Genomic DNA, 50,548 nt, shown 5'->3' with positions numbered 1-50,548 from the left:
ATCGGCGGTATACGCGTTCTTTTGAAAGATGGTGGAAAATCCGGTCGTTACGAGGCGAAATGATTACGGTAGACGAAGCCCGCTCTCTGCTGTTCGATCTGGTTTCGCCATTGCCAACCGAACCCGTTGGCCTGACGGATGCTGCCGGGCGTGTTCTGGCAGAAGATGTCTCGGCAACCCGCGACCAGCCCCCGTTCGCGGCTTCATCGATGGACGGGTATGCCGTCAAATCCGCAGAGGTCGAACTGCACGCGATGTTCAAAGTGGTTGGCGAGGCGGCAGCGGGCCACCGTTTCAGCACCACTGTGGGCGCGGGTCAGGCGGTTCGCATCTTTACCGGCGCCCCGATGCCCAACGGCGCGGATTTCGTCGTCATTCAAGAGGATGTCGATCGCCGTGGAGATCTGATCACCATTTCACGTGATCCCGGTACCAAGTCGAATGTCCGCCCCGTCGGCATCGATTTCGCAAAAGGAACAATAATTCAGGCACCTCGCGTTCTGCGGGCCGAGGATGTCGCCCTGATGGCGGCCATGAATATCCCGGAAGTTCCGGTTGTGAAAAAGCCCGAGATTGCCCTGATCTCGACCGGGGATGAGTTGGTCATGCCGGGTGAAATCCCCGGCCCCGATCAGATCATCGCGTCGAACACGTTTGGCCTCAAGGCGCTGCTTGAAGGGGTCGGGGCACATGTCCGCATCCTGCCGATTGCCCGCGATACGATATCCTCGCTGGAGACCGCGTTTGGATTGGCCAAAGGGGCCGATCTGGTTGTCACCATCGGCGGCGCATCCGTAGGCGACCACGATCTGGTTGCCGATGTAGCCGCCGGACTGGGCATGGAGCGCGCGTTCTACAAGATCCGAATGCGGCCCGGAAAACCGTTGATGGCCGGGCGCATCGGGCAGACGCCAATGGTCGGCCTGCCGGGCAACCCGGTGTCGGCAATGGTTTGTGGCTATCTGTTTCTCGCGCCCATGGTGCGGCGCATGCTTGGCCTGTCGGATGTCGTGCCCGCCTTTCGCCGCGCACGCCTTGCCGCGCCGCTGTCCCGGAATGGACCGCGCGAGCACTATATGCGCGCCACGATCGACGAAAACGGCATCCGCGCCTGCGACGATCAGGACAGTTCTCTGCTCAGCGTTCTGGCCCGCGCCGATGCCCTGCTGGTGCGACCACCGGACGATCCCGCACGTAATGCCGGGGACCAGGTCTTGTATCTCCCATTGTAGAACTGGCTCATATCCGTTGACACAAAACGTGAACATGCGTAGAACAAAAGCAAACGCATGAACGATGAGGTATGAGCGATGCTGACAAAGAAGCAGTTGGATTTGCTGGAATTCATCCACAAGCGCCTGCAACGGGATGGCGTGCCGCCCAGTTTCGACGAGATGAAAGAGGCGCTGGATCTCAGGTCCAAGTCCGGCATCCATCGTTTGATCACGGCGCTGGAAGAACGCGGCTTCATCCGCCGCCTCGCGCACCGCGCCCGCGCCATCGAGATTGTCAAACTGCCCGAAAGCCTGGGCGGCGAACCAACGACCGGGTTCAAACCCCGTGTAATCGATGGCGACCGCCCGGAAGGGCCGCGTCCCGCAAATGTCGAACCGGTCGTGGCTCATGCGCTCGAGGTGCCTGTCATGGGCCGGATCGCCGCCGGTGTCCCGATCGAGGCGATCAGCCATGTCTCGCATCAGGTCGCGGTTCCGGGTTCCATGCTATCCGGCAAGGGACAGCACTACGCGCTGGAGGTGCGCGGCGACTCGATGGTTGAAGCCGGGATCAACGACGGCGATGTCGTGGTGATCCGCGAAACCTCGGTCGCCGATAACGGCGACATCGTCGTTGCGTTGGTCGAGGATCAGGAGGCCACTCTGAAACGCTTTTTTCGCCGGGGCGCCACCATCGCGCTGGAGGCCGCGAACCCCGCCTATGAAACCCGCGTCCTTCCTGCCGACAAGGTCAAGGTGCAGGGACGGCTGGTCGGGCTGATCCGAACGTATTGATACCTGCCTACGGTGACCAAAGCCGCGCTCCCGAAAGCGCGCGGCTTTGTTGGATCTGACCGCCGGAAATCGCCAGGCTCCCCGTCATGGACAACTTGGCCGGATCGAACAAAAGGCAATCGCCCGAAAGGTTTAGTGGAACCTGAGAGACAACGATCTGTTTCTCCGAGCACGTGGTGAGGCCACCGGCCATCTTTTTGCCGGTAATGTGGACAAGCTCGACATCGCCAAGATCAATCCGGCGCAGCATGTCCTCATCCTGAGGCCAGCGTAGCGCCGCCTGTTGCTGGTCTGCCCCATCCCCGTCGTTCTCCAGCCAAACCGACGCAATGAATCCCGCTCCGCGCGCCTTGCTGAGTGCGCGCCCTTCTGGCGTCATCACGCCGACCAAGGCGCCGGTATCCGCCACAAGAATTTCGGGCCGCGTCCCCTGCCCCCACAAGGAGAGCGCGGCGACCACGCCGACTGCACCGAACCAGCGGAAGCACCCCTGCCACAGGATCAGGAATAACGCGGCCAGAGTCAGCGCAGGCAACACATAGGTCGGTGGACTGACGACATAACCCCTTGCGCCGTCAAGCGTGGAAATCCACTCCGCAACGGCCAGTATCCAGCGCAGGCCGACCCCCATCAGCCCCAAACCGATCCATTGCAGTCCAAACGGAGCCAGCAACGCCGCCAGAACCGCCGCCGGGATGACAAGGCTTCCCATCACAGGAACGGACAACAGGTTTGCCAACAGGCCAAAATGTGCCAGCGCATTGAAATGCGCCGCCGCGACCGGCGCCGTCGCAAGGCCGGCGACCGCCGAAGACAAGACCAGCGCAAAAACAGACCGGAATGGACCGCGCATCACCGCGATCTCAGAGTTCCGGAGCGCGCCAAACACGGCGACCAGTGCGGTGGTCGCGGCAAAGGACATCTGGAAACCGGGGCTGAGCAAAGCCTGAGGTTGCAGGACCAGCACGATCGTGGCCGCAACCGCCACCGCCCTTAGCGATATTGCGCGACGGTCCACGAGGATTGCACATAACATGACTGCCACCATGACATAGGCGCGCTCGGTCGCGACGCTGCCGCCTGAAAGCAACAGATAGGCGGTGGCGGCCCCCAGCGCCAGCACAGCGGCAATCTTTTTGACCGGCACGCGCAACGCCAGTGCGGGAATCAGGGACAGGGCGATACGTGTGGCGGAGAAAATAAATCCGGCCAGCAACCCCATGTGAAGCCCGGAAATTGCAAGCAGATGGGCCAGATTGGATGCCCTGAGCGCATCCAGCGTTTGCTGTCCGATCGCGCTCCGGTCTCCGGTGGTCACGGCAGCTGCAAACCCACCGAGATCCCCCGGCAACTCGGTTCGAATGTGATTGGAGATCGCGGTCCGCACCGCTGATATCCGAACACCTTCCCGCCCCATTCCGGGCGGCGAAGCAGTCAAGACCGGCACGCGCGTATACCCTACGGCCCCGAGGCGCTGAAACCATGCGTGACGACGAAAATCAAATCCGCCGGGTTCCACCGGCCCTTGCGGCGGCGACAGATGTCCGGTCGTCATGATCCTTTGGCCCGGTACCAGCGGCACGGTGCCACCGTGCAGGGAAATTCGGATGCGCGCGGGGCGCTCCCCCTCCGGTACACCGTTGAGGCGCACCTGATCGAGCGTTACCCGCAGCGCATCCGAAGCAGACCGATCCAGGCCTACGACCCTCCCCTCTATGGGGCCATAGTAGCGCCATTGCAGAATCGGCTCTGCCACGTTGTGCGCGTGCGCCCCGGCAAGGATCAGACCCCCGGCCGACAGCGCCAGCGCCCATGCAATTGGTGCCCACGCGGCGGTTGCAAACCATGCAGCAAGAAGCGAAACAAGCATCACCAGCCCCGCCCCGACGTATTCGGACGGACCGGGTTCGCGGCTCAGAGCGAAGTACCCCCCGATCCCGATGGCCAGAAAAACCGGCACCCAGGGAAACAGAAACCCGCGCTGAGCCAGCATCGCCGCCTCGACCCTTGCCAGTATGCGCATGGTTGCTCCTGCCCGCCTGGCTCGTTAGACAAGCGCAAACTAGAACCTCATTGGTTACCAAAAGGTAAACGCCAGATATGTCAGAAAAGATCGTCACCCGCTTTGCCCCCTCTCCCACCGGCTTTCTGCACATCGGAGGCGCACGCACCGCGCTGTTCAACTGGCTCTATGCCCGCGGTCGGGGCGGCAAATTCCTGTTGCGGATTGAAGACACCGATCGCGAGCGGTCCACGCCCGAGGCCACGGATGCGATTCTGCAGGGGCTGAGCTGGCTGGGGCTTGATCACGATGGTGATGTGATCAGCCAGTTCGAAGGCGCAGCGCGCCATGCCGAAGTTGCGCACGAACTACTGGCTCAGGGCAAAGCCTACAAATGCTTTGCAACACAGGACGAAATTGCGGCCTTTCGCGAACAGGCGCGGGCCGAAGGAAAATCCACGCTATATCTCAGCCCGTGGCGCGACGCCGACCCCTCGACACATCCCGATACGCCTTTCGCGATCCGGATCAAGGCGCCGCAAGATGGTGTCACGGTTATCCGCGACAAGGTTCAGGGTGACGTCACCATCCGCAACGACCAGCTTGACGACATGATCCTGCTGCGTTCGGACGGGACGCCGGTTTACATGCTGGCCGTGGTGGTGGACGACCACGACATGGGGGTCACACACGTCATCCGCGGCGATGATCACCTCAACAACGCCGCGCGCCAGATGATGATCTATGAAGCCATGGGTTGGGATGTGCCCGTGTGGGCACATATTCCGCTGATCCACGGACCAGACGGCAAAAAGCTGTCCAAGCGTCACGGCGCACTCGGGGCGCAGGAGTATCAGGCGATGGGATATCCGGCCGCGGGCATGCGCAATTATCTGGCGCGCCTGGGCTGGAGCCATGGGGATGACGAATTTTTTACCGATGTTCAGGCGCAGGAATGGTTCGACCTTGATGGTATCGGCAAAAGCCCTGCGCGCTTCGACCTCAAGAAACTGGAGAACCTGTGCGGTCAGCACATAGCGATTGCGAGTGATGCTGCGTTGCGGCAGGAGATCGAAGCCTATCTTGCCGCAGCAAATCTTTCCGCGCTTACAGCAACGCAATCAAGCGACCTTGAACGTGCGATGTATTGCCTCAAGGATCGGGCCAGAACCTTTCCGGAACTTCTTGAAAAAGCTCGTTTTATCCTCACGGCCCGACCAATTGAGCCAGATGAGAAAGCAGCAGCCGCCCTCGCGTCAGTATCCGACGGTATACTGAATGAATTGACGCCGCATCTGCAAAATGCTAGCTGGACGCGAGATGGACTGGAGGATAACCTCAACGCATTCGCTGAAATGCAGGGGGTCAAGTTCGGCAAGTTGGCCGGTCCCTTGCGGGCGGTGCTGGCAGGTCGGGCAGTAACGCCTTCGGTATTTGACATGATGCTTGTGTTGGGGCGAGAAGAAACCCTGGCACGGCTTTCCGATGCAGTGAACTAGGTCCCGCACCTTCGGTCGGGCAACGCTGCTCCGCAAAGACCAGGACTGCGCAGCCATGCGCAGCCGTTGCCCGCAGGTACGGACATCGGTCCGCGCCGCGTATGATTGAGGAAGGGACACCCATGACTGAAAGCCAAAAAACAGCCACTCTGACTGTACATGGTAAAAGCTTTGAGCTGCCGGTCTTTTCTCCGACTGCTGGCCCGGACGTGATTGATATTCGCAAGCTTTACAGCATGGCGGATGTGTTCACCTATGATCCCGGCTTTACTTCGACAGCAAGTTGCGACAGCACCATCACCTATATCGACGGTGAAAAGGGCGAACTGCTGCACCGGGGCTATCCGATCGACCAGCTGGCCGAGAAATCGCATTTCCTTGAAGTCTGCTTCTTGCTGCTTTACGGGTATCTACCGCAGGCTGAGGAACTCGAGCATTTCGAGACCACGATCAGCCGCCACACGATGATCCACGAGCAGATGCACTATTTCTTCCGTGGGTTCCGTCGCGACGCTCATCCGATGGCAACCATGGTGGGTGTCGTCGGTGCGATGTCCGCGTTCTATCACGACTCCACCGATGTCAATGACGAACGGCAGCGTGAAATCGCAACGCATCGCCTTATCGCCAAGATGCCGACCATTGCCGCGATGGCCTATAAATACTCTGTCGGCCAGCCGTTTATGTATCCGCGCAACGACCTCGATTATGCGTCCAATTTCCTGTACATGTGCTTTGCCGTTCCGGCCGAGGACTTTCAGGTTAACCCGATCCTCAGCCGCGCGATGGATCGCATCCTGACGCTGCACGCCGATCACGAACAGAACGCCTCGACCTCGACCGTGCGTCTGGCCTCGTCTTCGGGTGCGAACCCGTTTGCCTGCATCGCAGCCGGTATCGCCTGTCTCTGGGGGCCTGCTCATGGCGGCGCCAACCAGGCGTGCCTGGAAATGCTGGAAGAGATCGGTTCGGTTGACCGCATTCCCGAATACATCGCCCGCGCCAAGGACAAGAACGATCCGTTCCGTCTGATGGGCTTTGGCCACCGCGTTTACAAGAACTTTGACCCCCGCGCCAAAGTGATGAAGCAGTCCGCCGACGAGGTGCTGGATCTGTTGGGCGTTGAGAACAACCCCAAACTTCAGGTTGCCAAGGCGCTGGAGAAGCAGGCGTTGGAAGACCCGTATTTCATCGACAAGAAGCTGTTCCCGAATGTCGACTTCTACTCGGGCATCATCCTCGAAGCGATGGGCTTTCCGACCTCCATGTTCACGCCTATCTTCGCCTTGTCGCGTACCGTTGGGTGGGTGAGCCAGTGGAAAGAGATGATCGCCGATCCACAGAACAAGATCGGTCGTCCGCGTCAGTTGTACCTAGGCGAAACTCTTCGCGACTACGTCGACATCGAAAAGCGCTGACCGACAGAAACAGCCGGAAAAATGTCCCCGCCATCGGCGGGGCATTTTCGTCTTCAGAACAGCGACAACTGATCGCCGGACTGGGCGGGCACCCGAAACAGATCGCACCTCAGTGGTGGTGTTTGGATCAACAATCCGATTCTGCGCGTTGCGGCCTTGAACCGCTGCGAAATCATTTCGGCATATTGCCCCTCGCCCCGCATGCGATGTCCCCAGCGTGGATCATAGTCCTTGCCGCCATGCATATCGCGTAGACGCGACATGATCTTGTCCGCGCGACCCTCATAGTGCTGCGCCAACCATTCCTGCCACAGCTGCGACACCTCGCGTGGCAGCCGCAACATGATCCAGCTGGCCGCATCGGCCCCCGCATCCCGCCCGGCCTGCAGCATGTCCTCCAGTTCGTGATCCGTCAGGCCGGGAATTATCGGCGAAGTCATCAGGCGCACGGGCACGCCTGCTCCGGTCAACCGTTCGATCATCTGCAATCGGCGCCTGGGCGCGGGTGTGCGCGGCTCCATCCTGCGCGACAGAACCGGGTCCAGCGTCGTGACGGATATCCCCACGCGCACCAACCCCTGCTTTGCCAAACGAGACAGAACATCCAGATCGCGCTCGATCAATGCCCCTTTGGTCACGATCGCCACCGGATGCCGAAATTCCTCCAGAACCTCCAGGCAAGCTCTTGTGATAAAGCGATTTTTTTCTACCGGCTGGTACGGGTCTGTATTTGTGCCCAAGGCAATCGCGCCAACCTTGTAGGACCGCGCACTCAATTCCCGACGCAGGATTTCAGCCGCATTCGGTCGCGCGACAAGCCGCGTTTCAAAATCCAGCCCTGGTGACAGCCCCAGATAAGCGTGCGTTGGGCGCGCAAAACAATAGGGACATCCGTGTTCGCACCCGCGGTACGGGTTGATCGAACGATCGAACGGCAAGTCCGGGGACCGGTTGAACGTGATCAGGCTTCGGGCGATCTCGTCGCTCACCACCGTGCGCAGTGTTGGCACGTCTTCTTCCAGATCCCAACCGTCGTCCACGGACACGGTACTGTGCTTTTCGAACTGTCCCGTTTTGTTCGACGTCACGCCCCTGCCGGGCGCATGTACGTGCAGCGGCATTGCAATCTCCCACATGAACCACAATCCATTTAGAACAATACGTGAACATCTGCAATATTCTCGGTCAGCCATTTAAGCAAAACCCAACCTTGTGCGAGTTGAAGCTGCACGAGATGGATATGAGGCGGCCTCAGCTTCTTTCTGAAGAACATTCAATCGATCTGAGGCAAAATATTTCCTATACGTCGGTTGCGTAGCGGCCCATGTCGCAATCGACACAGTGAAATTATGGCAAACTGGCAAAACGGACCAAATTGCCACTCGGGGGCTTTGCCCCTTTAGCTCAGGGAAACGGCTTATGTCGGATGAAGAAGACATCGTCCTGTCGGAATTGAACGACGAGGAACTCGTCGAACAGATGTTTGACGACCTTTATGACGGCCTCAAGGAAGAGATCGAAGAAGGCGTAAACATCCTGCTTGAACGGGGTTGGACACCGTATAACATCCTCACGAAGGCTTTGGTCGGTGGCATGACCATCGTCGGCGCCGACTTCCGTGACGGCATCCTGTTCGTTCCCGAAGTTCTGCTGGCCGCCAACGCGATGAAAGGTGGCATGGCCATCCTCAAGCCGCTTTTGGCCGAAACCGGCGCACCGCGCGTCGGCAAGATGGTCATCGGCACCGTCAAGGGCGACATCCACGACATCGGCAAGAACCTCGTGTCGATGATGATGGAGGGCGCGGGCTTTGAAGTTGTCGATCTGGGCATCAACAACCCGGTCGAGAACTATCTGGAAGCGCTTGAGAACGAAAAGCCCGACATTCTGGGCATGTCCGCTCTGCTGACCACCACCATGCCGTATATGAAGGTCGTGATCGACACCCTGGTCGAACAAGGCCTGCGTGACGAATACATCGTTCTGGTCGGCGGTGCCCCGCTGAACGAGGAATTTGGCAAGGCCATCGGCGCTGACGCCTATTGCCGTGACGCGGCAGTTGCGGTTGAAACCGCCAAGGATTTCGTCTCGCGCAAGCACAACCAGATGGCTGGCTGAAACACCCCACCCACTCTATGAAAAGGCCGCCCGATCACGGAGCGGCCTTTTCCTATGACAAGTGCGTGAACCGCACCACAATCCCCGACCACCTAATTTACCCCATCTTAACCCCTTGTTATTTAGCGATAGTTAAAAGTTCCAGGGGTTCACATGCCAACTACATTCAACGCTATTTTTCTGGGTACATTTCCGAGATCGACACTGTCGAAAGCAACAACAACGCAGAAAATGCAGAGGCTCTTGTTGGTCTCACGGTCGGAAGCGAAACCGAGCCATTGTATACAAACGCTGTTACCTGGAGTCCTGTCGGGGATGTCGGCACGTTCTATGACATGAACAACCCACCGTTCGAGCAATTCTCCATCGACAATGGTCCAGCGCAAACCTTTGACGGCGTGGCAATTTACAATGCCACGCTGACTTATGTCGATGGCTCAACTGCCACGATATCCGCTGTGATTTCGCAAGACGTTGATGGAAATACCTATCTCGTACCCGAATTCTCGCCCAATACCGATCAGGATGCTCTCGAAGCCGGCGCTATACAATCGATTTCTCTGGACAGCGTTGCACGAAACACAGGCATTGCCGGCACCAACGCTGATCGGCAAGCATGGAACATAGTCACCTGTTTCGCCAAAGGTACACGTATCAAGACCGCCAAAGGCTGGAAGCGCGTCGAAACCCTCAGACCCCCGACGACCAAATCTGTACACTGGATAGCGGCCCGCAGGAGTTGCGCTGGATCGGCAGCCGTACGGTAGAGGCAACCGGCGCATATGCTCCGGTGCTGTTCCGCGCAGGCGCCATTGGCAACACCCGGGATCTTTTGGTCTCGCAACAACACCGCATGCTGGTGCGCAACTGGAAAGTCGAACTTCATACGGGCCAGCGCGAAGCGCTGGCACCTGCCAAGTCGCTGATCGACGGCAAGAATATCGTGTTGCAGCCCGGGGGTAACATCACCTATTTCCACCTGCTTTTCGATCGTCACGAGTTGATCTGGGCCGATGGGTGCATAAGCGAAAGCTTTCATCCCGGCGAATTGGCTTGGAACAGCATGGAAAAGGCGACGCAACAGGAAATCCTGTCTCTCTTTCCTGAAATGGAAGCAAACGGACTGGCCTCATATGGCCCCAGTGCCCGCCCCACTTTGTCTACGTTTGAAACTCAGGTGTCGGTTGCCTGATTTCCAGTGTCGGAACAGGACTTGCCCCGGCGGTCAATGAAGATAACTCTGAGTGCAACGCACAAGGAGATCTCGATTGACCGCACATCAACCGCCCCAGGATCGCCATCTTACGACCACCGGGTTCGACGCAAAGACCAGCTCGGGGCGTATCCTGCTGGTCGCATGTGGCGCGCTGGCGCGGGAAATCCTGGACATCCGCGACCGCAATGGATGGGATCACATGGATCTCACCTGCCTGCCAGCTATCCTTCACGTCACACCGGAAAAAATCACCGAGGCGGTACAACAAGCGGTCGCCAAGCATAGAGCCAAATACGAGAAGATCTTTGTGGTCTACGCCGATTGCGGGACCGGAGGCTTGTTGCAGCGGGCCTGTGACGATCTGGGAGTCGAAATGGTTGCCGGACCACACTGCTATTCCTTTTTCGAAGGCAATGACGCTTTTTCGGCGCGCGACGAAAGTGACACGACGGCGTTTTACCTCACCGATTTCCTGACCCGTCAGTTTGATGCGTTCGTATGGAAACCTTTGGGGCTTGATCGCCATCCACAGCTCAGGGACATGTATTTTGGCAATTACACCAAACTGGTCTATCAGGCGCAGACGAACGATCCGGCATTGGTCGAAAAGGCAAAGGCCTGCGCCGCGCGGATGGGGCTGGAATTCGAATATCGCTTCACCGGTTATGGCGATCTGGAAACCACGCTTACCGATTGGTCTGAGCAGGTTTCAGAATAAAGGCACCGCTCACACGTTCTCTGATGCGACATCGCGGATACGTTCGATCATCGAGCGCAGACCATTTGACCGCTGGGCCGACAGATGCTCGTTCAGACCCAACCGCTCCAGTTCCGCCCGTGCGTCGACCTTGGGAACCTCACCCACTGGCAAGCCATTGTAAAGCGAGCGCAAAACCGCGATCAAGCCGCGCACGATCAGGGCATCACTGTCACCATCAAAACTGAAAACTCCGTTTTCGATGGTCGGATGCAACCAAACCTGACTGGCGCAGCCATGCACCTTGGTCGCGGGTACCTTGAGCGCCTCGTCAAGGGGCTCCATCGCCTTGCCCTGCTCGATCACATGACGATAGCGGTCTTCCCAGTCCTCCAGGAACTCGAAGTCTTCGACAATTTCCTCAAAGGCGGGGCTGGCCATGCGGCGATCCTCTCAAATCTTCGTCAAACTGTGACCTAAGCCCGCGCCAGGGCCGTGTCCAGCCCCGCCACGTCTTTTCAAGCCGGTTCATTTAGGCTAACCCGTTTTCAGGTTGCTCCTTCAACGTGTTGGTTGTCATGAACAAATCTTTGCCAGTTCTCCTTATGGTTGCCGCTTTGACGCTGTCTGCCTGCGGTAGTTGGCGCGACTCTCGCGCAAATCCGTCCAACTGGTTCGGCAAAAGCACGCCAAGCGAACCAACACAGGTTGATGAAACCAACGCACTGATCCCGCAAAGAGGCGGCAAAGGTCTGTTTGATGGGCCTGAAGCCGTGGACATCAGCGTTCCTATTGCCACGGTTACCGAGCTCCGGGTGGATCCCACATCGACCGGCGCGATACTGGTTGCAACAGGCGTTGCTGCCCGACAGGGTGCCTATGACGCACAATTGCGGCTGAATTCATCCGAAGAAGATCAAAAGAACGGCGTTCTCGCCTTCACATTCCGCGTTGTCTATCCCGATTATGCCACCGCGCAAGGGACAGAACGCACTCGCACAATCACCGAGGCGGTCAATCTGAGCAAACAGGATCTTGAGGGTATTCGGCTCATCCGCGTCTCGGCTGCGCAAAACGCTCGCGAAACCCGCAGGCGCTGACGCCGGTCAGCCCAGCGGAACGACCCGAACGGTCTGCCCTTTGGCTGCCAGCGCAATCTGACCGTCGCAAAGCCGCAGGGCGTCTTCTCCGAACACTTCATACCGCCACCCCGACAGCGATGGTACATCGCGTTCTCCGGCCGCAATCAAATCAAGCTCGGCGCTGTTGGCGATCAGTTTTGCAGCAACACCTGCGCTTTCAGTTTTCGATTTCAGAAGCACTCGCAGCAGATCGGCCAAGGCGGGGTTGACCTGAATCTTGTCCCGGCTCTTGTCGATCTTTGGCAGTTTGTCCGGGGGACATTCAATACCCTGCGCCACCGCCGCCAGAATGCCATCGGCAATGGCCCCTTTTCGCGCCTCGCGCAGCAGCAGGCGTGACCCCCCCAGATCGGCCGGGGTCCTGGGCTTGGTCGAGGCCAGTTCGATCAAAGCGTCGTCCTTGAAGACCCGGTTGCGCGGAACATTGTTTTCCTGCGCATAAGCTTCGCGGAATTTGGCCAGTTCCCGGACCATTGCAAGGAACTTGGCCGAATTCGTGCGTGTCTTGATGCGACGCCACGCCTCTTCGGGGCGAATGTCATACGTGGCCGGATCGGTCAGGATCTGCAATTCTTCCGCAACCCAGTGGTCCCGTCTGGTTTTCTTCAGTTCCGCCGCCAGGAACTCATAGATCTTGCGCAAATGCGTCACGTCCGCCAGCGCATAGGTCTTTTGCGCGTCGGTCAGTGGGCGGCGCGACCAGTCGGTAAACCGCGAGGTCTTGTCCACCCCCTGCTTGCAGATCTTGCGCACAAGGGTTTCATAGCCTACCTGCTCGCCAAATCCGCATACCATCGCGGCCACCTGGGTATCGAACAACGGTTCGGGGAATACACCGGATTCGACCCAGAATATTTCCAGATCCTGCCGCGCCGCATGAAACACTTTGACCACATTTTCGTTGCGAAACAGTTCCAGCAACGGTTCCAGCGACATCCCTTCCGCCAACGGATCGACCAGCACGGCGCTGTCCTCCCCCTCGGCGGGAAGGGCCAATTGAACGAGACACAGTTTCGAGTAATAGGTCCGCTCGCGAAGAAACTCGGTATCGACGGTGACATAAGGGTGCGCGGCGGCGGCCTTGCAGAATTCCGCAAGCTCGGGCGTGGTGGTAAGGGTTTTCATAAGCGGTTTTGTTTCTTGCACTTTTTATTCATTCCAAAACTCAAAGACCCCACACATCCCCGAGCAATTCCTGAACCATAGGACAAAGCTGGCGCGGCTGTAAACGCCGACAAGGGATCACGGCAACAGAACCGGCGTTGTGTTGCCAGAAGAGAACCGCCGCAAAACCGCCGGATAAAGTTTATGTTCCCACTCCAGCACCCGCGCCGCGAGGGATTCGGGCGTATCGCCGGGTTCGATCTGAATTCGCGCCTGCCCCAGAATGGGGCCGTCATCCAGCGCTGCGGTCACCTCGTGCACGGTGCAGCCGTGTTCGGCGTCACCCGCCGCGATGGCGCGCGCATGGGTGTTGAGCCCCTTGTACTTGGGGAGAAGCGAGGGATGGATATTCAGCATCCGTCCCTGAAACTGTGACACGAACCCGCCTGTGAGCACGCGCATGAACCCGGCGAGACAGACAATGTCGACTGCGGCCTCCAGCAACGGTTTCACCAGTTCGGCCTCAAACGCCGCGCGATCCCCGCCAAAAGGCCTATGATCGACAACTGCGGTCGGCACACCGCGATCCGCCGCCTTCTGCAATCCGCCGGCCTGCGCGTCGTTCGACATCACAAGGCACGGTCGCGCCGGGTGGTCACCGGACATGCTGTCGACCAGCGACACCATGTTCGACCCCCCCCCGGATATCAGGATGGCAACGCGCTTATGACTCACAACAGCGCGCCTGTGTAAGTCACACCGGGTGTTCCGGTTACGCTGCCGATGCGCGATACGGTTTCCCCTTCGGCCCGCAGCAGCGCGGCCAGATCATCGGCTTTGTCCGGCGCACAGACAACAATCATGCCTACACCGCAATTGAAGGTCTTGAGCATCTCGGCCTCGGCTATACCACCGGTTTCGGCCATCCACCGGAACACGGGTGGCAGATCCCACGCATCAAGGTCAATGGTCGCTCCAGCGCCTTCCGGCAGGACCCGCGGCAGGTTCTCGGTAAGCCCACCGCCGGTGATATGGGCCAGCGCATGCACGCCCCCCTCCCGGATCGCCGCCAGAGCAGATTTCACGTAAAGCCGAGTCGGCGTCAGCAGCACCTTTCCCATCGCGCCTTCGGCAAATGGACACTCCGATTCCCAGTTAAGTCCGGAATGTTCCACCAACCGGCGAACCAATGAATAACCATTGGAATGGACCCCGTCCGAGGCCAGCCCAAGCAGCACGTCACCCTCCTGCACGCCCGCAGGCAGCGCCGTTCCGCGCTCCATCGCGCCGACAGCAAAACCTGCCAGGTCGAAATCCCCCGCCGGATACATCCCGGGCATTTCTGCCGTCTCACCACCGATCAGTGCACAGCCCGAGCGCACGCAGCCTTCGGCAATGCCTTCGATGATCCGCGCGGCCGTTTCCGTCTCCAGCTTTCCTGTTGCGAAATAATCAAGGAAAAACAAAGGTTCCGCGCCCTGACAGATCAGGTCGTTCACGCACATCGCCACCAGATCGATGCCGACCCCGTCAACCACCCCGGTATCAATGGCAATCCGCAGCTTGGTGCCGACACCATCGGTTGCCCCCACCAGAATCGGGTCGCTGTATCCAGCCGCCTTGAGGTCGAACAACGCGCCAAAACCGCCCAGCCCGCTTGCCACGCCAGGCCGGTCGGTTCGCTTTGCCGCAGGTTTGATGCGGTCGACCAGTGCGTTGCCCGCATCGATATCCACGCCCGCATCGGCATAGGTCATGCCGCTTTTGCCCGTTGTCATGGCTGAACCCTCATGAATGCTTTGAGCGCGGGTTAGTCGATTGTGCGCCTGCATGCAACGGTCAGGCTTGACGCGGGCGACACGCGTGATACGCAATGCGCTCAGGCGGGCCTGTAGCTCAATTGGTTAGAGCAGAGCGCTCATAACGCTTTGGTTGGGGGTTCGAGTCCCTCCGGGCCTACCAATCCGCCCTTTTCACTTACGAAAACTGCGTTTTTAGCCGCCGACATAGACACCGTCCTTTGGACGATAGAAAATCTTCTGATCGTGCAATCGGCCTAGCAGGTCATGGATTCGGCGCACGGTTTCTGCGCGTTTGGCTCGGTTTGCGTCATCCTCTTCCGCCGGTCGGTGTGAAATAGACGCCGAGGCGGTCCGCAAGGCCATTTCGATCAGATCCACATCCTCGACCGACAACTCGAACATGTCATTGAATTGCGGCATTCTATCCCTCCTTGGCTGGCGTCTCGGTAAATTGGGTTCATTCGCACCGGGCGCATTCCCCTTATACCATCCGATCTGCCAAAGCGCTCCGGCTTTTACCGAGCGATAACGATATCCGCGCGCAAACCGCCCAGCTTTTCGCTTTCGCCCAACCGCAACACCCCCCCATGGGCACGGGCCACATCGGCGACAATGGCCAGGCCCAGCCCGACACCGCCGCCCTGATTCTGATTGCGCGCGGGATCAAGCCGCGCGAATGGTTTGATCGCCTCGCCGCGCTGTTCGACCGGGATGCCCGGCCCATCGTCCTCGACCCGAATGCGCAGGGATTTCGACGTGACGGCACAGCTCACGTCGGCCCTCGTGCCGTAACGCACCGCATTGCCGATCAGGTTCTCGACCGCCCGTCGAATCGCCGTCGGGCGCAATGTCACAGGCTCCGAACCCTCGCATGTGCCCAATTCCACCTGACGCCCTGCCCGCCTGGCATCCTCGACGATCTGGCCCAGCAACGATGCTATGTCGACCGCTTCGGGTGCGCCTTCCGAGGCTCCTCGCGTGAAATCAAGAAATGTGTCCAGCAAACGCTGCATTTCATCGACGTCCTGCAATAGCGGCGCCGCCTCGTCGTCGGGCATCATCGCAAGCCCGAGTTTCAGACGTGTCAGCGGCGTGCGCAGATCGTGGCTCACGCCAGACAGCATCAGGGTACGTTGTTCGATCTGCCGTTCGATCCGGGCGCGCATGTCCAGAAACGCGCTGCCGGCGGTACGCACCTCTATCGCGCCTCGTGGTGAATAGGGCACCACTCTACCCCGCCCGAACGCCTGCGCCGCGTCCGCCAGTTTGGCAATGGGTTTGAGCTGGTTACGCATGTAAAGAAAGGAAATCGACGTCATCAGCACTGCAAAAAACACCATCGTCACGATCAGCTGATGAGGTGCTGCGGGCGACAGGCGGCGACGGTCGAACGTCAACTGCAACGCGCCAAGACGCGTGTTCAGAATCAGCACGGTTTCACGGCTGCTGGGCAAAAGCACAGCTCTCGCATCAGGCAACAGCCGGTGTATGTTTTCCTGCACGATCTTTCCGGTCAGATCGTACCAGCGCCGCGTATCCACATCGGGAACCTCCGGCATTTCCAGAAACCGCGCCTGCATGTCAAGCGCATTCAGTGTCGGCCCCATTTTGGCAAGCGCGTCTTGCCGGTTCGAGGTGCCCTGCATCTGATCCTGCAGCAAACTGATTTCGCGCGACACCGTCAGCGTCATCTGCATGGTAACGTCTTCCAGATGGCGCTGCAGAAACGCTACCGCAACCACCAGCAGAACCACCACCATCGGCAGCGCCAGGATCAGGGCCGCTCGTGCATAGAGACTACGCGGCATATAAGGTTTGAGCCAGCGGAAGGACATGCGCTAAGCGTAGCGGGCCACCAGAACAAGAGGAAGAGGTCAAGATGCAACCGCCCGACGATTTCCAACCGCCTGTCGGCGTACCCTTCGAACTTGAACCGGGCCTGCGCCGCATCCTCGCCCCCAACCCCTCTCCCATGACCTATCGCGGCACCAACACCTACCTGGTGGGGCATACCGATCTTGCAATTATCGATCCGGGTCCATTGCAGAAGGCCCACCTGGCCGCCATTCAAGCCGCATTGCTGCCCGGCCAACGCATCAGCCACATTTTCGTCACCCACACACATCTGGATCATTCGCCGCTGGCCGCCCCTTTGGCCGAACAAACCGGAGCAACCGTCTTCGCCTTTGGTGGGCCAGAGGCCGGGCGCAGTGCCGTGATGAGGGAACTTGCCGCCGACGGCATGGCTGGTGGCGGCGAAGGCATCGACAAAGACTTTCGCCCGGGTGTCGAGGTCGCGGACGGCGAGATCGTCCAGGGTGACGGTTGGGAACTGGAAGTCATCCACACACCCGGACATCTTGGCAATCACATAGCCTTGGCGTGGCGCGGTCACTGCTTTACCGCTGATCACGTGATGGGCTGGGCCAGCTCTCTGGTGTCTCCGCCGGACGGCGACCTGACCGATTTCATGGCGTCCTGCCGCCGGTTGCGCAAAAAAGATTGGACGGTATTCCACCCCGGCCATGGAGCCCCGGTGATCGACCCCGCGGGTCGCCTCGACTGGCTGATTTCGCACAGGCTGGGACGTGAGCGCGCGATACTGGAACAACTCGACTCTACCCCGCTCACTGCCCGCGAACTGGCAGAGCGCATCTATACCGACACACCCGTGGCACTTCTGCCCGCGGCCGAACGCAATGTTTTTGCTCATCTTGTTGATCTTTTGGGGAAATCCAAAGTTCAACCGATCGATTCCCTGTCTTCGGCCTCGCGGTTTCGGCACAGTGGTTAAAAATGTGCGTTTCCCGTGCCGAACCCTCTGGACGCCGAAAACCGGTGTTGCTATACGGCGCGCACCGTTCCGGCGTAGCTCAGCGGTAGAGCAGTTGACTGTTAATCAATTGGTCGTAGGTTCGATCCCTACCGCCGGAGCCAACAGATTTGAAAAGGGGTTCGACACATGGTGTCGGATCCCTTTTTATCTTGGCCGCCACGCGTATGGCATATTACCGCCCAGTTTTCCCGCACACTCAGCAAGGAATGGCTCAACGCACCGGAATGACGGGATTTTCCTGAATCTTCCCCTTTAATGCCCTCAGAATGAAAGCCATGTCTGGGGCGAATTTGAAGGAGAACAGAATGTCCCGTATTCTTGTCATAGCTGTGCTACTGGCCGCCGCAGGCGCCAGTGCCTATTACATTCTCACACGACCCGAACCCACACCTGCCGAGCGTCTGGAAAATGCCGCGCAGGAGGCCGGCGACGCCGTCGGCGAAGCCGCACAAGCCGTAACCGAAGCCGCAAGCGAAGCCGTCCAGAACGCGACGCAACAGGCCAACGAGGCGGCATCCTCCGTCTCTCAAAAAGCCTCTGACGCGGCCGATCAAGCAAGCGCCGCCGTCGATACCGCCGCCCAGGCCGCAAACGAACAGATTGCCGCATTGGGCGATCAGGGCAATGCGCTGATCCAGTCCTGGCAGGACAGCGGTATCCTGACCGAGGCCGGGTTCGACTACGACAAAATGATGACCGCAGTTCAGGCCAGCCCGCTGACCGAATCCGTCAAAGCCGAAGCGGCGACGATTCTTGCCGATATCAAGGCCGCGCCCGATACCTTTGCCGAAAAGTTCGAAGAGCTGAAAAAGTTGCTGGCGCAATAACCAAAAAGGGTTTGGCGGCCACGTCCGCCACGCCCCCCCCGGGCCGCGATTTCCGCCACGTCATCACAGCGCAAAATTGACGAACGCCCGCGCCGCATGCTTGGGTTGGATCATCCATTTCCAGAACCGGACCCGATTGTGACCCTAGCTGCCCCGACCTCCTGCGTCACTCCAGACAGCCAAACCAATATCGAATCAAGGATTTAACCGACGTTGCTCCGTTGAGACCTTTCGCTTGCCTGACCGATGCCAAGGATTGCCGATATGACCGATCTTCCCGAAACCATGTTCGCAATCCTGCAAACGCATGACGGTTTTTCCGGCACCGCGACCGGACCTGAAATCACCGATGCCGCCGACTGGCTGGCCGGGGCCGAGATACCGGTGCCGACCCCCGGGCCGGGACAGGTCCTGATCCGTCTGCGCGCAGCTTCGGTCAACCCGTCCGATCTGCACTTCATCAAGGGCGAATACGGCCAGCCCCGCGTCAAGGGCGCTCCGGCGGGGTTCGAAGGGTGTGGCGACGTGGTCGCGACCGGAACCGGGGCCGAAGGGTTGCAGGGACAGCGCGTGGCCTTTGTCGCCGCTGGCGCCGGCGCCTGGGCCGAATCCGTGGTCACACAGGCGCAGATGTGCATCCCCTTGCGTCCCGATATCTCCGACGAGGACGGCGCGGCGCAGATCGTGAACCCCATGACAGCCATGGCCATGGTCGATATCGCCCGCACCGAAGGCGAGGCATTTGTGCTTTCCGCCGCAACCAGCCAGCTGGGCAAGCTGATGTGCAGCCTTGGGCGCGATCTGGGCCTGAAACCCATCGCTCTCGTCCGGCGCGCCGAAGCGGCAGACGCCCTGAAACAGTTGGGCGCGGCCGAGGTACTGGTCACCTCTGATCCGGAGTTTGCACAGAAATTCGCGGCGCTCAGCAAGGATCTGAAACCGCGCGTGTTTCTGGATGCCGTCTCGGACCAGGCGTCGGAACAGGTCTTTACCGCGATGCCCAACAATGCGCGCTGGATCAGTTACGGCAAGCTCAGCGCCGACTTACCCAGCCTCACGCAGATGGGGCAGCTCATCTTCATGGGCAAGCGGATCGAAGGGTTCTGGCTGACCCGCTGGATGACGGACACGCCGCCCGCCGACCAGATGCGCGTTGTGGCCGAGGTGCAGGCCCGTTTTGCCGATGGCCGCTGGAAAACCGACGTCTCGGCCCATCTGCCATTGCGAAAGGTTGTTTCAGGCCTGGCGGGTGCCCTGAAAAAGACGGATGGAAAGGTGATGATCACACCGTAATATGGCCTTGACCCCGGCGAAGTGAGGAGCGCCGGGTCATGACAAGGGACGCCGGGCCCACCGGCGCGGGGAGGACAAGTTGGACAACGTGCAGCTGCTGATCAGCGGGCTGGCAAACGGCTGTGTCTACGGCCTGATCGCACTTGGCTTTGTGCTGATCTACAAGGCGACCGAGGCGGTGAACTTCGCGCAGGGCGATTTCATGATGCTGGGTGCCTTTGTGACCATCGGCCTGACCAACACCGAATATATGGGCCTGCCTTTCTGGCTGGCGCTGCCGGTTTCCTTGGGCATCATGGCTGGTCTGGGCTATCTGCTCGACCGCCTGATCATCCGGCGCATGTTTGGCGAAAGCCAGACCTCGGTCGTGATCCTGACCATCGCATTGGGCTTTGTGATCCGCTTTGTCGCCGGTCTGATCTGGGGGCATGAACCACAGACCCTGCAAAACCCGCTGGCGGGCAAGGAGGTGCGCTTTGGCGGCCTCGTGCTGGGGATGGAGGATGTCGCTGTCATCATCGTCACCATTCTGCTCACCTGGGGCCTTTATGTCTTTTTCAGCCGCACCAGGCTGGGTCTGGCGATGCAGGGCGCCTCGCAGAACCAGCTGGCGGCTTATTACATGGGCATTCCGGTCAAACGGATTCAGGGCCTGATCTGGGCCCTGGCCGGTGCGGTCGCGGCCGTTGCGGGCATCCTCTTTGCCGCCAAGGGTTCGGTCGATCCCAATACCGGGCTTTTGGGGATCAAGGCCTTTGCGGCGGCGGTGATCGGCGGCTTCGGCAGCCTGCCGGGCGCGCTTGCGGGCGGGCTGATCGTGGGCGTCATCGAACCCTTTGCCAGCCGCTACATCGCCGCCGGCTACAGCCAGATCGCCCCCTATGCGCTTTTGCTGGCGGTCCTGATCTTCCGCCCGCACGGCCTGTTCAGCCAAGTGCGCGTCAAGAAGGTCTAGCCCCATGCGGATCGTGTTCAAAACCAACTACATGCAGGATATCCGCCCGTGGAAAGACGGCTATCAGCTCGGCCTCTATCTGGTCCTGCTGGCCGTTGTCGCCCTCGCGCCGTGGTGGCTGGACGATTTCTATCTGGGCGAGTTGACCAACGTCCTGATCTGGGCCATTGCCGGGCTGGGCCTGATGATCCTGACCGGCCATACCGGGCAGGCCAGCCTCGGCCATGCCGCGTTTCTCGCCATCGGCTGCTATGCCAACGTCATCCTGATCGAGGCGGGCGTGCCGTTCCTCATCGCCTTCCCGCTGGCTGGGCTGATCACCGGCATCGCGGGCGCGATCATCGCCATCCCCGCCCTGCGTCTGCATGGCATCTACCTGGCGATCTTCACGCTGGCGCTGTCGATCCTGATGGACGACATCATCGTCCTCAGCGAGCCGATCACCGGCGGCGTCGCGGGTAAGTACATTGGCGGGGTCGAGATCTTTGGCGTCCTCGTCGATCGCTGGGGCACGCCCGTCCCGTTCTACTGGCTGACCCTCATCGTCACCGTTCTGGTGACGCTGGGCTATATCAACCTGCTGCGAGCGCCGCTGGGCCGCAGCTTCATCGCCGTGCGCGACTCCGAGGTGTCGGCACAGGCGATGGGCGTCGATATCTCGCGCACCAAGACCGTCTCGTTCGGCATCTCCTGCGCCGTCACCGGTTGGGCCGGAGCGTTGATGGGGCTCTATTCCGGCGCCTTCAATAACGAAACCTTCAGCGTGGTGATCTCGATCCAGCTTCTGATGATGATCGTCATTGGCGGCCTCGGCTCGATCCACGGGGCATTCTTCGGCGCCATCGTCATCGGCTTCCTGCCACAGTTCCTGTCCATCGCCAAGGAATATGTCGGCGCCGTCATCGGCGGCAACACCGTTGCCATCCCGGGGCTGGAATTCGGCGTTTTCGGCATGATCCTCATCGCCTTCATCCTGTTCGAACCGATGGGCATCTACGGCCGCTGGCTGAAGATCCGCACCTGGTTCGAACTCTTCCCCTTTTACCGCAAGGACATGTTCCGACGGCAGAAATCCTACCTGAAAACGGAGCGTCTGAGATGAGCCTGCTGGAACTGGAACACGTCACGCTCAAATTCGGCGGCCTGACGGCGGTGGACGATCTGACCTTTTCCGTCCACGAGGGCGAGGTGTTTGCAATCGTTGGCCCCAACGGCGCCGGAAAATCCACCGTTTTCAACCTGATATCGCGCTTTTATGATCCAGCTCAGGGATCTGTCCGGTTTGACGGCCACGACCTGCTGGCGGTCAAACCATCGGGCGTTGCGGCCTATGGCGTGGCCCGGACGTTTCAGAACATCGAACTGTTCGAACACGCCACCGTGCTGCAAAACCTTCTGGTCGGGCGGCACCGCCACCGCAAAAGCAACCTGCTGACCGAGCTGTTTTTCACTCCCTCGGCCAAACGGCAGGAACTGGAAAACCGCGAAAAGGTCGAAGAGATCATCGATTTCCTCGACCTGCAGGCCTATCGCGACAAGATGATCGCCGGCCTGCCCTATGGCGTGCGCAAAGTGGTCGAGGTCGCCCGCGCGCTGGCGACGGAACCGCGCCTGCTGCTGCTCGATGAACCTGCCTCGGGGCTCTCGGTCGAGGAAACCACCGACATGCGCTGGTGGATCGACGATATCCGCCGCCAGATGGGCATTACCGTATTGATGGTCGAACATGACATGGGGCTTGTCTCGGGCGTCTCCGACCGTGTGCTGGCCATGGCCGATGGCGCGAAACTCGCCCTTGGAACACCCTCGCAGGTGCAATCCCACCCCGCCGTGATCGAGGCATACCTTGGGAAAGCATCATGAGCGAACCCATCCTCAAGATCCGCAATGTCGAAAGCTTCTATGGCCCGATCATGGCCATTCGCGGCGTGTCGCTTGATGTGCATGCCGGGCGCATCGTTTCGATTCTGGGCGCCAACGGCGCGGGCAAGACCACGCTGATGAAGACCGTCTCGGGCGTGATGGATCCGGAAAAAGGCACGATCACCTTCGAAGGCGAAGAAATACAAGGGTCCGAGCCGCACAAGGTGGTGCAAAGGGGGATCGTCCACGTTCCCGAAGGGCGTGAGGTCTTTCCCCTGCTCACCGTCGACGAAAACCTGAGTCTCGGGGCCTATACCATTAAAAACAAAACACAAATCGAACGGGACAGGGATATGGTCTTTTCCTATTTCCCGATCCTCGGGGACCGCCGCGATCAAGAGGCCGGAACGCTGTCGGGCGGACAGCAACAGATGCTGGCCATCGGCCGGGGCCTGATGGCAAACCCCAAGATCATGCTGCTGGACGAACCCTCATTGGGCCTGTCCCCCATTCTGGTGCAGGAAATTTTCGCCATCCTCAAACGCCTGAATACGGAACAGAACATGACGATGATGCTGGTCGAGCAGAATGCCAGCGCCGCGCTTGAACTGGCTCATGACGGTTACGTCATGGAGGTCGGGCGGATCGTCATGGATGGGCCCGCCAGCGAGTTGATGAAATCCGAAGACATCCAGAACTTTTATCTGGGCGTTCAGGAAGAAGGCGCGCGCGAAAACCGCCGCTGGAAACGCAAAAAGACGTGGAGGTGAGCAAGATGGACGCCAGCCGCCTGCCCGCGCAAACCCTCATCAACAGTGTCAGCTTCAACGCCACGCCGGGCCAGCGCCCGGTTCTGGTCGACGGCACCACAACCATCGCCGGATTGTTCCAGAAACGTTGTGCCGAACTGGGCAAGCGGACCGCGCATCGCGAAAAGGATTTCGGCATATGGAAATCCTACTCTTGGGCGGATTACTGGCAACACGCCAAATGGATCGGCCTGGCCCTGCGCAAGCTCGGCCTGCAACGCGGCGACGTCGTCTCGATCCTGTCCGAAGACCGCAAGGAATGGGCCTGGTTCGACATGGGGATCCAATGCGTCGGCGGCATCGCATCGGGCGTCTACACCACCGATTCCGCCAGCCAGCTGTCCTATCTGGTCACCGACAGCGACAGCCGCTTTCTGATCGTCGAAGACGAAGAGCAACTGGACAAGTTCCTGCAGATCGAAGACGAAGTTCCGGGCCTTTCAAAGGTGATCATTCTCGAAGACGAGGGGCTGCACGATCTCGACCACCCCCGCTGCATGATGATTGACCACTTGTATGAAATAGGTCGTCAGGCCGAACAGGATCAACCCGGTGTGTTCGAGGCCCAGATTGCCCTGGCGCAACCCGAAGACATCGCTTTGCTCATCTACACCTCCGGCACCACCGGACTGCCCAAAGGCGCAATGCTCAGCAACGAGAACATTTTGTCCGCCATCGAAGCGGGTGCGCACGGCCTGCCCTCGTTCGAGACCGACGAACAGCTATGTTTCCTGCCGCTCTGTCATATTCTGGAACGCGACGTTTCGATCTATTTCCCGCTCGCCTCCAAATCCACGGTAAATTTCGCGGAAAGCCCCGAGACGGTTTTTGCCAACCTGCAGGAGGTCTCCCCCAACACCTTCACCGCCGTCCCGCGCGTATGGGAAAAAATCTACTCGCAGGTCCTGATCATGGCGCAGGAGGCCACGCCCATCGGCCAAGCCGCATTCGCCATGGCGTTGCAAGCAGGACAAAGGCGCGCGCGCTATCTCCTCCGGAACGAGCCTGTCCCCGCTTCCGTGGCCGCCCGGTTCTGGGTCTGGGACCGGCTGGTTTTACGCAACCTGCGCCGGATGCTGGGCATGGACAGGTTAAGGCGCGGCGGAACGGGCGCCGCCCCGATCTCGCCCGAGTTGCTGAAATGGTATTGGGCGATCGGGGTTCCTCTGGTCGAAGGGTACGGCATGACCGAGACCTCGGGCATCGCCACGATCAACACGCCGGGCAAGAATCGGATCGGTACAATTGGGAAAGCCGTACCCGGAATCGATGTACGAATTGCACAGGACGGCGAAATACAGGTGTACGGTTTGAACACTTTTCAGGGTTACTGGCGCAACAATGAAAAAACCGCCGAAACCTTCACCGCCGACGGATGGCTTCGCACGGGCGATATCGGGCGTATGGACGACGACGGTTTTGTCACCATCACCGGCCGCCTGAAAGACATCATCATCACCGCCGGCGGCAAGAACATCACGCCGGCCGAGATCGAAAGCCGCCTGAAATTCAGCCACTATATTTCCGATGCAGTGATCATCGGCGACCGGCGCAAGTATCTGACGGCATTGATAATGATTGATCAGGAGAACGTCGAGAAATACGCTCAGGACCACAAGATACCGTTTTCGAACTTCGCCTCGCTTTGTGCCGCACCCGAGGTTCGCAGCCTGATCGGAGCCGAAATTGAGGCAGTAAATCAAGAGTTTGCGCGCGTCGAACAGATCAAGGATTTCCGCCTGATCGATGTCCTTCTCACCGCCGAGGACGAGGAACTGACCGCAACGATGAAACTGAAACGGAGCTTCGTTGAAATGAAACACGCACATCTGATCGAAGATATGTATTGATAAAACATGGGATTACCCAAAAGGGAGGAGAGAAATGAGAAAGACAATTCTGAGGCTCGCCGCCGCCGCGGCCCTGACGGCAACGGCTACATTGACCAGCGCCGAAACCCAGGGCGTCACCGACGATGAAATCGTCATTGGTTCGGTCAACGACCTCTCCGGCATTTTCGCCGCCGTCGGCGTTCCGGCAGTAAAAGGCGCCAACGTGGTCTTTGACCGGGTGAACGCAGAAGGCGGCGTTCACGGCCGCAAGATCCGCTATGTCGTTGAAGACAATGGATATCAGATGCCTCGCGCGATGCAGGGCTACAACAAGCTGCTCAATCGCGACAAGGTGTTCGCAATGCTGCAAAGCCTTGGCACCCCCATGAACCTTGCCGGCTTCAAGCTGCTGGATCCCAAGGGCATTCCGAATGTCGCGCCGCTGTCTGCCGCGCGCCAGATGCTGCAGGACCCGATGCACAATAAATTTACTTCGTTTTCAAGCTATTACGACCAAAGCCGGGTGGGCGTCAAATACCTGACTGGCGAGTTCGGTGCAGAAAAAGTGTGCACCATGTATTTGCCGACGGACTTCGGAAAGGAAATCCTCGAAGGCTCCAAGGCGGGCGCGGAAGAGGCCGGCATCGCGTTTGCAGCCGAGACAACCCACAAACCCGACGAAACCGATTTCGTCGGCTCGCTCAGCAAACTGAACGAAGCCGGCTGCGACATCGTCACCATCGCCCTGGGCGTTCGCCAGGCCATCACGGTTGTTGGCACCGCAAAAAAGATGGGCCTGAACGACATGAAGTTCATGGGCACCTCTGCCAGCTTCCTGACCGTCGTGGCACAAGTCCCCGGTGGTGTCACCGACGGCTTTTTTGCCGCTGCTTCCTGGCAGGATCTTTGGGCACGGGCGGACGAACCGGCCCCCAAGGCGTTTATCGAGGAATACAAGGCCGCCACCGGCGAAGACGCGGTTGGTTTTGCCATGCTCGGATATGCGGCGGCGGAAATGATGGTCAGGGCGCTTGAGGCCGCTGGCCCGGACCTGACACAGGAAAGTTTCATCGCCGCAATGGAAACCCTGAACTACCAGGATGATCTGGTGGGCAACCACATGACCTATGGGCCAGACGATCATCAGGGTGCTGACTCGGTCTACGTCAATGTGGTCGAGAATGGCGCGTGGAAGAAAATCCACGAAGAGTAATCGGCCTCGGGCGCTCTCCGTTCAGGAAAGCGCCCTTTTCGTTAATCCTGGTCAGTTTGATTTTCGATTGTAATTCAACAACATCTGTTCCGGCAAAATAGTGCCGGATCCAACAAATCGGTTGCCGCCGAAACCGGCAACGCGTCATAGTCCGGGCATGAGCGGCCCATCACTGACACAGGAATTTTCCGACGGTCGCCTCTTGATCCGGTTCAAGGGGCGGTTGTTGACGCAGTTTCTGGGCCAGGCGGAAACGCAGTTGGCTCAACTCCGTTCCGATGCTGATGTGGTCGCGTTTGACCTGTCAGGGGTCGAGGCCATCGACACCGGCGGTGCGTGGCTGATCGCGGACCTTCAAAAACGGTTGGAAAAGGCGAACACGCCGGTTTCGATCATTGGCGCGTCGCAGGCGCAGAACGCCCTGATCACGACCGTGGCGAAAAGTCTGTCCGATGAAGCAGCAGCGCAGGAACCACCACGCGGGTTTTTGCCATGGGTGGAACATATCGGCAAAGGCACGGTCGCAGCGTGGCAGGACACGCTGTCGATCCTGAACTTTCTGGGACTGACCCTGCATCGGCTGGCCCGTTCAATGGTGATGCCATGGCGGTTGCGTGCCGCGCCGTTGGTAACGCAGATGGAAGAAACCGGTCTCAAGGCTGTTCCGATCATTGCCCTTATGGGGTTCCTGATCGGGGTGGTTCTGGCTTTTCAGGGATCTACCCAGCTCAAACAATTCGGGGCCGAGGTCTTTGTGGTCGAACTGATCTCGATATCGATCCTGCGCGAGCTGGGCATCCTTCTGACCGCAATCATCGTTGCCGGTCGATCCGGATCGGCCTTCACCGCCTCCATCGGCTCGATGAAGGTGCAGGAAGAGATTGACGCCATGCGAACCATCGGACTGGACCCGATCGAGGTTCTGGTCGTTCCCAGAACGCTCGCGTTGCTGATCGTCCTGCCGATCCTTGGCTTCATCGCGGATATATCCGGCCTGATCGGCGGCGCAATCATGAGCTGGATCGACCTTGGTGTCAGCCCGGGCATGTTCGTGACCCGACTGAAAGACAACACGGATGTCTGGCACCTTGCGGTCGGTCTTATCAAGGCCCCGTTCTTTGCCCTCGTGATCGGGGTCATCGCCTGCTGGCAGGCAATGCAGGTTCAGGGATCGGCCGAAAGCGTCGGGCGCCGAACCACGGCATCGGTGGTGCAATCCATCTTTATGGTCATCGCGCTGGATGCGCTGTTCTCGATCTTTTTCTCGGAAGTCGGGGTCTGACATGGCCGACGATTCAACCGGACAAAGCGAGATGCCAGACCGCGAAGCTGTCATTCGCGTGCGCGGCCTGACCACCCGGTTCGGCCCTCAGGTCGTGCATGACAATCTTGACCTCGACGTCTGGCGCGGCGAAGTGCTCGGCGTTGTCGGAGGCTCGGGCACCGGCAAGTCGGTCCTGTTGCGAACGATCGTCGGGCTGAACACGCCTGCGACCGGGTCGATCGAGGTTCTGGGCGTTGACGTCCTCAACGGTCCCGAAGAAGACCGCCTGAGGATCGAACAAAGCTGGGGTGTGGCCTTTCAGGACGGTGCGCTTTTTTCGTCGCTGACCGTGTTGCAGAACGTGATGGCGCCGATGCGCGAACATCTCAAGCTCAGCGAACACCTGATGAAAGCGCTGGGGGAGTTGAAGATCAGCCTCGTCGGCCTGCCCCGGCTCAGCTGCGGGAAATTCCCGTCCGAGCTTTCAGGCGGCATGCGAAAGCGCGCGGCCTTGGCGCGCGCGCTGGCGCTGGACCCCGAGATCGTGTTTCTGGATGAACCGACCGCCGGGCTCGATCCGATTGGCGCGGCGGCCTATGACGATCTGATCGGCGAATTGCAGCGTGCGCTTGGGCTGACCGTTTTCATGGTGACGCATGACCTCGACAGTCTTTACGCGATCTGCAACCGGGTCGCGGTACTTGCGGAAAAACGCGTCCTGGTTGAGGGTCCTATTGATGACATGACATCTGTGGACCATCCTTGGGTACAGGAATATTTCACCGGTCCGCGCGCCAGAGCCGCGCAGAACAGGGAACGGGACAGTTAGGGGCAGCGGATGGAAACCAAGGCAAACTATATCCTGATAGGAGCCTTTACGCTGGCAGGCATTCTGGGCGTTTTCGGTTTTCTGTTGTGGCTCGCCAAGGTCGAGGTGAACCGCCAATACGCCTATTATGACATTCTGTTCGACGATGTCTCGGGCCTCGCGACCGCTTCAAGCGTTCGCTACAACGGCTTGCCCGTCGGTCAGGTCCTTTCGCTTCATCTTGACGACGACGATCCGTCAAAGGTGCGTGTACATATCGAAATCGACGCCGAAACACCGGTCAGGCAAGACACGATCGCTGAACTACAAGCCCTCGGCGTCACCGGCGTCAGCTATGTCGCGCTGTCCGGCGGCACGCCGGCTTCCGCACCATTGCCGTCCGGCGGCACCATAAAAAGCCGCCGAAGCGCGCTGCAATCGATATTCGAAGGGGCGCCTGAACTGATGAGCAAGGCCATTTCCTTGCTCGAAGACCTGCAATCCATCGTGAACGAGGAAAACCGAACCGCGGTTTCGAAGCTGCTCGAAAACCTGTCCTCTGCATCGGGCCGGTTGGATCAGGCCCTGTCCGATTTCGAAACGCTGTCCAAGGATCTGGGCGGCGCATCCCGCGAAATCGCGGCCTTTACCGACAAGCTGGGCAAGCTGACGGAAACGGCGGAAACCACACTCAACACCGCAACCACCGCATTGAACGATACGCGCGACGCGGCCGTTTCCACTCTGGATACGGCAAAACAGACCTTTGCCACTGCCGACGGGCTGATGAAGAACGAAATAACCGAATTCATCGGCAAGGGCACCGAAGTCGCCGAGACCGTCAATCGCGTGGTGGCCGAGGTGGGTACAGATGTGACCAGGGTTGCCGAACGCCTGAACGCGTTGTCCGACGAAGGCAGCGTGGCACTTGCAGTCGCAACCGAAACATTTTCCAACGCCAATGAGACCCTGTCAGACATCAGCAGCGCCATGGAAAGCGCCGGGACAACGCTGTCCTCTGCCAACGAGACATTCGAGTCGGTGAACAAGGTTGTGAACGAAGACGTCGGCCAGATCGTGACGGACTTGCGCGGGGCAATCGACACATTCAAAACCACCGTCGACAATGTGGCCAACAATGTCGACCGCATCGCCGACAACGTGCTGGACGCGTCACAATCCGCGTCGGATCTGATGGGGACGGTCGATGGCATCGTTCAACAGAACCGCAGGCAGGTTTCGGATTTCATGCGCGTGGGCCTGCCGCAACTGCAACGCTTTGTCGAAGAATCCCGCCGCCTTGTCGTCAATCTCGACCGTCTTGTGGACCGTATCGAACGCGACCCCGCACGCTTCCTTCTTGGCACTCAGGCATCGGAGTTCCGTCAATGAAACGATCTGACTTTCTTGCCCTCGTCATCGGGGGGGCTCTTCTGAGCGGCTGCACCGGTCTGGATACGCTTAAGAAAGCGGCAGAACCGAACGATCTTTATGTTCTGACCCCCAAAAGCACGTTTTCCGCGTCACTCCCGCGTCTCAGACAGCAGATCGTGATCGAAGAACCGACCGCTACGGCGGCGGTCAATACTGATCAAATCGCGGTCCAGCCCACGCCGCTTCAGGTTCAGTATCTGCCGCGCGCCCGCTGGGTCGACCGCGCGCCACTCATCGTGCAGGCATTGCTGATCGAAAGCTTCGAGAATTCCGGCAAGGTCGCTGCAGTCGGCCGTTCGACCGTGGGATTGCGGGCGGATTACGTGATCGTGCCGGAACTGCGCGAGTTTCAGGCTCATGCAATCGGCGGCGACGATCAGACGAAATCGCTACGCGTCGATGTCAGGCTGAACATCAAAATCATCGATACATACGAAGATCACATCATCGGATCAAATTCGTTCGAAAAAGCAATCATTTCTGCTTCGGACAAAGCTCCCGATCTGGCGATGGCCTTTGATCAGGCTTTGGGTAACGCGATGAAAAACGCGGTCGAATGGAGCATTCGCAGGATCCATTCCCATGCCGCACAGAACCCCAGACCGGATTTGTTGTGATCACCCGCCGTTGACTTATGTCTGGATCAGGTAGCGGGGATGACCCGGCTCTTTCAATGTGCGAATTCGCGCAAAACCGCCCCGGCGTTCTCGTTGGTCCTTGCACCGTTGCGCATGGCCATACGCCCGTTCACCATGACATGGGCAACACCTGACGCATAGCGCCTTGGATGACGCGCCGAACAGTTGCTGGCGATGCTGGCCGGGTCGAAGACGCAGATATCTGCCCTGTGTCCTGGCTCCAGACGCCCACGGTCCTTCAGCCCCAACCGATCCGCCGGGACAGAGGTTATGCGCCGGATGGCATCGGGAAGTGACAGAACCTTTCGGTCTCGAACATAATACTGAAGAAACCGTGCGGCCCAGCCATACCCGCTCAGCGATCCGACATGATCCCTGAGAATTCCGTCCCTGGCCACGGCGATAGTGTCGGAAATCACCGCGCATTCAGGCTGTTTCAGACACAGATCTATATCAGCGTCCCGAAATGACTTTGATGTCCAGAAGACGCCCATCAGATTGTCGCCCTCTTCCAAAAGGATATCGAGAACCGCATCATATGGATCAACGCCGCGCATCCGTCCGATCTCGGCAAAATCGGCACCGACCAGATCCTTGTTCACCGACGCGTTCAGCAGAACGATATCGCTCCATTTCCGGGCCTTCACGATCAGCCACATGGGCTGCGGATTGGCCTTGATCCTTGCGCGCTGTTCCGGATCCGAGAGGCGTTTCAGCACTTCGTCCAGTCCTCCCGCCTGCGCCCATTTGGGCAGGATTGCCGCCGTCAGCGTATGGTTCCAGTCATGCGGAATGACGTCAAAGGCTACGTCGACATCGTGGCGGCGGGCCAGATCGATCATTTCCAGCGTGTGCTCCATCGCATAGTCCGGCGCGCCGAATTTCGGCTGGATGTGCGAAATCTGCAGTTTCGCGCCCGATTGGCGGGCCGTCGCGATGGCTTCGGCAAAGCCCAGGTCATAGTGCGTATCGCGGTTTCTCACATGGGTTGCATAGAGCCTTCCGCGTTGAGCTGCCTTTTCACACATCGGCACCAGATGTTCGGGCGCGGCCAGAATTCCGGGCCAATACTCCAGACCGGTCGAAAATCCACCAGCTCCCTCCTCAAGCGCCTGTTCCACCATCCGGCTCATCCGGTCAATCTCGTCCGGCTCACCCGCCCGCAGCGCATCCCCCAGAACCGCGCGATGAATGCTGCCATGACCCACAAAGGCCATGACGTTTACGCCAAGCTCAGTGCTTTCCAGAGCATCCAGATAATCGCCAAAGCTGTGCCAGTGCGGATGATCGGCCTTGTCGGTGTACCACGGGGAAACGGCCGGGATCTCGCTGTGCCTGCACACGGGCGCACAGCTGATCCCGCATTGCCCGACAACCTCGGTCGTGACACCCTGGTGCACCTGGCTTTCGGCGCGCCCATCGGCAATCAGGGTGAAATCGGAATGCGTGTGCATGTCGACGAAACCGGGCGAAACGGCCAGCCCGCTGACGTCGATGATCTCTGCCGATCCGTTGTCTTCCAGTTGGCCAATTGCCGCGATCCGGTCGCGCGTAATACCAATATCGGCGGTGAAACTTTCCGCGCTCACTCCGTCGAAAACTTCACCGCCCTTGAGGATCAGATCGAACATCTCCTTATTCCCCTACTTTGCCGGCCCATAGACCCAGTCGGGCAGGAACAGGGTCAGATCCGGGATTAGGATCAGGATCACCATGCCGATGATATAGGCCAGAATGAACGGCAGCACGGCAACCGAAATCCGTTCGATTGAAACTCCGGAAATCCGCGCCGCGACCGTCAGGTTTGCCCCCAACGGAGGGGTCAGGAACCCGATCTCGCAGGTGATCACCGTGAACACTCCGAACAGGACCGGATCGATGCCCAACGACACGGCCAACGGCAGGAACACGGCGGTGAACAGAACGATCTGGGCCAGCGATTCCATGAAGGTGCCGATAAAGATGTAGAACACCCCGATCAGCAGCATCACCAGGATCGGGTTTTCGGTGATCGACGTGATCCCCTGTTGCACAGCGGTGGGCACGTCGTAGAACGCGGTCAATTGCCCAAAGGCCAGCGTAGGCGTCAGCAGGATCAGGATGCCGGTCAGCAAAGCCGTGAAACGCAGCGCCTCGACGATCTTTCTTGCGGTCAGTTCGCGATAGATGAAAAGCCCCACGAACAACGCGTAAAACACCGCAACGCCTGCGGCCTCGGTCGGCGTGAACGCACCACCATAAATGCCGCCGAGGATCAGCACCGGCGCTCCGATCGACCATTTTCCCTCCCAGGCGGCGTGAAGGAACGGCCGCCATGAAAACGGATGCCCCGTCCCGCCATAGTTCCGACGGCGGGCGATGATATAGGTGGTGACCATCAGCAGGATCGTCACCAGCACGCCCGGAATGAGCCCCGCCAGAAACAGGCGCGGGATCGATGTCTCGGACACAAGACCGTATATGATCATCAGGTTCGACGGCGGGATCAGGCTGCCAAGCGCTCCGGCGCTGGCGGTGATCGCGGCGGCAAATGGGACGTCATAACCGTCCCGCCGCATCGCCGGCACCGTGACAGAGCCGATGGCCGCAGTCGTTGCCGGCCCCGACCCGGACAATGCGGCAAAAAGCATGCAGGCAAAAACCGTCACAAGCCCCATCGACCCGCGATAGGCGCCAACCAGTTTGGTCGCAATTGCAATCATCCGGTTGGCCATGCCGCCAACCTCCATCAACCGACCCGCCAGAACGAACAGCGGGATGGTCAGCAATGGAAAAGGCGTCAGGCTGGAATACCCCGTCTGCGCCATCAACGTGTAAGGGATTTCTATGAGATAGAGCGCCAACGCAGTGGTTATGCCAACAGCCACGAAAAGTGGTGTGCCGATGATCGTAAGCCCGACGAAGGCAATCGCAAGAATGAGAAGCGGATTCACAGCTGATGCTCCTGCTCGTCGGTGGTTTCATCCCATTCCTCGTGCAGCATTCCCGGGATACCTTCGCCGCCATCCCTGTACCATGTCACATAGGTCTGGATCAGGCGCACGAGCATCAGCGCGTAACCGATCACAAGCACGGATTGCGGATAGAACTGGTCGATGCCCAGACTGGGACTGCGCGAAGTGAATTTCCACAACACGGCCAGATAATCCCAACTGACCCGGATCATGAAAATCGAAAACGCGGCCCATGCCAGATCGGCGGCAAAGATCACGATACGGCCCGTCCGCTCGGGCAGGGCTTTGACGCCAACTAGGATTCGGATGTGAAAGCGTTCGCGCACGCACAGCGAGGCCCCCATGTAGACAGCCCAGACCATGCTGATCGAGGCAATCTCTTCGGACCAGTGCAATGCGGTCTGAAACACATAGCGCGCGATCACTTGCGCAAAGACGCTAAAAGAAATCACCACGAGAGCGGTGCAGCACACCACTTCTTCGAAGTGCCGTTCCAGCCATTTCAGCGCTGACATATCGGGCACCTGTTCCTTGGGCTTGGTCAGATCAGGCAGGGCGCATGCAGCGCCCCGCCAAAGCGGCGGATCTTCAGTTGGCCGCCGCCTGAATGGCGTTGACGAGTTCCACGAAGTCTTGCCCACGCTCTTCTGCAAATGCCTGCTGCACCCCCTGAGCGGCGGTAATGAAATCGGCCTTGTCCGGCGTGGTCATCGCCATGCCGCCCTCGGCAACCAGCCATTCGCGGATTTCCTCGGTTTCCGAAGCGACCTGACGGCGCAGTTCCGCCCCTGCCTCGTTCGCGGCTTGCTGAACCATGGCGCGCTGTTCGTCACTCAACCGTTTCATGAAAGCGTCCGATGCAAAAAGCGGCGCCATCGCCACGAAATGTTCGAGGATGACAAGATGGGGCTCGAACTCATAGAACTTCATGTCGCGAATGAACGAGGTTCCGTTGTCGCCACCGTCCACGGTTCCGGTCTGCAAGGCGGTTGGTGTTTCCGACCAGGCCAGCGGCACCGGCTCTGCCCCAAAGGCTTCGAAGGTCGCAATCATCACCTCGTTCTTGGGAACCCGGATCTTCAACCCTTCCATGTCCGCCATCGTATTGATGGCACGCTGCGAGTTGTAAAAATCCCGATAGAGCGCCGGACCGAAGCTCAGCAAATGAACGCTGGTCTCGGCCTGCAGCCTGTCCTTCATGACCTGACCGACTTCACCATCGACCACCCGTTCCAGATGGTCCTTGTTCTGGAATATGTATGGCAGAACCGTCACATCCATCAGTGGCCAGTGCGGCGACACGTTGTTCGCAGTGATGAAAAATCCATCAACTGTTCCCAACTGCATCGCCTTGAACGCCTCGTCCTCTGTCGAAATCTGGTTGCAGCAACGCAACTTGACTTCGATCGCCCCGTCCGAGATCGCCTCAAGCCGTTCCTTGAACAGCGTACCGAAACGGCCATAGATGGAGGCTTCGGGCGCGCCGAAACCCAGGTTCATTGTCACATCGGCGGCCGCTGCCGGTAACGCCGAAAGGCTCAGCCCGGCGGCAAGCGACACTGAGGTAGCCAGTTTAATCAAAGAACGTCTGCGCATATCTCTCCTCCCTGACAGCACAATTCGCCCATCGGCCCGGTCCCCTTCTTGTTTGCGAGCGGCTGCTTTGCCGGACGTCGATCGACGTTGTTCCAAAGGCTAGCCGAAGCCCATACCTCCAGAAAACAGGGTTTTGTGAAGCGTAATGTCACATAAAATGCAGTTAAGGCCGAAGCAGAAGATGTTCGAACGCACCTTTCTGAGCCAGAGATTTGCCCGTGTCGATGATGGCACGCACTACGGCAGAATTCTCAAGCTGCGATGCATAGCCGATGCCGTAAACCGGTTCATCCACCTCGCCCGAGATGGGAATCGGAGTATATCCCCCCTGCCCGTCGCGGTCATTGGGTCCGCAGATGTTCAGGATCGCATAGCCGAACTTGGCGCCCACCAGACCGCGCAAGACAGCGCCCGACTTGGTGCTGTGGACAATATCCGGCACCAACCCCTGTTTTTGAAACATGCTAAGGAAATAATCCCGCGTTCCATGCACATCGAGCATGATCAGAGGTTGTTCGGAAAGCTCATCAAGTGTGACCGACTTGTGCTCGGACAATGGCGAATGATGCGGAACAAGCGCCCAGGGTCTGGCCCGGAACAAGGGGACAAAGCGGTTGTCGGGATGCGTGTAACGGCGATAGGTCAATACCGCATCCACTGCACCAGAACGCAGCAATTCGTTCACGACCAGCATGTCGCCTTCCATCACATCGATACGGATGTCGGGGTAACTGTCGGCGATGCAGCGCAGCAGCGGTGGCAGAACGTAGGGGGCCGTCGGTTCGTAACAGGCCAGCCGCAGCGTCCCCGTCGGATCACCGACAAGCGACAACAAGTCGGATTCGAAAACTCTGGATTGCTCAAGGAAAGTGGCGATCTGTTTGCCCGCCATCTGTCCCAATTCGGTCGAAATCAGCCCTTTGGCCGGTATCCTGCGAAACAGCTCCGCGCCAAGGCTTTGTTCGATATGATCGATCGCCGCCGTGATCGACGATTGCGAGATGTTCATCTCGACGGCGGCGCGCGCAATCGAACCTGTCCGCATCGCAGCATCGAAATAACGCAATTGTTTGAGCGTGAATTTCATCTCAATCCACCATTCAATATATCTTATTGAGAGGTTAAATCCATTTTGCCGTGGAATAAAGTTGCGATACTCCGGCTGTTACCCGGGAGGACAGCATGCAACCCACGACCGTTTTCCGTTGTTGCAAGATCATCACCATGGACCCGAACCGCCCCGAAGCGACCCATGTGGCCGTGCGTGACGGCAAGATCCTTGCCGTAGGCGATCAGAACTGCGCCTGGCCCGGCGATGAAACGATCCTCGACGACAGTCTGGCCGACGCGGTTTTGATGCCCGGTTTCGTCGAAGGTCACGCACACATGATGGCGGGCGCGATGTGGCGCTATGCCTATGTCGGATTTCACGACCGCATGGACCCGAACGGCGTCCTGCATCGGGGGCTTGAAGACATCCCGGGCGTGATAGAACGGCTGCGCCTGTATGATGCGGACCTTCCCGAAGGCCATGCGTTGATTGCCTGGGGGTTCGATCCGATTTTCCTTTCCGGGGAAAGGCTGTCGCGGCATCACCTTGATCAGGTTTCAACAACGCGGCCCATAGTTGTTCTGTTTTCGAACTTCCACCTGCTGTGTGCCAATTCGGCGGCTCTGACCGTGGCCGGATATGGCAGCCACACCAATGTCGAAGGTTTGGTGAAGGGTGCCGATGGCGAACCAACCGGTGAACTGCAGGAAATGGCAGCGATGTTTCCGGTCATGCGCCGGACCGGGATCGACTTTCGGGCACTGACCCAGACTCCAGAGATCATCCGCACCTATGCCCAGGTCTGTCTGAGGGCCGGGGTGACGACGACCACCGACCTGTTCGCGGAAATGGATGACGCGGATGTCGATGTTCTGCTCGACGTTACGTCCAAGCTGGACTTTCCCGTCCGTCTCGTCCCGGCCCTGGGCGCCACTGGCGGCGATCCCGCCGCGATTGCGCGCCGCGCCGTGGCGCTGAAGGCGCGATCGTCCGACAAGCTCCGTCTGGGGGCGGTCAAGCTGATGACCGACGGGTCGATTCAGGGCTGGACCGCGCGGGTGAAATGGCCCGGTTATGTGGGTGGACAACCCAACGGAATCTGGAACACGCCACCGGATCAGATATTCGCCCTGTGCGAGGCGATGCAAGAACACGGGGTGCAGATGCATATCCATGTCAACGGTGACGAGGCCTCTGACGTATCCCTCGCGGCTCTCGAGTCAGCGGCCCGCAAACACCCCTGGCCGAATGCAAGACATGTCCTGCAGCATTGCCAGATGATGGGGGCCGACCAGTTCCGGCGCTGCGCACGGCTGGGTGTCTGCACCAACATATTTTCCAATCATATCTGGTATTTCGGCGATCAGCATGCGGCCCTGACCATCGGCGAAGACCGGGCCTGCCGAATGGATGCGGCGCGCACAGCGCTGGACCAAGGTGTTCGGATCGCGATCCATTCGGACGCGCCTGTCACGCCGATGGCGCCCCTGTTCACGGCCTGGTGTGCCGTCAATCGCCAGACCCTGTCAGGCCGAATTCTGGGAGAAAACCAAAGGATCACAATACCGGAAGCCCTGCACGCGATCACACTTGGCGCGGCTTACACATTGGGATTGGACGGCGAAATCGGAAGTATCGAAACCGGCAAACAAGCCGACTTCACCATACTCGGCGACGATCCCACGACCGTTTCCGCCGACCGGCTCAAGGATATCGCCGTGCTTGGGACCGTTCTGGGCGGCAGGGTTCACCTGCTGTGATGCGATTGCCCCTGACGGTCATCGGCGGCTATCTTGGTGCGGGAAAAACCACCCTGATCAACCGCTTGCTTGGCGAAGATCACGGATTGCGCCTTTTGGTTCTTGTCAATGATTTCGGCGCGATCAACATCGACGCGAATTTGCTGGCGTCCGCCGATGCAGACACAATTGCGCTGACCAACGGCTGCGTATGCTGCACAATGGGGGCGGACCTGTTCATGACGATCGGGGACATTCTGGACCGCCCCGACCGTCCCGATCACCTGATCATCGAAGCCAGCGGTATCGCCGACCCGGCCGCCATCGCCAACGTCGCCAATGCCGAACCCGACCTGAGCTATGCCGGGATCGTCACGGTTGTGGATGCAAGACAAATCCAAGACCTTCTCAATGATGACTCCATCGGGCCTCAGATTGCCCGGCAAATCGCCGTGGCCGACCTTTTGGTGCTCAGCAAGACTGAAAAAACCACCGAAAACCCGCGCGACCATCTGAGGCCAATAAATACACATGCCCCAATAATCCAAGGTGACGCCCCCATCTCGCGATTGTTGTGGGAAATCACCCCGCGCCCGTTTTCGAGTAAAACACCGCCCCATCCGGCCTATACCGCGTGGTATTGCGAAAAGGCATTTGCCGAAGACCGGCGGTCACTGCAGGAAAAGCTCGATCGCCGGCCAGCCGGCATCTATCGCCTCAAAGGTTTTGTCGAAACCCGCGAAGGGCCTTATCAGGTGCAGATTGTCGGACGGGTCTGCGAGATGCGGGCCATCGTGGATGACACCAGCACCGGCCTGGTCGCACTGGGCCTTGCCGACCGTGTGACCGAAGCCGACATTGAACAATGGTGGCGCGGTGATACCGATCAGACAGCTGGTGTTCGGCGCTGAACGTAAAAAACACCGCACCACGCAGTCACATTCCATATCCGGCAAGCAAAAAACGCTGACGTGACGGCAAGTTGCGCTGAAACCTTGCCAGATCGTGCCATAGAGGCTCTACTGTCAGGGCCATCAATTCCGGCAAATAACAAGAAATTTAAGTCAGGGAGTGTGTAAAATGAAAAACCTCGTACTTGGAGCCGCGGCCGTTCTGGGCATGTCCGCCGGTGCAGCTTCGGCGCAGGAGTTCATCTCGATCGGAACCGGAGGTGTGACAGGCGTCTACTATCCAACAGGCGGCGCAATCTGCCGTCTGGTGAACAAGTCGCGCAAAGAGCACGGCATCCGCTGCGCCGTCGAATCCACCGGTGGCTCGGTCTATAACATCAACACCATCAAGGCCGGCGAGCTTGAGTTCGGCGTTGCCCAGTCCGACTGGCAATACCACGCCTTCAACGGCACCTCGAAATTCGAAGGCGATGCCGCGTTTCCGGGCATTCGCGCCGTCTTTTCGGTTCATCCCGAACCGTTCACCCTTCTGGTGCGCGCCGACAGCGGCATCGACAGTTTCGAAGGCCTGAAAGGCAAGCGCGTCAATGTCGGCAACCCCGGTTCCGGTCAACGCGCCACGATGGAAGTGGTGATGAATGCATTCGGCATGGGAATGGATGATTTTGCTTTGGCCACAGAATACAAGGGATCGGAAATGGCCAAGGAAATCTGCGACGGCAATATCGACGCGATGATCTATACCATCGGGCATCCGGCGGCGGCCATCAAGGAAGCCACCACAACCTGCGACGTGAAACTGGTCAGCGTCACGGGCGAGCCGATCGACAAGCTGGTGGGCGACAATCCCTATTACCGTGTCGCGACGATCCCCGGTGGCATGTACGCCGGGAACGATCAGGAAACGACTACCTTTGGTGTTGGCGCAACATTCGTGACCTCGGCCGATGTGTCGGATGACGTGGTGTATGTCGTGGCAAAATCGGTGATGGAGAATATTGACGATTTCCGTCAGCTTCACCCGGCCTTTGAAAATCTTGACCCCGCGGAAATGGTCAGTGACGGTCTCAGCGCACCCCTGCACCCGGGGGCGGAACGCGCCTATAAAGAACTCGGTCTGATGCAATAAGCGTCAACTTCCAACACATCGGATGCGCCCGGCAGCGGGCGCATACCCATTGGCGAAACGCCGTGGACAGGGGGACGACATGACTGACCAGACCCAACCCGAACGCAGCGCTGACGACATGGTTGCCGAGGCCGACACCGGGGCAAGAAACCCGGTGGGCTGGCAGGGCCGGTTGATCATCGGAACCTGTATCGTGTGGTCCCTTTTCCAGCTTTACATCGCGTCAAAAATACCCGGCATCATCGCCCAATCGACCGGCATCGGGATTTTCGCCAATATCGTCGCACAGGCCCGCTTTGTGCACCTGGCCTTTGCCATCATGCTGGCGACGCTTGCTTTTCCGCTTTTCAAGACCTCTCCGCGCGACCGCATACCCGTCTATGACTGGGTCTTGCTGATCCTCGGCGTGGGCGCTTGTCTGTATCTGGTGATCTTCCGGTTCCAGATCGCCGACCGCCCCGGCCTTTGGACCCCCACCGACATCGCGGTTTCAGCCACCGGGATGTTCGTTCTGATGGTGGCCGTCTATCGCTCGCTCGGATTGCCGCTGGTCGTCATCGCCAGCTGTTTCATCCTGTTTGCCTTTTTCGGCGGATATTCGGAATGGGCCCGCAACATCACCAATTACGGCGGCGCATCACTGTCCAAGGCCCTGGGCCATTACTGGATGCAGACCGAGGGGGTTTTCGGGGTGGCGCTCGGCGTCTCGACCACGATGATTTTCCTGTTCGTCCTGTTCGGCGCTTTGCTGGATCGGGCGGGTGGCGGCAACTGGTTCATCAAGGTCGCCATCGCCATGCTGGGCGCCCTAAGGGGCGGACCAGCCAAGGCTTCGGTGCTGTCCTCGATGATGACCGGCATGATCTCGGGCTCATCCATCGCCAACACGGTCACCACCGGGACGTTTACTATCCCCCTGATGAAACGGATCGGCTTTCCCGCCGAAAAGGCCGGCGCGGTCGAGGTGGCGTCATCCACCAACGGTCAGCTGACCCCGCCGGTTATGGGGGCCGCGGCCTTCCTGATGGTGGAATATGTCAACATTCCCTATATCGATGTGGTCAAACACGCCTTTCTGCCGGCGGTCATCAGCTATATCGCACTGCTCTACATCGTGCACCTTGAAAGCCTGAAGATGGGGCTGGAAGGCCTGAAAAAGGAAGGTCGCAAGATCGGCGTCCTGATGATCCTGATCCTGTTCCTGTCCGGTTTCATTTTCCTGGGCCTCTGCACCTTCCTGATGATCGGTTTGCGCGCCCTGCTCGATCCGATCATGACCGAAAGCGTCTATGGCGCCGTAGCCATCGTCGCGGGTCTCTATCTGATTCTCGTCTACATTTCCTCCCGTTATCCGGACATCGAAATCGACGACCCGAACGCCCCGGTCCCGGCGGCGCCACGACTGACACCGACGCTGATTGGCGGAGCCTATTTCGCGCTGCCGATCTTCATCCTGATCTGGAATCTCATGGTGCGCACCGACAGCCTGGAGCGGCTTTCGCCCGCCCTGTCCGCCTTCTGGGCCACTGTCTTCATGATCATCATCGCCCTGACTCACCGCCCGATCAAAGCGTTTTTCAGGGGCCAGGATTTCGCCGGTGAAACCCTGCACGGCTGGAATGACTTTGTTCAGGGTCTGATCCTCGGCGCGCGCAACATGATCGGGATTGGCGTGGCAACGGGTGCGGCCGGTATTATTGTCGGAACCATCTCCTTGACCGGCGCGCATCAGGTCATAGGTCAGGTGATCGAGGTCATCTCGGGCGGCAACCTGATGATATTGCTCGTTCTGGTCGCCGTTCTGTCGCTGATCCTCGGCATGGGGCTTCCGACAACGGCCAATTACATCGTTGTCTCGTCTCTGATGGCTCCGGTCATCGTGTCGGTGGGGGCGCAGTCCGGCCTGATCGTGCCGCTGATTGCCGTTCATATGTTCGTCTTCTATTTCGGCATCCTCGCCGATGACACGCCGCCGGTCGGCCTTGCGGCATATGCGGCGGCGGCCATATCGCGGGGCGATCCGATCAAGACGGGCATTCAGGGCTTTGCCTATGACATCCGGACAGCGCTTTTGCCGTTCCTCTTCATTTTCAACACCGATCTGTTGCTGATCGACGTGGGTCTCGCCAAGGCGGTGCTGGTCTTTTTCGTGGCCCTTCTTGCGATGTTGTTGTTTGCAGCGGCCACGCAGGGTTATTTCGTGGCCAAATCAAGAGCATGGGAAAGCGTGGTGTTGCTGTTCATCGCCTTCCTGCTGTTCCGGCCCGGGTTCTTCCTGGATCAGGTCAGCGAACCTTATGCAAGCGCCGATGGACCCGCAGCCATTGCGCTGATGGCCGATGCCGATGACGGCCAGGACATCCGCATAACAATTGCAGGCCCGGATTTCGACAACGCCGAAATTCGCCCGACCACGATCGTGATCCCGGCTGTTGCCGGCGATGCCGAGGCCGCACTCTCGGCTCAGGGCCTGTCCTTCATCGAAAGCGGTGACGCCTTGGAAATGGAAGAACCGTTTGGCGGGCCCTTCGGATCGCTCAGCATCGATTATGACTTTTACGGCGATACCCCGGTTCATCTGGTAAAGGCCGAGATAGAAAACGACCGAATGCCGAAAGAAATCTTCTTCATCCCTGCCCTGCTGCTGCTGGCAGGCATCGTCATGATTCAGCGGCCTCGCGCCACGCAACCCGCATTCTGAGGGAGTATGGCCATGTTCAAGACCCTACTGATAGCCGTCGACATCAGCGACCCTCTTGGAGCGGCGCGCAGCACACAAGCCGCAGTCAACATGGCGCGTGCCGAGAAAGCGACCTTGCATGTGCTGAACGTCATTCCCGACAGCGGCATGGCGATCGTGGGCGCAATGCTTGGACCGGATCATTCGAAAAAGATTGCAGATCAGGCCAAATCCGAACTCGAAACCTGGGCCAGGGATGCAATCCCCCCCGATATCGATGCGCGGCTGCATATCTCGCATGGCACGATCTATGACCAGATCATCAAGGTCGCCGATCAATTGGGTGCCGATGCGATCTTTGTCGGCGCGCACCGGCCGGAATTGCAGGACTATCTGATAGGCCCGAATTCCGCCCGCGTGGCCCGACATGCGCGACAATCCGTGTTCGTCGTTCGGTGATATCCGCCCTGACGGCCGCGCGTTCGCCGAAAAAACCGGCGCCCAATCAATGCGAATTCGATGGGCGGTCTAACGCACTGCACTCGACACCATGGCTTCGTTTATTGTTCTGCGCGTTGTGCCTGTTTCCAGCGTAGACATGATCGGCTCGGATCTGGCGATGACTTTTCCGCTTCGGACCACCACCAGACGGTGCGCGCGCAGCCGTATCGCTTCGATCTTGTCTGCCGCCTGCAACAGAACGAAATTCGCCCTGCACCCTTCGGCAACACCGTACCCTTCCAATCCCAGTATTTTGGCGGGGTTTTCCGTCACCGCATCAAAGCACCAATCCATATCCGCTCGACTGGAAAGCTGACCGACGTGAAGCCCCATCATGGCCACATCCAGCATGTCGGCCTTGCCCAGCGAATACCAGGGATCCATCATGCAATCCGACCCAAATCCAACGACTATTCCGGCGTCGCGCAGCTCACGAACGCGGGTCTGCCCCCTGCGCTTGGGATAAGTGTCGTGCCGACCCTGAAGCATGATGTTGATCAACGGGTTCGGGATGGCGTGAACCTGCGCTTCTGCCATCAGGGGGATCAGCTTCGAGACATAATAGTTGTCCATCGAATGCATCGACGTCAGGTGCGATCCGGCGACCCGACCCTGCAGGCCAAGCCGCTGGGTCTCGAAAGCCAGGGTTTCGACATGTCGGCTGAGAGGATCGTCACTTTCATCGCAATGCATGTCGACCATCAGCCCGCGCTCTGCCGCGATCTCGCATAGCAGCCGCACCGACTCAGCCCCATCCGACATCGTGCGTTCGAAATGAGGGATGCCCCCCACGACGTCCACGCCCATGTCCAGCGCCCGCACCGTGTTCCGCATCGCGGTCGGATCACGCAGAACGCCGTCCTGAGGGAACGCGACCAGCTGCAAATCAAGGTAATCCTTGACCCTCTCACGCACCTCCAATAGGGCCTGAACCCCTTTCAGTTCGTCGTCGCAAGTGTCCACGTGGCTGCGGATTGCGCCGATGCCCTTCGATATGGCCAGATCACAATAGCGCAACGCACGTTCGATGATGTCATCGACCGATTGAATCGGTTTCAGCTCACCCCAAAGCGCGATGCCCTCCAGCAACGTGCCGGACATGTTCATGCGCGGAGTGCCCAGCGACAATGTCGCGTCCATATGGAAATGAGGATCAACAAAGGGCGGCGACACCAGGTACCCGCCTGCATCGATCTCCTCTCGCGCCTCTGCGGCGATGCCGGGTTCAATCGCGGTGATCCTGCCGCCCTTGCACCCGATATCCAGACCCTTGCGGCCATCTGTGAGGCTGGCATTTCTGACAATCAGGTCGAACATCTCATCTCCTACCTCTGCCCCTTGAACCACGGGGTCAACAACGCGCGGGGATAGTCGGCCGAGCGGGCGGCAATCACAAGCGCGATGATTGACAGGATATATGGGGCCATCAGGAAAACCTGGCCGGGCACCAGGGCGCCCATTTCCGTTTGCAAACGCACCTGCAATGCATCGAACGCCCCGAACAGCAATGCGCCAAACAGCGCCTTTCCCGGTCGCCAGCTTGCAAAGATAACCAGCGCGATGCAAACCCAGCCGCGCCCGTTGACCATGCCAAAGAAAAAGGCGTCAAACGCGCTCATCGTCAGGAATGCGCCGCCAAGCGCCATCAGCGCGGACCCCGCAACAATGGCCCCGATCCTCAGCCCATAGACGGACAACCCCTGCGCATCGACGCTGTCGGGGTTGTCTCCGACCGCCTGAATGGCGACCCCCAGGGCCGTGCGGTTCATGACGTACCAAACAACCGCCACCATCAAAAGCGCAAGCCAGGTCAATGCCGTCTGCTGGAACAGAACCGGCCCGATGAATGGCAGGTCTGACAGGACAGGCAGATCGATGGGCCGGAAAGGCTCGATCCTCGGAGGAGAAGAAACATTTGGCAATGCCGTGCGATAGGAAAAGTAACTGACCGACGTGGCAAACAGCGTAATCCCAAGGCCCGAGACGTGCTGCGACAACCCCAGAGGGACAGTCAGTATCGCGTGCATCAGGCCAAAGAAAGCGCCTGCCAGCGCGGCCACCAGAACGCCCCCCCACAACCCCGCCCCCAACCACACGGCCATCCAGCCACTCATGGCGCCGATCACGAAAATACCCTCGATCCCGAGGTTGAGAACGCCAGAGCGTTCGCAGATCAACGCCCCCAGAACACCAAATATCAGCGGCGTGGCAATCCGCAGCGACGCCGCCCAGAAGCTTTCGCTCACAAGAATGGTCAGAAGATCCATCATGTCCGCGCGCTCCCGGAATGGGTGCGAACGACCCGGTATCTGGCGATGAAGCCTCCGACAAGAACACACAACAGTGCGACCGACACCACGAGATCGGCAAGAAAGGACGACACACCCAACGCGCGGCTCATGGAATCCGCTCCAACGAAAACCGAAGCGATGAAAATGGCCGCAACCACCACGCCCGCAGGCGACAGCCCCGCCAGCATGGCGACCACGATACCGGTATACCCAAAGCCCGGAGACAGATCGGACGTCACATACCCTTTCAGACCGGCAACCTCGCTGACGCCGGCCAACCCGGCCAATCCGCCGGAAATGACCGCAACGCCAAACAGCGAGCGGTTCACGTTGATGCCGGCATGCCGGGCGGCGGCGGCATTCTCGCCGACAGCCCGAAGCTTGAACCCCCAAACCGAACGCGCCAGCATGAATTGCGCGATGGCCGCCAGCACCAATGCCAGCAACAGCCCGGAATGAACCCGCATGCGATCCACCAGCGGCGGCAGCATGCCCTGATCCAGCACCGGTGCCGATTGCGGCCAGCCAAGCCCCATCGGGTCCTGCAATGGGCCTTCCAGCATCATCTGGAGAAAGATCAGAATGATGAAATTCAACAGAAGGGTCGTCACAACCTCATCTGCCCCGAAACGCACCTTCAGAAAGGTCGGCCCGACCATGCCGGCCGCTCCCGCAGCTGCGCCCAATACAATGATCAGCGGTACAAGAAAGACACCGGGAAGATCGACTGCCCCCGATCCGATGGCGACAGCCGCCATGGCGCCAAGGTAAAGCTGCCCCTCGGCCCCGATATTCCAGAGTTTTGCGCGAAAGGCGAGTGCCGCCGCCAAGCCGGTGAAAATCAAAGGCGTGGCGCGTGTCAGCACCTCGGAAATCGCAAAGACCGATCCAAAGACGCCCTTGATCATTTCCCCATAAGCGATGATCGGATTGGCGCCCGCGGCCATCAAGGGGATCGCCGCGAAAGCCAATGACACCGCCGCCGACAAGATCGGAATACCCACCGCGTACAAGCGGGACGGATTTTCCCGTGGCTCGATCCGTATCATGCCGTCTCTCCTGCCATCATCAGACCAATCCTTTCCCGGTCATGGCTGGCGGCAGTCACAAGGGTTCCGTCACGGATAACCATGATGCGATCCGCAAGGCCCAGAATTTCATCCAGATCCTCAGATATCAGCACGACACCCGCACCGCGTTCGCGGGCCTCCAAAAGCCGTCGCCCGACTTCGGCCGCAGCCCCCATATCAAGGCCACGCGTCGGCTGGTTGGCAAGGATCAGACGCGGTGCTCGATCAAAGACGCGCGCCAGGATCAGTTTCTGGATGTTGCCGCCGGACAGCAGGCGTGACGCGACATCGACCCCCGGACCGCGCACGTCATAGGCTTTGGACAGCTTCTCGGCATTTCCCCGAATTGTGTCCTTGCGCAAAAGACCACCAGATTGAATTTCGGGATCGTCCAGCCGTTCGATCACCAGATTTTCCGCCACCGTCATCGCCCCCACGATCCCTTCGTGATGGCGGTCTTCGGGAATGCGCCCGACACCGGACCGTATCATGACGGCAGGGCTGGGTTTGACAATCTCTTCCCCGTTCACGCGAATGGTGCCTTCTATTGGCCGGACAAGGCCCGAGATCACATTGGCCAGCGCGCCCTGACCGTTTCCCGAAATACCAGCAATGCCAAGGATTTCGTGCGCATGCACGGTCAGAGTCGCATTTTTCAACGTGTCGCGTTGCGAACGGCCCGCGACCGAAACGCCCTCGATCGACAGGACAGGCGCGCCGGGGGCCATCTGCACCCGGGCGACCTTCGGTGTATCGGCACCAACCATCATGCCCGCAATGGCCTTTTCGTCCGCCTCGGATGTGGCCATTTCCCCGACTTTCCGCCCATGTCGCAGGACCGCAATCCTGTCCGAAAAAGACAGCACTTCCCGCAGCTTGTGGCTGATGAAAATGACGGCCAGACCTTCCTTGGTCATCAGCTTGATATTCTCGAAAAGCGCATCCGCTTCCTGTGGGGTCAGCACGGCGGTGGGTTCGTCCAGAACCAGAATGCGCGCATCCCGATAGAGCGCCTTGAGTATCTCGACCCTTTGCCGCTCGCCCACGGAAAGGCGACCAACGGGCACATCCAAAGGCGCGCTGAGACCACTTTGCGTTATGATGTCTTCGATTTTCCGGCGCGCGGCTTGCCGGTTCCGGCGCAATCTGCGCAAGGGTTCCGACCCCAGCGTGATATTGTCCAGGGCGTTTATGTTTTCGGCCAGAGTGAAATGCTGATGCACCATGCCGACACCCGCCTCAAGCGCGGCCTGCGGGTGACCAAGCGGCAGGGCGCGCAGCGTTCCGCCGCTGTCTGCCACTTCAACCGTGCCCGCGTCCGGCAGGTAATGTCCGAACAGCATGTTCATCAGCGTGGTTTTGCCCGCGCCGTTTTCCCCCAGAAGCGCCAGCACCTCGCCGCGCTTCAAGGTCAGGCTGACATCATCGTTGGCCACTACCGGGCCGAACCGCTTGCACAGCCCGGCAAGCCTGAGAACCGTGGTCTCTGTCATTGGAAAACAAGGGCCGGCGGTTTCGCCGGCCCCCATGAAATCAGTTGTCGGAAACCGGGCGGGCATCGTTCACGTTGACACGGAACAGCCCGTCCAGGATCTCGGTTTCGCGCGCGTTCACGGCATCGATCACGTCTCCCGAGACCAGGTTCTCATCCAACACCAGCGAACCGCCGCCATAGGCCATAAAGCTGTACTGGCCGTAATCAGCAGCCTCGAACGATCCGGCAGATACGTTGGCAATCGCTTTGTCGATGGTGGGCTCCATGTGCCAGAGCGCCGAGGCCATGATCGTCCCCGGATAATCCTGCGAGGTGTCGATCACGTTTCCGACCGCCTTGACCCCGCGTTCGACCGCAGCGTCCGACACGCCAAAGCGTTCGGCATACATGATGTCGGCCCCTGCATCCATCATCGCAAAAGCGCTTTCCTTGGCCTTGGGCGGGTCGTACCAGCTGTCTATGAAATTCACGATGAACTTGACGTCCGGGTTGGTTTCCCGCGCGCCTTCCATGAACGCATGCATCAATCGGTTCACTTCGGGAATGGCATAACCCCCGACCATACCGATGACATTGCTTTCCGTTGCGGAACCGGCAACCATGCCGGTCAGATAGGATGGTTCGTGAATCCAGTTGTCAAAGACAGAAAAGTTCGGAGCGACCGGACCAAAGGAAGACCCCATCAGGAACGCGGTGTCGGGATAGTCCTTCGCCACCTTCCGCGCGGCGCGTTCCAGACCAAAGACTTCACCAACGATCAGTTGCTGCCCCTGCTCTGCATACTCGCGCATGACCCTTTCATAATCCGTATTTGCGACGTTTTCCGAAAACACATATTCGATGTCCCCGCGTTCGGCCGCAGTGTTCAATGCCTTGTGTATGCGGCTGATCCACTGCTGTTCCACGGGAAGCGTATAGATTGCGGCCACCTTCACCTTGTCGGCAGCTGCGGTTCCGGCGGTTAGGAGGGTCGAGGCGGCAACAAACGCTGCAAGCATCACCCTTCGAGTGACTTTACGTATTCTCATTTTCCTCTCCTGTTTTTTGATAAGCGTGCATTTTTTGACCAAATAATCAATTATTTTCGGTGGCGCGCCTCCACGAAAACGATGAGGACAGTGAAAACCCTTCGCCTCCCGCTGCCTGGCTATCCGATCCAACTGAGATTTTGCAGACCGCCTGAAAAGGCGGTCCGGCATTGTCGCGGCAGACAATTGGCCCACCTTCCCCGGCTTCAGGTCGGCACCCTTGCTTCAAGCCACCGGAAGAACAACGCGATGATGCCCGCAATGACCATGTAAACCGCCGCCAGCAACAAAAGCGGTTCATAGACGATGAACGTATCCGCCCGCACGCGCGAGGAAACCGCATAGATTTCGATCACGGTAATCGTGGCAACCAGCGGCGTCGCCTTGAGCTGCAGGATCGTTTCACCGCCCAGCGTCGGCAAGACGTTTCTGACCGCCAGCGGCAGCCAGATACGGCGGAACATGGTAAATCGAGGCATCCCAAAGGACTTGGCGGCCTCCAACTGACCCTTGCCGACCCCGGCGAAAGCGCCGCGCATGACCTCTCCCTCGTATCCGGCATAGGACAGGGTCAGCGCCAGAACCGCATAGGGCCAGGCCTGACGCAGATATGGCCACAGCTCGCTCCCCCTGATCCAGGGATACTGGGGAAACAGCGAGCCAAGCCCATAGTACAGCAGCCAGATTTGCAACAGCAGCGGCGTACCCCGGATAATCGTGCAAAAGATCCGTGCAGGCGCGGCCAGATACCACGGGCCAATGGCCTGCGCCAAACCCAGCGGCACCGCAAGCAAGAACCCCAGCACCGTCGTCACCACCAAAATCCAGATCGTGCGCCAAAGCCCCTCAAGCGCCAGCGGCATGTATTTCGGAATCCAATCCCACCGCAACGTCAGGGCGCACCACAGCACGAACAACGCAAAAAGACCCATAAGAACCAAACGGTGCGGTTGCAGCAGCGCGCGCAGGTCGATCATTTTGCGCCGCCTTTCAGTGAGGGCTGACCACGCCGCGCCCATTTCTCAACCCAGCCGAACACCGCACCCGAACACAGGGTGATCGTCAGATACAGTGCCCCTGCCGCCATGAAAAAGGTGAAATAGGCGCGTGTGCTGCTGGCCGCCTGCCGTGTCTCCAGGGTAAGCTCGGAAAACCCGACAATCGCCAAAAGCGCGGTATCCTTGGTCGCAATAAGCCACAGGTTCGCCAACCCCGGCGTGGCAAAGGACATCATCGCCGGAATCGTCACGCGCCTCATGATCATGAATGCGGGCATGCCAAACGACCTGGCCGCCTCGATCTGTCCCGGCGGAACCGCCTTGAT

47 protein-coding genes and 2 tRNA genes are annotated in these 50,548 nt (G+C 59.3%); 29 read left to right on the top strand and 20 right to left on the bottom strand.

Annotated features, from left to right (window positions below; all coding sequences use genetic code 11):
• Positions 1–59: 59 nt before the first annotated feature.
• Together AC2FLX_RS14910 and lexA are read left to right on the top strand one after the other, a co-directional pair.
• Positions 60–1,232: a molybdopterin molybdotransferase MoeA gene (locus tag AC2FLX_RS14910; protein WP_496811062.1), complete on the top strand. Its 1,173-nt coding sequence runs from the start codon at positions 60–62 to the stop codon at positions 1,230–1,232.
• Positions 1,233–1,310: 78 nt separating this feature from the next.
• Entirely contained in the window at positions 1,311–2,009 is a 699-nt protein-coding gene (lexA, locus tag AC2FLX_RS14905; RefSeq protein WP_480750457.1) for a transcriptional repressor LexA, read from the top strand.
• Positions 2,010–2,016: 7 nt separating this feature from the next.
• On the opposite strand, the gene AC2FLX_RS14900 is transcribed toward lexA, so the two are convergent.
• The gene (locus tag AC2FLX_RS14900) at positions 2,017–4,032 is read right to left on the bottom strand and encodes a ComEC/Rec2 family competence protein (protein WP_496811061.1); all 2,016 of its coding nucleotides are present in this window, start codon (positions 4,030–4,032) and stop codon (positions 2,017–2,019) included.
• Between the two features lie 77 nt (positions 4,033–4,109).
• On the opposite strand from AC2FLX_RS14900, the gene gltX reads away from it, so the two are divergent.
• Together gltX and AC2FLX_RS14890 are read left to right on the top strand one after the other, a co-directional pair.
• Positions 4,110–5,510, top strand: coding sequence for a glutamate--tRNA ligase (gene gltX, locus AC2FLX_RS14895; RefSeq protein ID WP_496811060.1), 1,401 nt, complete (start codon positions 4,110–4,112; stop codon positions 5,508–5,510).
• A gap of 122 nt (positions 5,511–5,632) precedes the next feature.
• Positions 5,633–6,928, top strand: coding sequence for a citrate synthase (locus AC2FLX_RS14890; protein ID WP_480750454.1), 1,296 nt, complete (start codon positions 5,633–5,635; stop codon positions 6,926–6,928).
• Between the two features lie 53 nt (positions 6,929–6,981).
• On the opposite strand, the gene AC2FLX_RS14885 is transcribed toward AC2FLX_RS14890, so the two are convergent.
• Positions 6,982–8,049 carry a PA0069 family radical SAM protein gene (locus tag AC2FLX_RS14885; protein ID WP_496811059.1) on the bottom strand — a complete coding sequence of 356 codons (1,068 nt, stop codon included), beginning with the start codon at positions 8,047–8,049 and terminating at the stop codon, positions 6,982–6,984.
• A gap of 298 nt (positions 8,050–8,347) precedes the next feature.
• Between AC2FLX_RS14885 and AC2FLX_RS14880 the strand changes: the two genes are divergently transcribed.
• The 4 genes from AC2FLX_RS14880 to AC2FLX_RS14865 all read left to right on the top strand — a co-directional run bounded on the left by AC2FLX_RS14880 (position 8,348) and on the right by AC2FLX_RS14865 (position 10,980).
• Positions 8,348–9,046 (top strand): corrinoid protein, encoded by a 699-nt coding sequence (locus AC2FLX_RS14880; RefSeq protein ID WP_480750452.1) that lies wholly within the window; start codon positions 8,348–8,350, stop codon positions 9,044–9,046.
• Positions 9,047–9,111: 65 nt separating this feature from the next.
• Positions 9,112–9,813, top strand: coding sequence for a hypothetical protein (locus AC2FLX_RS14875; protein WP_496811058.1), 702 nt, complete (start codon positions 9,112–9,114; stop codon positions 9,811–9,813).
• Positions 9,786–10,238 carry a Hint domain-containing protein gene (locus tag AC2FLX_RS14870; RefSeq protein ID WP_496811057.1) on the top strand — a complete coding sequence of 151 codons (453 nt, stop codon included), beginning with the start codon at positions 9,786–9,788 and terminating at the stop codon, positions 10,236–10,238. Before AC2FLX_RS14875 ends, AC2FLX_RS14870 begins: the two co-directional genes overlap by 28 nt.
• A gap of 76 nt (positions 10,239–10,314) precedes the next feature.
• Positions 10,315–10,980 carry a DUF1638 domain-containing protein gene (locus tag AC2FLX_RS14865; protein ID WP_496811056.1) on the top strand — a complete coding sequence of 222 codons (666 nt, stop codon included), beginning with the start codon at positions 10,315–10,317 and terminating at the stop codon, positions 10,978–10,980.
• 9 nt (positions 10,981–10,989) lie between these two features.
• On the opposite strand, the gene AC2FLX_RS14860 is transcribed toward AC2FLX_RS14865, so the two are convergent.
• On the bottom strand, positions 10,990–11,400 hold the full coding sequence (locus AC2FLX_RS14860; protein WP_480750449.1) for a SufE family protein: 411 nt from the start codon (positions 11,398–11,400) through the stop codon (positions 10,990–10,992).
• Positions 11,401–11,549: 149 nt separating this feature from the next.
• Here AC2FLX_RS14860 and AC2FLX_RS14855 point away from each other — a divergent pair, with 149 nt between their 5' ends.
• A complete protein-coding gene (locus AC2FLX_RS14855; protein WP_480750448.1) occupies positions 11,550–12,059 on the top strand; it encodes a hypothetical protein in 510 nt (169 codons plus the stop codon).
• Between the two features lie 6 nt (positions 12,060–12,065).
• On the opposite strand, the gene rnd is transcribed toward AC2FLX_RS14855, so the two are convergent.
• From rnd to purM, 3 genes are all read right to left on the bottom strand, one after another.
• Positions 12,066–13,226, bottom strand: a complete 1,161-nt coding sequence (rnd, locus tag AC2FLX_RS14850; protein ID WP_480750447.1) for a ribonuclease D — start codon at positions 13,224–13,226, stop codon at positions 12,066–12,068.
• A gap of 117 nt (positions 13,227–13,343) precedes the next feature.
• Positions 13,344–13,940, bottom strand: a complete 597-nt coding sequence (gene purN / locus AC2FLX_RS14845; protein WP_480750446.1) for a phosphoribosylglycinamide formyltransferase — start codon at positions 13,938–13,940, stop codon at positions 13,344–13,346.
• A complete protein-coding gene (gene purM, locus AC2FLX_RS14840; RefSeq protein WP_480750445.1) occupies positions 13,937–14,983 on the bottom strand; it encodes a phosphoribosylformylglycinamidine cyclo-ligase in 1,047 nt (348 codons plus the stop codon). The genes purN and purM overlap by 4 nt, the downstream gene beginning before the upstream one ends.
• Positions 14,984–15,090: 107 nt before the next feature.
• Here purM and AC2FLX_RS14835 point away from each other — a divergent pair.
• Positions 15,091–15,167, top strand: a tRNA-Ile gene (locus AC2FLX_RS14835).
• Positions 15,168–15,199: 32 nt separating this feature from the next.
• Here AC2FLX_RS14835 and AC2FLX_RS14830 read toward each other — a convergent pair.
• Positions 15,200–15,427: a hypothetical protein gene (locus tag AC2FLX_RS14830; protein WP_480750444.1), complete on the bottom strand. Its 228-nt coding sequence runs from the start codon at positions 15,425–15,427 to the stop codon at positions 15,200–15,202.
• Positions 15,428–15,522: 95 nt separating this feature from the next.
• Entirely contained in the window at positions 15,523–16,842 is a 1,320-nt protein-coding gene (locus tag AC2FLX_RS14825; protein ID WP_496875458.1) for an ATP-binding protein, read from the bottom strand.
• 44 nt (positions 16,843–16,886) lie between these two features.
• Here AC2FLX_RS14825 and AC2FLX_RS14820 point away from each other — a divergent pair, with 44 nt between their 5' ends.
• From AC2FLX_RS14820 to AC2FLX_RS14755, 14 genes are all read left to right on the top strand, one after another.
• Positions 16,887–17,801 (top strand): MBL fold metallo-hydrolase, encoded by a 915-nt coding sequence (locus AC2FLX_RS14820; protein ID WP_480750442.1) that lies wholly within the window; start codon positions 16,887–16,889, stop codon positions 17,799–17,801.
• A 68-nt stretch (positions 17,802–17,869) separates the two neighbouring features.
• Positions 17,870–17,944: transfer RNA gene (locus AC2FLX_RS14815), tRNA-Asn, on the top strand.
• 204 nt (positions 17,945–18,148) lie between these two features.
• Positions 18,149–18,670: a hypothetical protein gene (locus tag AC2FLX_RS14810; protein WP_496811052.1), complete on the top strand. Its 522-nt coding sequence runs from the start codon at positions 18,149–18,151 to the stop codon at positions 18,668–18,670.
• 264 nt (positions 18,671–18,934) lie between these two features.
• Positions 18,935–19,963, top strand: coding sequence for an alcohol dehydrogenase catalytic domain-containing protein (locus AC2FLX_RS14805; RefSeq protein WP_496811051.1), 1,029 nt, complete (start codon positions 18,935–18,937; stop codon positions 19,961–19,963).
• Between the two features lie 79 nt (positions 19,964–20,042).
• Positions 20,043–20,918, top strand: a complete 876-nt coding sequence (locus tag AC2FLX_RS14800; protein ID WP_480750002.1) for a branched-chain amino acid ABC transporter permease — start codon at positions 20,043–20,045, stop codon at positions 20,916–20,918.
• Positions 20,919–20,922: 4 nt separating this feature from the next.
• On the top strand, positions 20,923–22,020 hold the full coding sequence (locus AC2FLX_RS14795; protein WP_496807723.1) for a branched-chain amino acid ABC transporter permease: 1,098 nt from the start codon (positions 20,923–20,925) through the stop codon (positions 22,018–22,020).
• Positions 22,017–22,781: an ABC transporter ATP-binding protein gene (locus tag AC2FLX_RS14790; RefSeq protein WP_480750000.1), complete on the top strand. Its 765-nt coding sequence runs from the start codon at positions 22,017–22,019 to the stop codon at positions 22,779–22,781. The genes AC2FLX_RS14795 and AC2FLX_RS14790 overlap by 4 nt, the downstream gene beginning before the upstream one ends.
• Complete coding sequence (locus AC2FLX_RS14785) at positions 22,778–23,551, top strand: ABC transporter ATP-binding protein (protein ID WP_480749999.1); 774 nt, start codon at positions 22,778–22,780, stop codon at positions 23,549–23,551. The genes AC2FLX_RS14790 and AC2FLX_RS14785 overlap by 4 nt, the downstream gene beginning before the upstream one ends.
• A 5-nt stretch (positions 23,552–23,556) precedes the next feature.
• On the top strand, positions 23,557–25,440 hold the full coding sequence (locus AC2FLX_RS14780) for an AMP-dependent synthetase/ligase (RefSeq protein ID WP_480750011.1): 1,884 nt from the start codon (positions 23,557–23,559) through the stop codon (positions 25,438–25,440).
• Positions 25,441–25,474: 34 nt separating this feature from the next.
• Positions 25,475–26,635, top strand: a complete 1,161-nt coding sequence (locus AC2FLX_RS14775; protein WP_480749998.1) for an ABC transporter substrate-binding protein — start codon at positions 25,475–25,477, stop codon at positions 26,633–26,635.
• A 157-nt stretch (positions 26,636–26,792) separates the two neighbouring features.
• On the top strand, positions 26,793–27,917 hold the full coding sequence (locus tag AC2FLX_RS14770) for an MlaE family lipid ABC transporter permease subunit (RefSeq protein ID WP_496811050.1): 1,125 nt from the start codon (positions 26,793–26,795) through the stop codon (positions 27,915–27,917).
• A gap of 1 nt (position 27,918) precedes the next feature.
• Complete coding sequence (locus AC2FLX_RS14765) at positions 27,919–28,728, top strand: ABC transporter ATP-binding protein (RefSeq protein ID WP_496811049.1); 810 nt, start codon at positions 27,919–27,921, stop codon at positions 28,726–28,728.
• A 9-nt stretch (positions 28,729–28,737) separates the two neighbouring features.
• Entirely contained in the window at positions 28,738–30,099 is a 1,362-nt protein-coding gene (locus AC2FLX_RS14760) for an MlaD family protein (RefSeq protein WP_480749995.1), read from the top strand.
• Complete coding sequence (locus AC2FLX_RS14755; RefSeq protein ID WP_480749994.1) at positions 30,096–30,758, top strand: ABC-type transport auxiliary lipoprotein family protein; 663 nt, start codon at positions 30,096–30,098, stop codon at positions 30,756–30,758. The genes AC2FLX_RS14760 and AC2FLX_RS14755 overlap by 4 nt, the downstream gene beginning before the upstream one ends.
• A 53-nt stretch (positions 30,759–30,811) precedes the next feature.
• On the opposite strand, the gene AC2FLX_RS14750 is transcribed toward AC2FLX_RS14755, so the two are convergent.
• From AC2FLX_RS14750 to AC2FLX_RS14730, 5 genes are all read right to left on the bottom strand, one after another.
• Complete coding sequence (locus AC2FLX_RS14750) at positions 30,812–32,410, bottom strand: N-acyl-D-amino-acid deacylase family protein (protein WP_496811048.1); 1,599 nt, start codon at positions 32,408–32,410, stop codon at positions 30,812–30,814.
• Positions 32,411–32,422: 12 nt separating this feature from the next.
• Entirely contained in the window at positions 32,423–33,712 is a 1,290-nt protein-coding gene (locus AC2FLX_RS14745) for a TRAP transporter large permease (protein WP_480749992.1), read from the bottom strand.
• Positions 33,709–34,248, bottom strand: coding sequence for a TRAP transporter small permease (locus tag AC2FLX_RS14740; RefSeq protein WP_480749991.1), 540 nt, complete (start codon positions 34,246–34,248; stop codon positions 33,709–33,711). Before AC2FLX_RS14740 ends, AC2FLX_RS14745 begins: the two co-directional genes overlap by 4 nt.
• Positions 34,249–34,321: 73 nt before the next feature.
• On the bottom strand, positions 34,322–35,329 hold the full coding sequence (locus AC2FLX_RS14735) for a TRAP transporter substrate-binding protein (RefSeq protein ID WP_480749990.1): 1,008 nt from the start codon (positions 35,327–35,329) through the stop codon (positions 34,322–34,324).
• 163 nt (positions 35,330–35,492) lie between these two features.
• Positions 35,493–36,416 (bottom strand): LysR family transcriptional regulator, encoded by a 924-nt coding sequence (locus AC2FLX_RS14730; protein ID WP_480749989.1) that lies wholly within the window; start codon positions 36,414–36,416, stop codon positions 35,493–35,495.
• A gap of 95 nt (positions 36,417–36,511) precedes the next feature.
• On the opposite strand from AC2FLX_RS14730, the gene AC2FLX_RS14725 reads away from it, so the two are divergent.
• The 5 genes from AC2FLX_RS14725 (at position 36,512) to AC2FLX_RS14705 (ending at position 43,298) form a co-directional block, all read left to right on the top strand.
• Positions 36,512–38,140, top strand: coding sequence for an amidohydrolase (locus AC2FLX_RS14725; protein WP_496811047.1), 1,629 nt, complete (start codon positions 36,512–36,514; stop codon positions 38,138–38,140).
• Complete coding sequence (locus tag AC2FLX_RS14720; protein ID WP_496811046.1) at positions 38,140–39,030, top strand: CobW family GTP-binding protein; 891 nt, start codon at positions 38,140–38,142, stop codon at positions 39,028–39,030. The genes AC2FLX_RS14725 and AC2FLX_RS14720 overlap by 1 nt, the downstream gene beginning before the upstream one ends.
• Before the next feature lie 169 nt (positions 39,031–39,199).
• Positions 39,200–40,159 (top strand): TAXI family TRAP transporter solute-binding subunit, encoded by a 960-nt coding sequence (locus tag AC2FLX_RS14715; protein ID WP_480749986.1) that lies wholly within the window; start codon positions 39,200–39,202, stop codon positions 40,157–40,159.
• A 79-nt stretch (positions 40,160–40,238) separates the two neighbouring features.
• On the top strand, positions 40,239–42,860 hold the full coding sequence (locus AC2FLX_RS14710; protein ID WP_496811045.1) for a TRAP transporter permease: 2,622 nt from the start codon (positions 40,239–40,241) through the stop codon (positions 42,858–42,860).
• 12 nt (positions 42,861–42,872) lie between these two features.
• Positions 42,873–43,298 carry a universal stress protein gene (locus AC2FLX_RS14705; RefSeq protein WP_496746064.1) on the top strand — a complete coding sequence of 142 codons (426 nt, stop codon included), beginning with the start codon at positions 42,873–42,875 and terminating at the stop codon, positions 43,296–43,298.
• A gap of 69 nt (positions 43,299–43,367) precedes the next feature.
• Here AC2FLX_RS14705 and AC2FLX_RS14700 read toward each other — a convergent pair whose 3' ends face one another.
• The 7 genes from AC2FLX_RS14700 to AC2FLX_RS14670 form a co-directional block, all read right to left on the bottom strand.
• Positions 43,368–44,657 carry an amidohydrolase family protein gene (locus AC2FLX_RS14700; RefSeq protein WP_496811044.1) on the bottom strand — a complete coding sequence of 430 codons (1,290 nt, stop codon included), beginning with the start codon at positions 44,655–44,657 and terminating at the stop codon, positions 43,368–43,370.
• Positions 44,658–44,665: 8 nt separating this feature from the next.
• Entirely contained in the window at positions 44,666–45,607 is a 942-nt protein-coding gene (locus AC2FLX_RS14695; RefSeq protein WP_496811055.1) for an ABC transporter permease, read from the bottom strand.
• Positions 45,607–46,677: an ABC transporter permease gene (locus tag AC2FLX_RS14690; RefSeq protein WP_496811054.1), complete on the bottom strand. Its 1,071-nt coding sequence runs from the start codon at positions 46,675–46,677 to the stop codon at positions 45,607–45,609. Before AC2FLX_RS14690 ends, AC2FLX_RS14695 begins: the two co-directional genes overlap by 1 nt.
• The gene (locus AC2FLX_RS14685; protein ID WP_496875457.1) at positions 46,677–48,194 is read right to left on the bottom strand and encodes an ABC transporter ATP-binding protein; all 1,518 of its coding nucleotides are present in this window, start codon (positions 48,192–48,194) and stop codon (positions 46,677–46,679) included. Before AC2FLX_RS14685 ends, AC2FLX_RS14690 begins: the two co-directional genes overlap by 1 nt.
• A gap of 40 nt (positions 48,195–48,234) precedes the next feature.
• A complete protein-coding gene (locus tag AC2FLX_RS14680; RefSeq protein ID WP_496810589.1) occupies positions 48,235–49,224 on the bottom strand; it encodes a BMP family protein in 990 nt (329 codons plus the stop codon).
• A gap of 206 nt (positions 49,225–49,430) precedes the next feature.
• Positions 49,431–50,201 carry an ABC transporter permease gene (locus AC2FLX_RS14675; protein ID WP_480749980.1) on the bottom strand — a complete coding sequence of 257 codons (771 nt, stop codon included), beginning with the start codon at positions 50,199–50,201 and terminating at the stop codon, positions 49,431–49,433.
• The coding region (locus tag AC2FLX_RS14670; RefSeq protein WP_496875456.1) for an ABC transporter permease subunit at positions 50,198–50,548 on the bottom strand (351 nt) is incomplete at its 5' end. The genes AC2FLX_RS14675 and AC2FLX_RS14670, both read right to left, overlap by 4 nt.

This window comes from Ruegeria sp. YKSF57, from assembly GCF_059612585.1.
The sequence above is the reverse complement of the archived record's forward strand: the minus strand, read 5'-3'. Positions and strand labels throughout refer to the sequence as shown.

Excerpts from the sequence above, each read along its gene's own strand:
- AC2FLX_RS14715 (WP_480749986.1), top strand. The coding sequence starts at position 39,200 with ATGAAAAACCTCGTACTTGGAGCCGCGGCCGTTCTGGGCATGTCCGCC.
- AC2FLX_RS14720 (WP_496811046.1), top strand. The coding sequence starts at position 38,140 with ATGCGATTGCCCCTGACGGTCATCGGCGGCTATCTTGGTGCGGGAAAA.
- AC2FLX_RS14725 (WP_496811047.1), top strand. The coding sequence starts at position 36,512 with ATGCAACCCACGACCGTTTTCCGTTGTTGCAAGATCATCACCATGGAC.
- AC2FLX_RS14705 (WP_496746064.1), top strand. The coding sequence starts at position 42,873 with ATGTTCAAGACCCTACTGATAGCCGTCGACATCAGCGACCCTCTTGGA.
- AC2FLX_RS14820 (WP_480750442.1), top strand. The coding sequence starts at position 16,887 with ATGCAACCGCCCGACGATTTCCAACCGCCTGTCGGCGTACCCTTCGAA.
- AC2FLX_RS14805 (WP_496811051.1), top strand. The coding sequence starts at position 18,935 with ATGACCGATCTTCCCGAAACCATGTTCGCAATCCTGCAAACGCATGAC.
- AC2FLX_RS14770 (WP_496811050.1), top strand. The coding sequence starts at position 26,793 with ATGAGCGGCCCATCACTGACACAGGAATTTTCCGACGGTCGCCTCTTG.
- AC2FLX_RS14755 (WP_480749994.1), top strand. The coding sequence starts at position 30,096 with ATGAAACGATCTGACTTTCTTGCCCTCGTCATCGGGGGGGCTCTTCTG.
- AC2FLX_RS14685 (WP_496875457.1), bottom strand. The coding sequence starts at position 48,194 with ATGACAGAGACCACGGTTCTCAGGCTTGCCGGGCTGTGCAAGCGGTTC.
- AC2FLX_RS14830 (WP_480750444.1), bottom strand. The coding sequence starts at position 15,427 with ATGCCGCAATTCAATGACATGTTCGAGTTGTCGGTCGAGGATGTGGAT.
- purM (WP_480750445.1), bottom strand. The coding sequence starts at position 14,983 with ATGACAACGGGCAAAAGCGGCATGACCTATGCCGATGCGGGCGTGGAT.
- AC2FLX_RS14760 (WP_480749995.1), top strand. The coding sequence starts at position 28,738 with ATGGAAACCAAGGCAAACTATATCCTGATAGGAGCCTTTACGCTGGCA.
- AC2FLX_RS14860 (WP_480750449.1), bottom strand. The coding sequence starts at position 11,400 with ATGGCCAGCCCCGCCTTTGAGGAAATTGTCGAAGACTTCGAGTTCCTG.
- AC2FLX_RS14740 (WP_480749991.1), bottom strand. The coding sequence starts at position 34,248 with ATGTCAGCGCTGAAATGGCTGGAACGGCACTTCGAAGAAGTGGTGTGC.
- AC2FLX_RS14675 (WP_480749980.1), bottom strand. The coding sequence starts at position 50,201 with ATGATCGACCTGCGCGCGCTGCTGCAACCGCACCGTTTGGTTCTTATG.
- AC2FLX_RS14810 (WP_496811052.1), top strand. The coding sequence starts at position 18,149 with ATGTCCCGTATTCTTGTCATAGCTGTGCTACTGGCCGCCGCAGGCGCC.
- gltX (WP_496811060.1), top strand. The coding sequence starts at position 4,110 with ATGTCAGAAAAGATCGTCACCCGCTTTGCCCCCTCTCCCACCGGCTTT.
- AC2FLX_RS14735 (WP_480749990.1), bottom strand. The coding sequence starts at position 35,329 with ATGCGCAGACGTTCTTTGATTAAACTGGCTACCTCAGTGTCGCTTGCC.
- AC2FLX_RS14795 (WP_496807723.1), top strand. The coding sequence starts at position 20,923 with ATGCGGATCGTGTTCAAAACCAACTACATGCAGGATATCCGCCCGTGG.
- AC2FLX_RS14825 (WP_496875458.1), bottom strand. The coding sequence starts at position 16,842 with ATGTCCTTCCGCTGGCTCAAACCTTATATGCCGCGTAGTCTCTATGCA.
- AC2FLX_RS14750 (WP_496811048.1), bottom strand. The coding sequence starts at position 32,410 with ATGTTCGATCTGATCCTCAAGGGCGGTGAAGTTTTCGACGGAGTGAGC.
- AC2FLX_RS14790 (WP_480750000.1), top strand. The coding sequence starts at position 22,017 with ATGAGCCTGCTGGAACTGGAACACGTCACGCTCAAATTCGGCGGCCTG.
- AC2FLX_RS14880 (WP_480750452.1), top strand. The coding sequence starts at position 8,348 with ATGTCGGATGAAGAAGACATCGTCCTGTCGGAATTGAACGACGAGGAA.
- lexA (WP_480750457.1), top strand. The coding sequence starts at position 1,311 with ATGCTGACAAAGAAGCAGTTGGATTTGCTGGAATTCATCCACAAGCGC.
- AC2FLX_RS14890 (WP_480750454.1), top strand. The coding sequence starts at position 5,633 with ATGACTGAAAGCCAAAAAACAGCCACTCTGACTGTACATGGTAAAAGC.
- AC2FLX_RS14910 (WP_496811062.1), top strand. The coding sequence starts at position 60 with ATGATTACGGTAGACGAAGCCCGCTCTCTGCTGTTCGATCTGGTTTCG.
- AC2FLX_RS14700 (WP_496811044.1), bottom strand. The coding sequence starts at position 44,657 with ATGTTCGACCTGATTGTCAGAAATGCCAGCCTCACAGATGGCCGCAAG.
- AC2FLX_RS14730 (WP_480749989.1), bottom strand. The coding sequence starts at position 36,416 with ATGAAATTCACGCTCAAACAATTGCGTTATTTCGATGCTGCGATGCGG.
- AC2FLX_RS14695 (WP_496811055.1), bottom strand. The coding sequence starts at position 45,607 with ATGGATCTTCTGACCATTCTTGTGAGCGAAAGCTTCTGGGCGGCGTCG.
- AC2FLX_RS14680 (WP_496810589.1), bottom strand. The coding sequence starts at position 49,224 with ATGAGAATACGTAAAGTCACTCGAAGGGTGATGCTTGCAGCGTTTGTT.
- AC2FLX_RS14765 (WP_496811049.1), top strand. The coding sequence starts at position 27,919 with ATGGCCGACGATTCAACCGGACAAAGCGAGATGCCAGACCGCGAAGCT.
- AC2FLX_RS14710 (WP_496811045.1), top strand. The coding sequence starts at position 40,239 with ATGACTGACCAGACCCAACCCGAACGCAGCGCTGACGACATGGTTGCC.
- rnd (WP_480750447.1), bottom strand. The coding sequence starts at position 13,226 with ATGAAAACCCTTACCACCACGCCCGAGCTTGCGGAATTCTGCAAGGCC.
- AC2FLX_RS14885 (WP_496811059.1), bottom strand. The coding sequence starts at position 8,049 with ATGCCGCTGCACGTACATGCGCCCGGCAGGGGCGTGACGTCGAACAAA.
- AC2FLX_RS14775 (WP_480749998.1), top strand. The coding sequence starts at position 25,475 with ATGAGAAAGACAATTCTGAGGCTCGCCGCCGCCGCGGCCCTGACGGCA.
- AC2FLX_RS14900 (WP_496811061.1), bottom strand. The coding sequence starts at position 4,032 with ATGCGCATACTGGCAAGGGTCGAGGCGGCGATGCTGGCTCAGCGCGGG.
- AC2FLX_RS14785 (WP_480749999.1), top strand. The coding sequence starts at position 22,778 with ATGAGCGAACCCATCCTCAAGATCCGCAATGTCGAAAGCTTCTATGGC.
- AC2FLX_RS14780 (WP_480750011.1), top strand. The coding sequence starts at position 23,557 with ATGGACGCCAGCCGCCTGCCCGCGCAAACCCTCATCAACAGTGTCAGC.